We start from the raw sequence: 55,146 nt of genomic DNA on the forward strand, positions 1-55,146 counted from the left end.
TCCGTAGGATGGGTGGAGCGGAGCGATACCCATGCGGACAGAGCTGATGGGTATCGCAAGCTCGCGGAACGCCGCCCGAACCATCCGACAAGAGCCCCGACTTCAGCCTGCCACTCGGAGCATTTCGATCGTCACAGGCAGAGCCGATGACTCATGACCACGCCCTAAGGACGTGGTTTCCCGAGTTCAAATGAATTCGCCCCCACAGGAGGGGGCGCGCCCCACTACACCCCAATCGCCGCCAACACTTCCTCGGTCGTCAGGATGGCGTGCGCGTAAGTCGGCCCATTCAGCTCATGGGCCGCGTGCATCGCTTCCGGGGAAAACGCTGCGGTGGCGTCCCGCACCAGCGTCACGTGGTAACCCAACTCCGCCGCGAAGCGCCCGGTGGATTCGATGCAGGTATTGGCCAGCATGCCAACGAGGATCACCTGCTGCACGCCGTGCTGCTTGAGCTGGTAATCGAGGTCGGTATTGGCGAAACCGCTGCCGCCCCAGTGCTCATGCACCAGCACGTCACCTTCCCGGGGCTGGAAGTCCGGGTGCCATTCACCGCCCCAGGTTCCGGCGGCGAACACCTGGGCGCGGGCGGCGCCGATCTGGTAGGGGCTGGGGTGTTTCCAGGTCTTGAGATCGTCGGGGCGGGCGCGATGGTGGGGCACGTAGAACAGTTGGATACCCGCCTTGCGTACCGCCGCCACGACCTTGCGCAGGTTGTCCAGCGTGCCCACGGCGTCAGCCACGGGTTTGGCCAGACCATGGAGCTTGCCGCCCTCGCTGAGGAAGTCGTTATACGGGTCCACCAGCAACAGGCCGGTGCTTTCGCGTGGATAGGTCATGACGCGGCCCTTCAATGCGGTCGATAACCTGTGCCAGTGTAGAGCGCCCTGGCCGAATCGCCCTGCGACTACGGCATGCCGCCGCCATTCATTGATTGAAGCAGGAGTCGTCGCGCTGGAAGTGCAGCAGTGAACCTTTATAGGTTTCGCCGTTGTTCATCACGCGATTCATGCAGGTGATCTGCGACGCGTATTCGAGTTCTGCCATTTCCCTGCAGAACTTCGAGCGGTTCGGGCGATTGGGATCGACGATGTAGACATCCACCAGATCCGCCGAATGCCGGTCGATGAAGTCGGCGAGCTGCGCCGGTTGTTCGTGCTCGTAAATGACGTCACTGCCGATGATCATGTCGAACAGCCCGAGGTCGTCATTGATGTCGGACCATTTGGCGGCCTGGTAATTGATCGGTCCGAGATCGTTCAGGCGCAGGTTTTCCGCCAGGAAGTCCGGAATCAGCGGGTGATAGTCACTGGCCGTTACGTCGCCGCCGCGCCGGTGCAGGACAAGGCTGGCCAGGGCCAGGCCAGCCCCCACTTCGAGAATGCGCTTACCCTGCAGTTCCATCGTCAGCATGGTGTGCGCCAGGACCTGCCCAGACGGCCAGACCTGACCGAACAAGGGCCAGCTTTCGGGGGATATTCCGAGATTCTCCGCCTCGAGCTCCGGATCGTGATACTGCTGATGATCGAGTAATGAGCGGATATGAAAATCCATATCCCCTACTGATATATCCTGAAATCTGACTTGATAGCCCGGCATGCAGAACTCTTCAATGCAGCGAGTGATGCCGCCAGAAGCACGAAACAAAATAATTTGTTTGCAACTACCAATGATTCATGGAGGCGATGAATGACAGGAGAATGGCCACCAGCGATATGTGCTGGCGAAACTTTCTGGAGTTTTCAGGAGATATAAATAGAAAAGCCCCGCGTTTGCGGGGCTCTTCGAACGGAAAAGTATCAGACTACCTGAACTTTGTCCGCTTGCAGGCCTTTCTGGCCACGTACGACTTCGAAAGTCACTTGCTGGCCTTCGCTGAGGCTCTTGAAGCCGGTGCTTTCGATCGAACGGTAGTGAACGAACAGATCAGCGCCTTCTGCCGGGGTGATGAAGCCGAAGCCTTTTTCATCGTTGAACCACTTGACGGTGCCGGATTGACGATTGGACATTTCATATCTCCAGAATAAAAATAAATAACCCTGATAATTAATCAGGAATTACTGAAGTGCTAAAGCTGTAACGAATCGAGGAGATGAAATAACTTCAATCAGAACATCGAGCCAAGTATCGCAGAGACAATTGCAGCGCAGTGGGCGGGACTATACGCGGTTCAGCCAGGAAGTACAGGTTTATTTTCCGCTGAATACTTCGAGCGGCTGAATACGCTTGGCATTCATACGCTTAGGCGGGAAACCCAGAAACGCCCGCAGGCGGGACTCCACGCATCGCCGGTTTCCCGCCCTCGCCCAGTCATCACACCGACTGCATCAGCTCCAGGATCTGCGCGTGCAGGCGCGGGTCGCCACAGGCGATGACATCACCACCGTTCTGCGCATCGCCGCCATCCCAGCGTGTCACCACCCCACCGGCACCCTGGATGATCGGCATCAGCGCCTGGATGTCGTACGGCTTGAGGCCCGGGTCGAGGACGATATCCACCAGCCCTAGCGCGAGCATGCAGTAGGCGTAGCAATCGCCGCTGTAGCGCACCAGGCGCACGTCGCTCGACAGCTTGCTGAACACATCGCTGTAGGGCGGCTTCTGGAAATGCTCCGGGCTGGTGACCATCAGGGTCGCGTCGGCCAGGTTGCGGCAGGCACGGGTCTGGATCGGCCGGCCGTTGAGCGAGGCCGTGCTGCCGTCGCCGATGAAGCGCTCGCGGGTGAAGGGCTGGTCCATTACGCCCAGCGCCGGGCGGGTACCGTCGTTGAGTGCGATCAGGGTGCCCCAGAGCGGGATGCCGCTGATGAAGGAGCGGGTGCCGTCCACCGGGTCCAACACCCAGGTCCAGGGCTCTTCACCCGCGATGTTTTCCTCTTCCTCGCCCAGTACGCCGTGGCCGGGGAAGCGCTGGGCGATCAGGTCACGCATGGCGCGCTCGGCGCCCTTGTCGGCGAGGGTCACGGGGTCGAAGCGCTCGGCCTCCTTGTTCTCCACCTCCAGGGGCAGGCGGAAGTAGGTCAGGGTGACCTTCGCCGCTGCATCCGCCAGTTCTTCGGCGAATTCCAGGTAATCGGGAGGAAGGGTCTGGTCGTTCATGGGCACTCCGGTTCGGACGTATCAGCAGAATTTCAGCTGGGAATAGTAGAGCGAATTGCCGTCCGTATCGATGTACCTGTTGCACAGAGGGTCCACGTTCCGCAGGCCGAAGCCGGCCTGCGGAACGTGGCGATTGCCTTACCGGGCCTGCTGCGCCAGGTATTCGTCGGTGGACACCACCTTGGCGTAGGCAAAGGCCAGGGCGGCCATGAATGCGCCGTGGACCTGCTCGGCGGGGATGGTCTTGCCCTGGAACTCCAGGTCCCGCGTGGCGCAGGCATCGTGGATCACGGTGACTTCGTAGCCGAAGTCGGCCGCCGCACGGGTGACTCCGTCGACGCACATGTGGCTCATGCTGCCGACCACGGTCAGCTTGTCCACGTCGCTGCCCTCAAGGATGTCCTTCAGATTGGTTTCCCGGAAGGAGTTGACGAAGTGCTTCAGGACCACTGGCTCGCCGTCGGCGTTGAGCACCTTGGGATGGATCTCCGCCCCCTCGGAGCCGGGCCGGAAGAACGGCGCCTCCGGGCTGGTGAACTCGTGGCGGATATGCACCACCAGGTCGCCTGCCTCACGGGCTGCGGCAATGATCCGGGCGGCGTTGTCGGCAGCGGCGTCAGCACCGCTCAGGGTCCACAGACCACCGGGGAAATAGTCCTTCTGGATGTCGACTACGATGACGGCTTGCTTGCTCATGATTTTCACCTCAGGTTGTGGGAGTGGAGACGTGGGGCCTAAGGTGCTCCTCCCGGCGCCGGATGGGGATCGGCGCAACCGACAAATTCGCAGGAAAAACTGACAATGAAAACGATGCTGGAGATCGGCCTCCTGCTCTATCCCGGCGCCCAGCTGGCAGCCGCCCACGGCCTCTCCGATCTGTTCGCGGTCGCCAATCGCCTGGCCGCCGAGCATGCCGACGCCGACCTGCCCGCGCTGCGGGTACGGCACTGGAGCGCCGACGCGGATGGCGAAATCCGTTGCACCTGGGACAGCCACCCGGACGCCGAAAGCCGGCCCTCAGTGGTGATTGCTCTGCCCTGCATCGGCGCCCTGCCCCCGGCCGAAACCCTGCAACCCTTCGTCGACTGGCTCAGCCTTCGGCACGCTGCCGGCGTCACCCTCTGTTCGGTGTGCGCTGGCGCCTTCGTGCTGGCCCAGACCGGGCTGCTCGCCGGGCGTCCGCTGACCACCCACTGGAGCCTGGCCAAGGACCTCGGCGAGCGCTACCCGGAGGTGAAGGTGGACGCCGACAAACTGGTGGTGGACGACGGCGACATCATCACCGCCGGGGGCGTGATGGCCTGGACCGACCTGGGCCTGACCCTGGTGGACCGCCTGCTGGGGCCGACCATCGCCGCGAATACCGCCAGCTTCCTCGCCCTCGACCTGACCCGGCACTCGCAGCAGTACTTCCGCCGCTTCACCCCGCGCCTCACCCACGGCGACGAGGCGGTGCTCAAAGTGCAGCGCTGGCTGCAACGCCAGGACGCGCGCCAGGTCAGCCTCCCCGCCATGGCCGCCGAAGCCGGGCTGGGCGAACGCACCTTCCTGCGCCGCTTCCAGCAGGCCACTGGCCTGCGACCCACCGAGTACTGCCAGCAACTGCGCGCGGCCAAGGCCCGCGAGCTGCTGGAGCTGACCAACCGCTCGGTGGACCAGATCGCCTGGGAAGTCGGCTACCAGGACCCAGCAGCCTTCCGGAAGGTGTTCAACAAGATGGTCGGGCTATCGCCCACGGATTATCGGCGGCGGTTCGGGCGTAGGAGCCTGGCGGACACCTGACGGTCATTTTTGTGGGGGCGAATTCATTCGCCCCCACAAGCTCCGCCTCAATCACTGCAGTAGTCTCCGTCGCACATCGGCTCGCTCCCCTCCCCGTCGCGCACCTCCACATCCCGATACACCCCCAGCTCCGGGTCGAAGCTGCGGATCAGTACCTGCGGCTTCTCGGTGCTGACGCGCGGCAGTTGGGCATCGCGGAACTGGTGGTACTCGGGCACCACCACGAAAGGCTGCGGTGGCAGGTCGGCGAAGGGCCGGGGTGGCGGCGAGACATAGGGTTGCAGGGGACTGCTGGGATAGTAGGCAGTGCCCAGGTACGGCCCGAACCCGTAGTACGAGTCGCCATAGCCAGTGGCCCAGGCGCCCGGTGCGGCCAGGACCAGCAGCAGGATTCCGAGGCGTCCCATGACGGCGCCCTCCACGGTGAATCCCCCAAGGTGTTCAGTTATAGCACCCGCTCCGCACCCGCCACGCTGCCAGCGGTCCAATGCCTTGTCGTCGCCGATCGAAGGGGTGATCCGCCATGTCACGCTCCCGCACGCTGCTCCTCGCGCTCGTCGGCACCCTCGCCTACCTGGGCCTGGCCGTCCTCGGCTGGGGCGGGTTCATGGCCTTCTTCAGCGAGCCGCCGCTGGTGGCACTGACCCTGGTGCTGTTCATCCTCTCGGGAGTGGCCCCTTTCACTCGCGGCAACCTCAGCAGCGGCGTGCGCGAGGACCGGCGCAATCGCTGGGTGTTGCCGGTATTCGGCATCATCGCCCTGCTCAGCGCTTTCCTCCCCGCCTACACCGACCGCCTGGACGTCTGGACGTCTGGACCTTCGGTGGCGACGGCATGCGCTGGCTGGGTGTGTTCCTGTTCGCCGTGGGCGGTGCACTGCGGATGTGGCCGGTGTTCGTGCTGGGCAATCGCTTCAGCGGCCTGGTGGCCATCCAGCCCGGCCACCGGCTGGTGACCGATGGCATCTACGGCATGATCCGCCATCCCAGCTACCTGGGCCTGATGATCGCTTCTATCGGCTGGGCCCTGGCCTTCCGCTCCGGCGTCGGTCTGGTCCTGGTGGCACTGACATTGCCGCCGCTGCTGGCGCGTATCCAGGCTGAAGAAGCACTGCTGCGCACGGAGTTCGGCGAGGAGTACGAGGCTTATTGCGCGCGCACGTCGCGGTTGATTCCCGGCCTCTACTGATCCATTCGGTCCAGGCAGATCCTGATGCCGTTGCGCCCGGCGCGGGCGCTCAGCCATCCACCCTGAATCGCGCACGGTAATCGCTTGGCGTTACCCCCAGGCGCCGCAGGAAGGCGCGGCGGAAGCCATCGACGTTGGCGTAGCCCACTTCGTCGGCCAGGCGTTTCAGGGGAAGGTCCGACTCCTCCGCCAGGCGCCGGGCAGCGTCGATGCGGGCCAGTTCGACGAACTCTGCGGGGGTGGAACCGGACTCCTGCTTGAAGACCCGGGCGAAGTTGCGCTCGCTCATGCCGGCCCTTGCAGCCAGGGACGGGACGCCGAGATCGCCCTTGAGGTTGGCCAGCACGTGGTCCTGGATATCCCTTATCACCGACCGCTCGGCGGTCTGCGCCGCCAGGTGGGCGCTGAACTGTGACTGCCCGCCAGGGCGTTTGAAGAACATCACCATCTCCCGCGCCACCCGCAACGCAAGCTCGCGTCCGTGGTCCTCCTCCACCATGGCCAGCGCCAGGTCCATGCCTGCGGTGACGCCGGCGGAGGTGTAGAGGTTGCCGTCTTTGACGTAGATGCTGTCGGCCTCGACCTGGGTGTCGGGGTTCTCCTCGGACAGGCGTGCGCTGCTGTTCCAGTGAGTAGTCACGCGACGCCCACGCAGCATGCCGGCAGCGGCCAGGACGAAGGCACCGCTGCACACCGAGCCGATGCGCCTGACCGAGCCCGCCTGCTGGCGCAGCCACTGCTGCAACGCCGGGTTGCCGGTGATCTCGTCGACCCGCGGTCCACCGGCCACCAGCAGGGTGTCGAGCTTGCCCTTGTGGGTATCCACGGTGGCGTCCACCGCCAGGCGCAAGCCGTTACTGGCCTTGATCAAGCCGGCTTGGGTGCCTATCACCTCGACTCGGTAGGCGCGGGGATTGCCCAGTTGCTTCGCCGCCTCGGCGAAGACATCGGCCGGGCCGACGATGTCCAGCAATTGCACGCGGGGAAAGGCCAGCAGAGCGATGCGCATGGGAGATGTCCGTCGCTGTCGAAAGGTTGGCTGAATTCGTCGTAACAAGACTATTCAAGCCAAATTCAGCTTGGCAGAAACTAACTCCAACGACAAATCCAGCCCAATGGAGTCTGCCATGAACACTGTATTCATTCCCCCGCTCGAAGCAGCACAGGCCAAGCCGGCAAGCACCTCTTCGATCAAGAATCTCCCGGTCAACCTGTTCGGCTCCGTGATGGGTCTGGCCGGGCTCGGCATCGGCTGGCGCCTGGCCCACCAGTATTTCGGCGTAAGCCCCGTGATCGGAGAAGCCATCGGCCTGTTCGCCGCACTGGTATTCGTCGTACTGGCCGCCGGTTATCTGGTCAAAGTGGCGCGCCATCGCCAGGCCGTCATCAACGAGTTCACCCATCCCATCGCCGGCAACTTCTTCGGCACCATCGTCATCGCCATCCTGTTGCTGTCGGTGGTCGCAGGCCCCTACGACGAACTGCTGGCCCAGGGATTGTGGTCCCTTGGCAGCGTACTGACGGTGGCGCTCGGTGGCCTGGTGCTGTCGCGGCTGTTCAAGGGCAAGCAGGACCTGCAACACGCCGTGCCGGCCTGGCTGATTCCGGGCGTCGCCACCCTCGATATCGCCGTCACCGGCGGCCACATGCCCATGGCCTGGGCGGCTGAGCTGAACCTCTTCGCCATGGCAGTGGGTGCGGCTCTGGCGCTGATCTTCTTCACCAGCATCTTCCCGCGCCTGGTCCACCAGGAGCCGCTGGCCAAAGCCATGGTGCCGTCGCTGATGATCCTGGTGGCGCCGTTCGAAGTCGGCTTCCTGGCCTACGCGAACCTGTTCGGGATCGACCGCTTTGCCGCCCTGCTCTTCTACTTCGGCCTGTTCCTGGCCGTGGTCCTGGGCTTCAAGGTATTCCGCCGCGACGTGCCCTTCGCTCCGTCCTGGTGGGCCATCAGCTTCCCCCTGGCTGCGCTGGCCAACGCAGCACTGAAGTACGCCCACGCACAAGGCAGCCTGCCGCTGCAGGTGATCGCCTGGTCCATCCTGCTGTTCCTCACCGTGGCCCTGGCGGTACTGACCTGGAAAACCCTGGGCAGCCTGGTGTGCGGCAAGCTGCTCGCCGGCTGAGAGATTCTCTCCCCCACTTTGCGAGCCCTGCGGGGCTCGTTCTTTTTTCTGAGATGAGAGGTACCCGATGACCCCGACAAGCTCCTGGCTGATGCTGCTCGCCGCTGGCGTTCTGGAAGTGGCCTTTGCGCTCGGACTGAAGAGCGCCAATGGCCTGCAGCGCCCCTGGATTCTGGCCGGCACGCTGCTGGTACTTACCGGCAGCCTGGCCCTGCTGACCCTGGCCCTGCGCCATCTGCCAGTGGGTACCGCCTATGCCGTATGGACGGGCATAGGCGCAGTGGGAACCGCCCTGGCAGGCGTGATCTGGATGGGGGACTCCGCCTCCATCAGCCGGCTGGCCTGCATGGGGCTGATTGTCGGTGGAGTGATGGGGCTGCGCTGGCTGCCCTGAGCCCGACCGTCAGACCCGCCGGCGCTCCGCGCTGATTTCCGGCAGATCGGTGCGACGCAGGTAGACCAGCAAGGGGTCGCACAGGTTGAGGCGGTCGTTGATGTTCTGTTCCAGGAGAATCTGCAGGCATTCGCGGCTCAGGGTCATCACCTGGTCGGTCTTCGCCGTCCAGACGAACTCGCAGGCCGGCATGATGCTGTCATCGGGTACGTCCATGCCGAAGGAGTCTTCGCTGAAGCGCACGATGTACTTGCCCAGCTTGCGGTTGAAGCCGACGAATCCCTTGAGGGCGTCGGCGGCGTTGCAGATGTCGGTGGAGGTGATGCTCATGCTGTACTTCCCTGGTCGGATCGAGGCGGGTTGTGCACGCATGGAAGGCAGGGATGCTCCCACTCTGGCCGGTGGGTAGGCCGGCATTCTGCCAGCCCCGGCGCGCATCGGCGGTGGGCGTGTTGTCGCACCCTGGGGCTGCGATGACAGCCCCAGGGTGAAGACATCAGTGCGCCGGCTGGACGATGGCGTTGCCGGGCAGCGCCGGCAGCCGTGCCAGGTGCAAGGCCACGGCCACTGCGATCACCAGCAGACCGCCGATGAACAGGCCGACGCCCTGCCAGCCGTAGTGGTGCCAGAACAGGCCACCGAGGGTACCGGCCAGGCTGGAGCCGACGTAGTAACTGAACAGATAGAGGGACGAAGCCTGGCCCTTGGCCCGCTGGGCGCGACGGCCGATCCAGCTGCTGGCCACCGAGTGGGCGCCGAAGAAGCCGAAGGTGAAGATCGCCATGCCGGCCAGGATCACCCCCAGCGGGCTGAACAGGGTCAGCACCAGGCCGCCGAGCATCAGCAGGATGGCTGCCCAGAGCACTTTGCGCCGACCCACCTTGTCCGCGAGGGAACCCACCCAGGCCGAGCTGTAGATGCCGGACAGGTAGACCACCGAGAGCACGCCCACCAGGGCCTGGCTCATCTGGTAGGGCGAGGCCAGCAGGCGGTAGCCGATGTAGTTGAACAGGGTGACGAAGGCGCCCATCAGCAGGAAGCCGGTGAGGAACAACCAGGGCAGGCCGGCGTCGCGGAAGTGCAGGCGATAGCCTTCCACCAACGTGGACGGCCGGAGCGGCTGCGGGCGGAAGTGTTTCGACTCGGGCAACACGCGCCAGAACACCAGGCCGGCCACCAGCGCCAGGCCGCCGAGCGCCGCCAGGGCGGCATGCCAGGAAACGAAGTCCACCAGCACACCGCTGATCAGGCGCCCGCTCATGCCACCGATGGCGTTACCACCGATGTAGAGCCCCATGGAAAGGCCGAGGTGGTGCGGATGGATTTCTTCGCTCAGGTAAGTCATGGCCACGGCAGCGAGGCCGCTCAGGGCCAGGCCCACCAGGGCGCGCATCACCAGCACGCCTTCCCAGGTCGGCATGGCGGCGCTGGCCAGGGTGAACAGGGCGGCAGCGATCAATGACACCACCATCACCGGCTTGCGGCCGATGGCGTCGGACAGCGGACCGGTCACCAGCAGGCCGAGGGCGAGCATGGCGGTGGAAACGGAGAGCGCCAGGCTGCTCTGGGCGGCGGAGATGGAGAAGTCCCTGGACAGGACCGGCATCATCGGCTGGATGCAGTACAGCAGGGCAAAGGTGGCGAAACCGCCGGAGAACAGCGCCAGGGAGGTGCGCATGAACTGCGGCGTGCCCTTCCTGATATAGGTGGGGAGTTCAGGATCGTTGGCGGCGGCGTCCGGCAGCTCGGTGGCTGGGGCACGGGCCGCCTCGCTAAACGCGGGATCGTCTTCGGTCTTGAGTACTGCCTGGGATTTGCTCACGGGGCACCTTCGGGCATTTGCGGCGAGCAGGCACAACGAGGCCGTGCCGCCTGGATCAGGGGCTGGAATATTCGTTGTTGGGGTTATGGGCCGAAGGATATCGAGCGTTTTATATTATCTCCAATATATTATTCGACACATTTGATATGTTCTGGATATCAATAGGCATCCCATGGAACTGAGACACCTGCGCTACTTCATCGCCGTGGCCGAGGAGCTGCATTTCGGCCGCGCCGCCGAGCAACTGGGCATTTCCCAACCCCCGCTGAGCCAGCAGATCCAGGCGCTGGAGGAGGAAATCGGTGCGCGCCTGCTGGAACGCACCAACCGTCGGGTCGAGCTGACCGAAGCCGGCCGCCGCTTCCTCGACGAGGCCCGCCAAGTGCTGGCCCAGGTGAACAAGGCCGTGGAGATCGCGCGCCGCGCCCACCGTGGCGAACTGGGCGAGTTGAAGGTGGGCTTCACTTCATCCGCCCCCTTCACCTCCACCATTCCCCGCAGCATCCGCGCCTTTCGCCAGGCCTACCCGGACGTTCACCTGGAACTCACCGAGGGCAGCAGCGCGGAAACGGTCAGGGCGCTCCAGGAAGAAAGCATGCAGGTCGGCGTGATCCGCCCCCTCAACCTGCCGGACAACCTCCTGGCGGTGGAACTGTTCCGCGAGCCGCTGGTGGCCATCCTGCGCGCCGACCACCCATTGGCTGCCGGCAGCGAAGACGGCATCCACTTCAGCGCCCTGGCCGACGAACCCTTCGTATTCTTCCCGCGCACCTTCGGTACCGGCCTCTACGACCAGATGCTCGCCCTCGCCCGCGACGCCGGCTTCACGCCGCGGGTTTCCCAGGAAGCCAGCGAAGCCATGACCATCATCGGCCTGGTGTCCGCCGGGCTGGGCGTATCGGTGCTGCCCGCCTCCTTTCGCCGCACCCGCGTCGATGGCGTGGTCTACCGCACCCTGCTCGACCCAGGCGCTACCACCGCCGTCTGGCTGGTGCGCCGACGGGACGAACGCTCGCCCCTGGCGCTGTCATTCATCGACCTGGTGACTCGCGAGGCCGCGGCCATTCGCGAGCGCCGGTAGGCAACCTTGTGGGGGCGAACTCTTTCGCGAATGGAGATGGCACCGAGCGGTGCTTGCCCCCTCACCCTGTGGGGGCGATTTCAATCGCCAAGCAGGGCGCAGCCCTGCCCGGTGGGAGCGAATACATCCTGCGCACCCCGGAGAAGCTGGTGGGCCTCATGCTGCCCAACCGACCAATTTCTGCCCGCGTAGACGAAACAGCCCGACACATCTCGGCGTCGCCACAGGGCGCCATTCGACGTTTTCTTCACATTCCCTCTGGCAATGTCCGACGCTTTCGGCGGACCAACTGGAACCACTGTGCCATCAGGTGATCTACTTACCCCCGGCATCGTTCAGCTCCAGATGCCGCCCCGCCCTGAGTAGACCATTGGATGCTTGATCGCATGACCGCACAGGAACCCGTCGCCACCCGGCAGTCCTCGTTCAACCTGGACACCCCTACCGTCAAGAGCCACCTGGCTTTCACCCTGCTCAGCGCCGGTGCGCTGCTGGTGATGTACAGCCTGCTGCGAGTGGCGCTGCTGGTGTACAACAGCGACCAGATTGGCGACAGCCCGGCGTCGGTGTTCGTCGAGTCCTTCTACAACGGCCTGCGCTTCGACCTGCGCGTGGTGGTATTCGCCCTGGTTCCGCTGCTTCTGTCGCTGCTCAGCGTCCGCGCCATGGCCGCCCGGGGTGTGCATCGCATCTGGCTGACCCTCTTCGCCAGCCTCACCCTGTTCCTCGGCATCAGCGAACTGGACTTCTACCGCGAGTTCCACCAGCGCCTCAACAGCCTGGTGTTCCAGTACCTGCAGGAAGACCTGGGCACCGTCGCCAGCATGATCTGGAACGGCTTCCCGGTGGGTCGCTACCTGATCGCCTGGGCCCTGGCCACTGCCCTGCTCTACCTGATGTTCCGTAGCCTGGACCTGCTCAGCCGTCCGCGCACCGGCGCCAGCACCAAGCCCATCGCCCGCAAAACCGCGCCCTGGTTCAGCCGCGTGGCGATTTTCATGGTCTGCCTGGTGGTGGCCGTGGTTGCCGTTCGTGGCCATCTGCGCCAAGGCCCGCCGCTGCGCTGGGGTGACGCCTATACCACCGACTCCATGTTCGCCAACCAGTTGGGCCTGAACGGCACTCTGACCCTGGTGGACGCGGCCAAGAGCAACTTCTCCTCCCACCGCGACAACGCCTGGAAGGCCACCCTGCCTGAAGACGAAGCCGTGGCGACCGTGCGCGAGATGTTACTCACCCCCAACGACAAGCTGGTGGATGCCGACACGGCCGCCATCCGTCGCGATTTCACCCCGCCGGCCGAAGGCACCCTGCCGATCCGCAACGTAGTGGTGATTCTGATGGAGAGCTTCGCGGGGCGTTACGTCGGCGCCCTGGGCAGCCAGGAAGGCGTCACGCCGTACTTCGACAAATTGGCCAAGGAGGGACTGCTGTTCGACCGCTTCTTCTCCAACGGCACCCATACCCACCAGGGAATGTTCGCCACCATGGCCTGCTTCCCCAACCTGCCAAGCTTCGAGTACCTGATGCGCACCCCCGAGGGCTCGCACCAGTTCTCCGGGCTGCCGCAACTGCTCAGCGCCCGCGACTACAACGACCTGTATGTCTACAACGGCAACTTCCAGTGGGATAACCAGTCCGGCTTCTTCAGCAACCAGGGCATGACCCGTTTCATCGGCCGCGAAGACTTCGTCAACCCGGTGTTCATGGACAAGACCTGGGGCGTGTCCGACCAGGACATGTTCGACCGTGGCGCCGCCGAACTGGCGAAGATGCCCACCGACAAGCCGTTCTACGCGCTGTTGCAGACCCTCTCCAACCACACGCCTTACGCCCTGCCGGCCGATCTGCCGGTGGAAAAGGTCACCGGCCACGGCGCCCATGACGAACACCTGACCGCCATGCGCTACGCCGACTGGGCCCTCGGCCAGTTCTTCGAGAAGGCGCGCAAGGAGCCCTACTTCAAGGACACGCTGTTCGTCGTAGTGGGCGACCACGGCTTCGGTAGCGACAAGCAGCTCACCGAAATGGACCTGTTCCGCTTCAACGTACCGCTGCTGCTGATCGGCCCCGGCGTGCAAGAGAAGTTCGGCAACATCAACCACAACGTCGCCACTCAGATCGACATCGTGCCCACCATCATGGGCCGCCTGGGCGGCGAAGTACGCCACCAGTGCTGGGGACGTGACCTGCTCAACCTGCCGGCCAATGACCCGGGTATCGGTGTGATCAAGCCGTCCGGCGGCGAACAGACCGTGGCCATCGTCAGCGCCGACCGCATCCTGATCCAGCCCAAGGACTTCCCGGCGCGCCTGTACCAGTACCAGCTGGGCGCCGATGCCAAGGCCGAACGCGTCCCCGGCGATAGCGACCCGCGCCTGCAGAAGTACCTGGAAGCCTTCCTGCAAACCGCCACCGGCAGCCTGTTGAACAACACAGCCGGCGTCCAGGACGCGAAACAGAACCAGTGATGTACCAGGCCCCGCTCGATGCGGGGCCTTCTTTTTCTGGCCTCTGAATTCATTCGCCAAGGGCAGCACAGCTGCCCCGTAGGATGGATGTCGCTCTTTACATCCACCAACGGAGTACGGGTGAGCCACGACCGGTGGATCGATGGAGCGTGATCCACCCTACAGGCAAGCGAGTGAACACGGGATTGTTGTCGGGTGATCCGCTCCCTCACCCCCAGCCCCTCTCCCTGAAGAGGAGAGGGGTGACTCGCGACGGCGAGGTCCAAACAATCCTGAAGCAGATTGCGGCCTGAAACTGAGCAACCGAGGTGGGGCAGCGACTCCGCCCCTTCAGGAGGCCGAGCGGAATCGTTGTGCAGGGGGATGAGCGGCATGGATGCCGCGAGAGGCGTGTGGGGCCATGGATGGCCCCTCTCGCCGTGCCCCCGGCGCAATGATGGAGCGAGGGAAGTCCGGCGAAGCCGGACCCGGATGCAGGGGCAAGTTTTTTGGTTCCTTTTCAACGACTGGAAAAGGGACTCGCCTGGGAAGGCGAAACCAGAAACATCCGCAGAACTCGGCAAGCAGCCTGGCGAAGGACGTTCCAGCAACACTTAACGCAGACATAGCGAATAAATTCACCCCCACAGGCTTTCCTCGCTCCGCTCGCCGCTTGACAGCCCCGCCCCCAGCCCGCAAATTACGCAAAGTGTAAATTGATTACGAAAACAATAATGCTGGCGCCCGGACTTCACACCGGAACGCCTGCCGCCGAGCGATTGCCATGGACCTCTATACCTATTACCGCTCCACCTCTTCCTACCGGGTGCGCATTGCCCTGGCGCTGAAGGGCCTGGAAGCCCGGCATATCCCGGTGAACCTGATCCAGGACGGCGGCCAGCAGCACAAGCCCGAGTACAAGGCGCTCAATCCGCAAGGCCGTGTTCCCAGCCTGCGCCTCGACGACGGCCAGGTCCTGACCCAATCCCCCGCGATTATCGAATACCTCGAAGAGCGCCATCCGCAGCCCGCCCTCCTGCCCCAAGGCCTGGAAGCCCGTGCCCAACAGCGCGCGGTGGCGGCCATCATCGGCTGCGATATCCATCCGCTGCACAACGTCGCGGTGCTCAACCGCCTGCGCGGCCTGAAGGTGGAGGAAGCCGAGGTGATGAACTGGATTCGTCACTGGATCGCAGAAGGCTTCAATGCGGTCGAAGCCCTTATAGGAGACGAAGGTTTCTGCTTCGGCGAACCGGGTCTGGCTGACGTCTATCTGCTACCGCAGGTCTATGCCGCCCGCCGTTTCGAACTGGACCTGTCACACTATCCAAAGATCGCCCGGGTCGAACGCCTTGCCCTTGTGCATCCGGCCTTCATCCAGGCGCACCCTGACCAGCAAGCCGACAAGCCGGCCTGAGGCAACGTCCATGCAAAGCCTCGGATTCAAAGTCACCATCGGCGACTACCTCGCCCGCAGCGTACGCGGCATTTCCTGCGCGCCACCGGCAGCCACCTCGCATTGACCCATACTTCCAATCAAATGCTCGAGGTGCCAAAAAATGGCTGACATGTTCGAAAACCCCATGGGCCTGCAGGGCTTTGAATTCATCGAATTCGCCTCGCCCACCCCGAATACCCTGGAACCCATCTTCGCCATCATGGGCTTCACCAAGGTCGCGACTCACCGTTCCAAGGACGTGCACCTGTACCGCCAGGGCGAGATCAACCTGATCCTCAACAACGAGCCCAAGAGCCAGGCCGCCTACTTCGCCGCCGAGCACGGCCCGTCCGTCTGCGGCATGGCCTTCCGTGTGAAGAATGCCCACCAGGCCTATGCCCGTGCCCTGGAGCTGGGTGCCCAGCCCATCGAAATCCCCACTGGCCCGATGGAACTACGCCTGCCGGCGATCAAGGGCATCGGCGGCGCGCCGCTGTACCTGATCGACCGCTTCGGCGAAGGCTCCTCGATCTACGACATCGACTTCGAGTTCATCGAAGGCGTCGACCGTCACCCGAAAGGTGCCGGCCTGAAGTTCATCGACCACCTGACCCACAACGTGTACCGCGGCCGCATGGCCTACTGGGCGGACTTCTACGAGAAACTGTTCAACTTCCGCGAGATCCGCTACTTCGACATCAAGGGCGAGTACACCGGCCTGACCTCCAAGGCCATGACCGCGCCGGACGGCATGATCCGCATCCCGCTGAACGAAGAGTCCTCCAAGGGCGCGGGCCAGATCGAAGAGTTCCTGATGCAGTTCAACGGCGAAGGCATCCAGCACGTGGCCTTCTTCACCGACGACCTGGTCAAGACCTGGGACGCGCTGAAGGCCCTCGGCATGCGCTTCATGACCGCGCCGCCGGCCACCTACTACGAGATGCTCCAGGGCCGCCTGCCGGACCACGGCGAGCCAGAAGGCGAACTGCAATCGCGCGGCATCCTGCTGGACGGCACCACCGAAGGCGGCAGCAAGCGCCTGCTGCTGCAGATCTTCTCGGAAACCCTGATGGGCCCGGTGTTCTTCGAGTTCATCCAGCGCAAGGGTGACGACGGCTTCGGCGAGGGCAACTTCAAGGCCCTGTTCGAATCCATCGAGCGCGACCAGATCCGTCGCGGTGTGCTGAGCACCGAATAAGGCGCTATCCGCTACGAAAAACCCGGCTTCTGCCGGGTTTTTCATTTCAGACGATCACCTGTCCGTCTAGTGTCGGCGACGCCGCGCCCTGCCCCCTGACTATGCTTGTTCCATGGGGGTTGGAGGCGCGCCACATGCAACTCGTCAGCGTCAGCATCGACAAGCCGGAGTCGATCAACTTCATCTTCGGCCAGACCCACTTCATCAAATCCGTCGAAGACATCCACGAAACCCTGGTGGGTGCCGTACCCGGCATCCGCTTCGGGCTGGCCTTCTGCGAAGCCTCGGGCAGCTGTCTGGTGCGTTGCTCCGGCACCGACGACGCCATGCTCGAACTGGCCAGCAGTAATGCCCTGGCCATCGGCGCCGGGCACAGCTTCATCATCTTCCTCGGCGAAGGCTTCTACCCGGTCAACGTGCTCAACAGCCTGAAGCTGGTGCCAGAGGTCTGCCGCATCTACTGCGCCACCGCCAATCCGACCCAAGTGATCCTGGCCGAAACCGACCAGGGACGCGGCGTGCTGGGTGTCGTGGACGGCTTCTCGCCCCGTGGCGTGGAAGGCGAAGAAGACATCGCCTGGCGCAAGGGCCTGCTACGGCAGATCGGCTACAAGCTCTGAGCCCACGCGACGATCGGCAGGTGCGCGATGCCCATCTGCCATGCCGGCCGACAGCAAAAAGCGCGCAAAAAAAAAGCTGCCATCGCCGGCAGCTTCAGTTTGCACCCTGGCACTTCCTGTGCCCTTTCTGTTCCTGCAAGCAGGATGCCCTGTGCGGATGACATCCCTGTGTCAGCGGGATGAAGGCTTGTCGACAGGCGCGCAAGGCGTCTTCAGGGTCCCTTAAGACTTCCCGCGGATACTGCCTCTCATTAAGCCAAGCGCCCGGAGGGCATCGATGAACAGCGTCGAGTGGAACGCCCTGTTCCCATTCCGTTTCGGTCACAAGTCGCAGCAACACTACCTGTCCCTGCTGTTGGCCGGTGACACAGGGCGTGGCCAGGTCGAGGACTTCGTCCATCGCCGCTTTCTCAGCGCCCACGGTGCCGATATCCACCAGTACATGCCGGAGCTGCTGAGCATGCGCAACTTCCACGGAGCCCTCAGCGCCGTGGCCGGCATCCGCCTCGCCGAGCAGGAGACGCTGTTCCTCGAGCAGTACCTGGAAGCGCCGGTGGAAACCCGGATCGCCAGCCTGACCGGCCTCCCGGTGGAGCGCCGGCAGGTCGTGGAAGTGGGCAACCTGGCGTCGATAAGCGCCGGCAATGCGCGCCTGATCATCGTCGCGGTCACCTGGCTGCTGCACCAGCGTGGCCTGGAGTGGGTGGTGTTCACCGGCGCTCCCGGCCTGATCAACAGTTTCCACCGCCTCGGCCTGGAACCCCTGCACCTCGGCGAGGCCAACCCCAGCAGCCTGGGCCACAACCAGGAGCAATGGGGTTCCTACTACGAGCAGAAGCCCCAGGTGTTCACCGGCAACATCCACCTCGGCTTCGAGCAGTTGCAACGCAACGGTGTCATCGGGCGCCTGGGTTTCCCTGAAGCCGACGAGGCGGCCCACCATGCAGCCTGAAGCCTTTCGCGAGGTCCTGCGCAAGCACGCCAGCCACCTGCCGCAACCCCTGGCCCTGCGCGGCGATACCCGACGCTACACCTATGCCCAGTTGCTGGCCGAAGTGGAACGGCGGGAAGGCCTGCTGCACGCAGAACCCGAAGGCGTACTCGCCCTCGGCCTGGACAATGGCCCGGAGGCGCTGATCTGGGACCTGGCAGCGCTCTTCAGCGGGCGCCCCTGCCTGATCCTGCCGCCCTTCTTCAGCCCCGCGCAGCGCGCCCACTGCCTGGAGCAATGCCAGGTCGGCCTGGCGGTGCTGGACGCCGGCTTCGCCAACGAGCTGGAAGGCGCCGGCTTCCGGTCGGACGGCACCTTCTGGCGCAAACCCGGACAGGGCCAGGCAGCCCTGCCCGCCGGCACCCTCAAGATCACCTACACCTCGGGCACCACCGGCCAGCCCAAGGGCGTCTGTCTGGGCGCCGACGCCTTGCTGCGGGTCGCCCATGAACTGGAAGTCGCCAGCCGCCCCTGTGCACCGGCCCACTACCTGGCGGTGCTGCCGATGGCGGTGCTGCTGGAGAACCTCGGCACCTATGCGGCGTTGTTGGCCGGCGCCTGCGTCACCCTGCTGCCGCAGCGGCAGATGGGCATCCAGGGCGCCAGCGGCGTGGACTGGCCGAAGCTGCTGGCCACCGTCGTCCTCAGCAGCGCCCAGAGCCTGATCCTGGTGCCGCAGCTGTTGCTGGGCCTGGTCACCGCCATCGAGCAGGGCCACCTGGGCGCCGCGCAATTCCGCTTCGTCGCCGTGGGCGGGGCAAGGGTCTCGCCGGACCTGCTGGCTCGCGCCGCGCGGGTCGGGCTGCCGGTGTTCGAAGGCTATGGCCTTTCCGAATGCGCCTCGGTCGTCTGCCTGAATCGCCCCGGCGCCGTGCGGCCGGGCAGCGTCGGCCAGCCCCTGCCCCATGTCCAGGTACGCCTGGCGGACGACGGCGAAGTACAGGTCAGTGGTTCCACCCTGCTCGGCTACCTGGGCGAAGCGCCCTTTGCCGGCGGCTGGTGGCCCACGGGTGACCTGGGCGAGTTCGACGCCGACGGCTACCTGCACCTCAAGGGTCGCAAGAAGCACCAATTCATCACCAGCTTCGGCCGCAACGTGAACCCGGACTGGGTGGAGGCCGAGTTGACCCAGCGCGGCGTGATCGCCCAGGCCTTCGTCCACGGCGAGGGCCTGCCCGGCAACCTTGCCCTGCTCTGGCCGCTGGACCCGAACTGCGATGCACAGACCCTTTCCGATGCCGTGGCCTGCGCCAATGCCGCCCTGCCCGACTATGCGCGGATCAGGGCCTGGCATCGTCTGGAAACACCCTTGAACGCCGCCGACGGGCTGCTCACCAGCAATGGTCGCCTGCGCCGCGAGGCCATCCTCGCGCGCTACCGCGACACCCTGCTCGAACTTCAGAACGAGGCAAGACCATGAGTTTCTTCGACCAACTGCAAGCCGCCACTGCCCGTGAACGCGAGGCGCTGTTCAGCGTCCCGGTGATACGCGAAGCGCTGGCCGGCCAGGTCAGCCTGGAGGGCTACCGTGCCTTCCTCGGTCAGGCTTACCACCACGTACGCCACACCGTGCCGCTGATGATGGCCTGTGGCGCGCGTCTGCCTTCGCGGCTGGAATGGCTCCGCGGCGCGGTGTGCGAATACATCGACGAAGAATACGGCCACGAACGCTGGATCCTGAACGACATCGCTGCCTGCGGCGGTGACCCTGAAGCCGTCAGCAGCAGCCGTCCCTCGCTGCCCATCGAACTGATGGTGGCCTTCCTCTACGACCAGATCGCCCGCAGCAATCCGGTGGGCCTGTTCGGCATGGTCAACGTGCTGGAAGGCACCAGCATCGCCCTGGCCACCCACGCCGCCGGCAGCATCCGCGAGAGCCTCGGCCTGCCAGCCGACGCCTTTAGCTACCTGTCCTCCCACGGCGAACTCGACCAGGACCACATGGCCACCTATCGCGGGCTGATGGATCGCCTGGACGACGAAGGCGACCAGCAGGCGGTGATCCATGCCGCCAAGGTGGTCTACCAGCTCTACGCCGACATGTTCCGCGGCCTGCCCCGCGCCAGCGAGGTGTCCCATGCGACTCGCTGATTGCCGCGTACTGCTCACCGGTGCCAGCGGCGGCATCGGCCTGGCCCTGGCCGAACAGCTCTGCGCACGCGGTGCCCAGGTGATGGCCGTGAGCCGGCAGCCGGAAGCCCTGGCGCCCCTGCGCGCACGCTATCGGCAGCAACTGGCCTGGACCGGTGCCGACCTGCGCCAGGCCCAGGGACGCCAGCGGGTGCTGGAAGTCGCCCGAGGCATGGGCGGCATCGATGTCCTGGTGAATGCCGCCGGGGTCAATTGCTTCGCCATGCTGGAACAGGTGGAAGACGACCAGATCGAGGACATGCTCGCCCTCAACGTCACCGCCACCGTGCAACTGACCCGTGCCCTGCTGCCGCTGCTGCGCCAGCAGAACCATGCCCTGGTGGTCAACGTCGGCTCCATCTACGGCTCCATCGGCTATCCCGGCTACGCTGTCTATTGCGCCAGCAAGTTCGCCCTGCGCGGCTTCTCCGAGGCCCTGCGCCGGGAGCTGGCGGACACCCCGGTGAACGTCCTCTACGTCGCCCCGCGCGCCACCCGCACCGGCATGAACAGCCAGGCTGCCATGGCGCTGAATGCCGAACTCAAGGTCGGCGTGGACGAGCCGGACCAGGTGGCCCGGGCGGTGATGGCGGCCATCGAGAAGGACCTCAGCGAGCTCTACCTGGGTTGGCCGGAGAAGTTCTTCGTCCGCCTCAACGGCATGCTGCCCGGCGTGGTGGATCGGGCGCTGTCCAAGCAACTGCCGATCATCCGCCGCTTCAGCGGTGCCCACCACGGCAAGGACCATCCATGATGAACAAGCTCATCGGCACCTTCGGCCTGTTCCTGATCCTCAGCATCCCCGCCTGGGCCCTGGACGACACCGGCAATCAGCGCCTGGCCGCGATCCAGCAGCGCTGGGCGGAAATCCAGTACCAGGTGATGGAGCAGCAGCGCGCCGCCGAATTCGAGAAGCTCGCCGCCCAGAGCGGCGCGTTCACCCGCAGCGCCCCGAACGCCGCCGAAGCCTGGATCTGGCACGGCATCGTCACCAGCAGCTGGGCCGGCGCCGAAGGCGGCCTGGGCGCCCTGGGCAAGGTCAAGGACGCCCGCGACGCCCTGGAGCGCGCCATCCAGCTCGACCCGAACGCCTTGCAGGGCTCGGCCTACACCAGCCTCGGCGCGCTGTACGACCGGGTGCCTGGCTGGCCGGTCAGCTTCGGCGATGAAGACAAGGCCGACCAGTTGCTGCGCAAGGCCCTGGAGATCAATCCGGCGGGTATCGACAGCCTGTATTTCTGGGGCGACCACCTCTACCGCCAGGGCCACGCCCAGCAGGCGCGCGAAGCCTTGCTCAAGGCCAAGACCGCCGCCCCGCGACCCGGTCGCGAGCTGGCCGACCAGGGCCGTCGGCGGGAAATCGATGCTTTACTGCAGGAAATCGGCAACCCCTGAAGGACGCCCATGCGACTGCTTCTCGTCGAAGACGACAACGCCCTTGGGGCCGGCGTACGCGCCGGCCTGCGCCAGGAAGGCTACACAATCGACTGGCTGACCGACGGCGCCAGCGCCCTGCACGCCCTGCAGACCGAAGAATTCGACCTGGCGATCCTCGACCTCGGCTTGCCGCGCCTGGACGGCCTGCAGGTCCTGCAGCAACTGCGCACCGGCGGCTCCACCCTGCCGGTGCTGGTGCTCACCGCCCGCGACGCAACCGAGGACCGAATCCTCGGCCTGGACGCGGGGGCGGACGACTACCTGGTCAAACCCTTCGACCTCAATGAGCTCAAGGCCCGCCTGCGCGCCCTGCTGCGCCGCAGCGCCGGCCGGCCGCAAGTGCTGATCGAACACAACGGCGTGGTGCTCGACCCCACCAGCCAGCAGGTCAGCTACCAGGGCAGCCCGGTCGCCCTGACGCCCAAGGAGTACCAGTTGCTCCACGAATTGCTCTCGCAACCGGGCAAGGTCATCACCCGCGAGCGCCTGGTGCAGACCCTCTACGGCTGGGACGAGGAAGCCGAAAGCAACACCCTGGAAGTGCATATCCACCACCTGCGCAAGAAGCTCTCCAGCGACCTCATCCGCACTGTGCGCGGCATCGGCTACCTCGTGGACGGCCGTCCATGACGTCATTGCGCCGCCGCACCCTGTGGCTGGTGATGGTTTTGTTGCTCCTCGGCACCCTGCTCATTGCCTACTTCAACTACCGCGACAGCAGCCACGAGATTGAAGAGATCTATGACGCCCATCTGGCGCAGAACGCGCGCCTGCTGATGGGTGTGATGCGCATGCCCCTGGCCAAACCCGAACAGGACGAGTTGTACCGCGCCTTCAACAACGCCCTGAGCAGCGCCGTCCCGCGCAAGGTCGGACACCCTTACGAGAGCAAGATGGCCTTCCACGTCTGGAGCAAGGACGGCCGAAGCCTGGTGCAATCGCCCAGCGCCCCGCCCTTTGACCACGCGCCGGTGAAAACCGGCTTCCACAACATCGAACTGGCCGGCCACCACTGGCGCGGCTTCGTCCTGCCGGATACGGAGCAGGGCCTGCTGATCTGGGTGGGTGAACGCGACGACGTGCGCCAGGACCTGGTGCAGCGCATCGTCCGCCATACCCTGGGGCCCAACATGGTGGGCATTCTCGTCCTCGCGGCGCTGGTCTGGCTGGCCATCGGCTGGGGCCTGCTGCCGCTGCAGAACATGGCGCGGGTGATCCGCAGCCGCCACGCCGAATCCCTGGCACCGCTGCAGATCGTGCCATTGCCGAAGGAACTGGAACCCATGCAGGCGTCGATCAACCGCCTGTTGGCACAGATCGAGCTGATGCTCCAGCGCGAACGGCGCTTCATCGGCGACGCCGCCCACGAGATGCGCACCCCGTTGGCGGTGCTGCGCCTGCACGCGCAGAACGCGCTCGAAGCCACCAGCGACGAGCAGCGCGCCGAAGCCCTGCGCTTTCTGACAGTGGGCGTCGACCGCCTGACGCGGGTGGTCCACCAGTTGCTCACCATGGCGCGGGTGGAGCCTGAACTGGCGCGGCAGAAATGGCAGCGCCTGGATCTGGGACACCTGGTCCGCGAGCACCTGGCCGAGCTGACGCCCCTGTTGCTGGACAAGGGCCTGGAACTGGCCCTGGAAGTAACCGACGACGACTTCCACACCACCAGCGACGCCGCCGCCATCGGCATCGCCCTGCAGAACCTGGTGACCAACGCCACCAACTTCTCCCCGCCCGGCGGCGAGGTGAAGGTCAGCCTGCTGCCAGACGGCCGGGACTTCTTCCTGCTGCGCGTGGAAGACCAGGGCCCCGGTATCGAAGAAACCCGGCTGGAACGCCTGTTTGAGCGCTTCTACAGCCAGGACAATCCCCAGGGCGCAGGCCTTGGCCTGGCCATCGTGCAGATGATCGCCACCCGCCTGGGCGGCAGCATCACCCTGTACAACCGTGAAGGCGGCGGAACCTGCGCCGACCTCAAACTGCCCCGACTGGCGCCCGGATAACGCCAGACCGGGCCTACCGCTCCGCGGAATCGCAGCAGCTGCGCGCAAAATCGGCTGTACTGAAATACCACACCCTCTTCGCCAAGGGAGGCAACGCCATGCGCACTCCTCGTCTTCCTGTTCTCCTGGCTGCCATGTTCCTGCTGGTTTCGGCAGGCGCATCCTGGGCCACCGAGCAGGCCCAACAGCGCCGCGCCGCGCGGGAAGTCCGCCAGGAAACCCGCCAGGATGCACGCCAGATCAAACAGGACTGCCGCGCCGCCGACATGCAGTACAACGCCGAATGCCGCCAGGACAAGCGGCAGACCAAGCAGCAAGGGCGCGAAAGAGCGCGGGATATCAAGTACTGAGCGGCACTCCTCAACCCTCGGGGCGGATCTGACCCTGTAGGGGCGATTTCAATCGCCAAGCAGACCGAAGGTCTGCCCTCGGGAGCTCGTCGGGGCAACTGCGTTGCCCTTGGCGAATGAATTCGCCCCTACAAGGAAATGGGCTCGCCGGATTGTTCGAGCCAGCCCATATCCCCCTCCTCCGAACGCGGCCCGCCCCTGTAGGGGCGATTTCAATCGCCAAGCAGGCCGAAGGTCTGCCCTCGGGAGTTCGTTGGGGCAACTGCGTTGCCCTTGGCGAATGAATTCGCCCCTACAAGGAAATGGGCTCGCCGGATGGTTCGAGCCAGCCCATATCCCCCTCCTCCGAACGCGGCCCTGCTCTTGTGGGGGCGATTTCAATCGCCAAGCAGGCCGAAGGACTGCCCTTCGCAGTCGAAGGGGGATCAGTGCCTCAGGCAATAACCCGCTCACGCAATCGCGCCAGCATCCCCAGCAGGCTGCCGACACGCTGGTTCTCACTGGCTTCCTTCGGGGCATCCGCCGCACGCGGGACCATTTCCAGCGGCTGCGCGCGCCACAGGAAGGACTGCTCGGCGGCCGCCTTCAGGCCCTTTTCGAACAGGCCGCGGCGGATCGGTTTGGGCAGGTAGCGGAAGATCTGCGCTTCGTTGATCAGCTTGAGCAGCGCCTGGGTGTCGCGGAACGGCGTCACCACCAGGCTGAGCAGCCGCGGGTGGGCCTGGGCCAGGGATTTCAGCAGCGGCGCCATGTCCTCGCCGCCCAGCTTGAGGTCGCTGACCAGCAGGTCCACCGGTTCCAGGTTCAGGGTCACCAGCGCCTCGCTCAGGTTGTGGGCGCGCAGCAGGCGATGGCCGCCGGATTGGCAGAAGGCCTGGACGCAGTGCAGGGTTTCCGGATCGTCATCCAGCAGCAGCAGGTTCAGCGGAGCCGCCAGGTTGCTGGTGGCGGTGGTGACCGGCGCGGCGGCCTGGCGCAGGGCGATCTCCGCCGCCTGGCGCAGGGTGAAGGCCATTTCCTGCGGGTCCCAGGGCTTGGTCAGGTAGCGGAAGATACCGCCGTTGTTCAGCGCTTCCACCGCGGCATCCAGGTCGGAGTAGCCGGTGAGCAGGATGCGCAGGCATTCCGGCGCGATCTCCCGCGAACGTGCCAACAGCTCGGCACCGCTCATACCCGGCATGCGCTGGTCGCTGACGATGATATGCACCGACTCTTCCTTGAGCCGTTCCAGCGCGCGCAGCGGGTCGCTCTCGGTGATCACCTCGTACTGGCGGCGGAACTGCAGCGCCAGGCTGCGCAGAATGCGTTCCTCGTCATCGACGAAGAGAATGCGGACGGAAGACGACATGGACTCAGGCACTCCGTTTCAGTTCGACCGCCGGATTGCGCGGCAGGCTGATGAGAAAGCGCGTTCCGCGCCCCGGCTCCGAGGCCACGCGGATGCTGCCGCCATGGTCACGGATGATCTTGTAGCTGATGGACAACCCCAGCCCGGTCCCCTCGCCCACCGGCTTGGTGGTGAAGAAGGGATCGAAGATGCGTCGCATGACGTCCGGTGGCATCCCGCGACCGCTGTCCTGCACTGAAATGAACACGCCGGCCTCGTCGGCCCAGCTGCGTACCTGGATGCGCCCCGGTTCGTCCATGGCCTGGGCGGCATTGGTGAAGAGGTTGAGCAAGACCTGGTTGATCTGCGACGGGGCACAGGTGACACGGGGCAGCTCGCCCAGCATCTGGAACACCTCGGCCTTGTCCTTGATGTTGTTGCGGGCGATCAGCAAGGCACTGCGGATGCACTCGTTGAGGTCCACTTCCTCGCTCATGGCGCGGTCGAGGCGGGCGAAATCCTTGAGGCCGGAAACCAGCTCGGCGATCTGGCCGATGCCATACAGCGTGTCACCGAACAACTGGCGCAGATCGCCAGCCAGCAGCTCGGGAGCGGCCTCCTCGCGGCTGGCGGCAGCGCGTTCCAGGGCATCGGCCAGGCGGTTCTCGTCGCAGGCCGGGTCTTCCAGGCAGGCGGCCAGCGCGGCCTGGCTCTCGGCCAGGGCGAACAACGGCGTGGTCAGCTCTTCCATCAGCTGCACGTTGTTCTTCACGTAGCCCAGCGGGGTGTTCAGCTCATGGGCGACGCCGGCCACCATCTGGCCGAGGGACGCCATCTTTTCCGATTGCACCAGCTGGGTCTGGGATTCCTTCAGGTCCACCAGCGCCTGGCGCAGCACCCGGTTGCGCTGGGCGATACGCATTTCCATGGCTTTCAGCAGGTCCAGCACCGTACCGAGTCCCAAGTAGCGTCCCTGCTCGTCCACCAGGATGAAATCTTCGGTAATCGGGTACTGCAATTGCCCGGTGACCTGCTTGGCCGCCAGCTCCAGGCCACTGGCCAGGGCGACGGTGAGCGGTGCCGGGTTCATCACGTCGGACGCCGGACGACGGCCCCAGAGGTCGCGGCCGAAGCGCTGCATGAAGATGTCCTGCAACGTGTAGCGGCTGACCAGGCCCAGCGGCATCCCCTGCCCGTCCACCACCGGTAGGGACAGGAAGGCCTTGTGTTCACGGGTCAGCAGGCGATCGGCCACATCACTGATGCTCATGTCCGGGGTCAAGGGTTCCACGGTCTTGAGCAGGCGAGCCAGACTGCTTTCGGCTGCCATGATCGATACTCCGGGCGGCTGATGAGTGCCGGGCATTCAAGCAGCGTCAGGTTGCCATCATGTGACAGATGTCTCACGAGAGAGACAGATGAAAAAATGGCGCGGTTGCCCGGAAGCGACAACACTGAATCTCAATACCCCCAGGAGCTCATCGATATGCCCGGAAAAGCCGCCGCCCCGAGTCCCCGCACGGGGTTGCTGCTCCGACTGCTGCGCTGGCTGTCGTGGTTGCTGATCATCGTCGCGCTGGTAGGAGTGGCGGTCTACCTGGCCTTCGGCCCCGCGCACCTTGTCGACCGGTTGATGCCCCCACCACCGGCGTTCCCCGAAGAGGTGATCGAGGAGCCCGCCGCGGCGGCGAAGCCGGTCGCCGCGCCGCCCCCCACCGCCATGCAGCACGCGCCGGCCGACTCTCAGGAGCTGACCAAACTGATGCTGGAGAGCATCGAGGACATTTGGGGCGAATTTCTCGCCCGCGCCGACTTCTCCTACAAACGACCCAAGTTGGTGAGCTTCCGCGACCGGCTGGAGTCGCCCTGCCAGCTCAAGGGCACCTTCAGCGGACCGCTGTATTGCTCCAGCACGTCTCAGCTCTATCTCGACATGGCCTACCTGGACGACCTGCAGAAGAACGCTCCGCAGGTGGGCGACCTCGCACGCAGCTATGTGGTGGCCCACGCCGCCGCACACCATATCCAGAAGCTGGTGGGCGTGGTGGGGTGGTTCAAGGATCTCAATACCGACATGGACCCGGCCCACAGCAGCGAGAACCTGCGGGTAACCCAGGAACTGGTGGCGGACTGTCTGGTGGGCAGCTGGATCAGCTATGCGCGGCGCAAGTACGCCTGGCTGGAACCCGAGCAGCTGGATGCAGCGCTCAAGGCCGTGCGCGAACGCGACGCCGCACGCGCCGGCGCGGGCCTGCCGTCCATGGCCGACCCGCTGGACCTGTCCGATTCGGCGACACGCCTGCGCTGGTTGAACGTCGGCATCGACACCGGCGACCCGAGGGAATGCAGCAAGTTGTTCACGATCAACGAGTAGAGCCGGTAGGCGGCGAACTGCTTACGCCGGCTGCCGCCCACCCATCCTCAGGCTGATGGCTTCGGCCGCCCGGTGCAGACGCTCGGCGGCGGAGCCTTCGGTATCGGCGCTGAACACACTGGCCGCTCCCACCACCGTGATTACGCCGGCGAGCTTGCTGCCCGTCGCGAACAGCGGCGCCGACAGCGCATTCACGCCCGGCATCAGCAGGCCATGCACCGGGTGCAACCCAGTGGCACGGATCTGCGCCATCTGCTCCTTCAGCTCGGCAGCGGCGGGCGCCCCTGGCTGGGCCATTTCCTCGTCCCGCAGAAAGGCGGTTTCACCCTCGGGCAGGTAGGTGTTGAACACCAGCCCCGTGGACGAACCCAGCAACGGCAATACCGAGCCCACCTGGGTCACCAGGGTCACGGCACGCAGGGCCTGTTCGACGTGAACCACTGTCGGCCCCTTGTTGCCCCAAACAGCAAGGAAGCAGGTTTCGTTCAGCGAGTCGCGCAGCTCCGCCAGGTGCGGCATGGACACCTTCACCACGTCCAACCGCCCAATGGCGGCCAATCCGACCAGCAGCGCCTCGCGGCCGAGACCATAGTGATTGGTGGTGGCGTCCTGCTCGGCGAAGCCGCTGGCGATCAGCGCCTGCAGATAGCGATGCACCTTGCTCGCCGGCATGCCGACGTGCTCGGCCAACTTCGACAGCGAGGTGGCCGGCGCCAGTTCCGCCAACCCCTTGAGGATGTCAGTGCCCACTTCGGCGGCCTGCACCTTCTGCCGCCGCGGTGCACCCGCGCTGTCGTTCTCGCTCGTCATGTCATGGCCTTGGTCGGTGTGGAGGCCGCTGTTATAGCTTGACCCCTTTTCCCTTTCAAATTACGTTATGCGTAATCAAATTACAAAAACAGCGAGGTCACCATGGTCTCCCCTGCTCCGCTCACCTACCAGTCCGGTTTCAACAACGAGTTCAGCAGCGAAGCGCTGCCGGGCGCCCTGCCCGTCGGCCAGAACTCCCCGCAGAAAGTGCCCTACGGCCTGTACGCCGAGCTGCTTTCCGGAACCGCCTTCACCGTGCCGCGTAGCGAGGCCCGGCGTACCTGGATGTACCGCATCAAGCCTTCGGCCAACCACCCGCAGTACCAGCGCCTGGAGCGCCAGATCGCCGGCAACCGCCTGGGTCCGGTGACGCCCAACCGCCTGCGCTGGAATCCGCAGGACATTCCCGCCGAACGCACTGACTTCATCGACGGCCTGCTGACCATCGCCGCCACCAGCGATGCCGAACAGGCCTCGGGCGTCAGCGTGCACCTGTTCCGCGCCAACGCCTCGATGCAGCGGGTGTTCTTCAATGCCGATGGCGAACTGCTGATCGTTCCCGAGCAGGGTCGCCTGCGCATCGCGACCGAGCTGGGCCTGCTGGATGTGGAGCCCCTGGAAATCGCGGTGATCCCGCGCGGCATGAAATTCCGTGTCGAGCTGCTGGATGCCACCGCCCGTGGCTATATCTGCGAGAACCACGGCGCCGCGCTGCGCCTGCCGGACCTCGGCCCCATCGGCAGCAACGGCCTGGCCAACCCCCGAGACTTCCTCGCCCCGGTGGCCCATTACGAAGAAATCGATGGAAAGGTAGAGCTGGTGCAGAAGTTCCTCGGCGAACTCTGGGCCACCACCCTCGACCACTCGCCGCTGGACGTGGTCGCCTGGCACGGCAACAACGTGCCCTACAAGTACGACCTGCGCCGCTTCAACACCATCGGCACGGTGAGCTACGACCACCCGGACCCGTCGATCTTTACCGTGCTCACCTCGCCCGGCGAAACCTTTGGTCAGGCCAACGTCGACTTCGTGATCTTCCCGCCGCGCTGGATGGTGGCCGAGAGCACCTTCCGTCCGCCGTGGTTCCACCGCAACCTGATGAACGAATTCATGGGCCTGATCCAGGGCGCTTACGACGCCAAGGCAGAAGGCTTCGCCCCGGGCGGCGCCTCGCTGCACAATTGCATGAGCGCCCACGGCCCGGACAACGCCACCACCACCGCCGCCATCGCCGCCGATCTGAAACCCCACAAGATCGACAACACCATGGCCTTCATGTTCGAGACCAGCCGCGTGCTGCGCCCCAGCCAATACGCGCTGGAATGCCCGCAGCTGCAGAGCGACTACGATGCATGCTGGGCCGGCATGGCCAAGACCTTCGACAAGGGCAGGATCTGACATGACCCAGACAGACAATCGCCGTAGCTGGATCGCCTCCGCCAACGGCCACCCGGATTTCCCCCTGCAGAACCTGCCGCTGGGCGTCTTCAGCCCGGCGAGCGCCTCGCCGCGTGGCGGCGTAGCCATTGGCGACGCGATCTTCGACCTCAAGGTCGCTGCCGATGCAGGGCTGTTCAGCGGCGAAGCGGCCGAAGCGGCGCAGTCCGCCTGCGGTGACAGCCTGAACGCCTTCTTCGCCCTCGGCGCCTCCGCCCGCCGCGCCCTGCGCGCGCAGCTTCAAGACCTGCTGGCCGAAGGCAGCAGCGCCCAGGAACGCCTGGAAGCCATGGGCCAGGCCCTGCTGCCGGCCGCGTCCACCTGCCAACTGCACCTGCCGGCGAAAGTGGGCGACTACACCGACTTCTATGTGGGCATCCACCACGCCAACAACGTCGGCCGCCTGTTCCGCCCGGACAACCCGCTGCTGCCCAACTACAAGTACGTGCCCATCGGCTACCACGGCCGCGCGTCCACCGTCTGCGTGTCCGGCACCCCGGTGCGCCGCCCGCTGGGCCAGACCATGCCACCGGGCAACGAAGTGCCGAACTTCGGCCCGAGCAAGCGCCTGGACTACGAACTGGAACTGGGTATCTGGATCGGCCAGGGCAACGAGATGGGCGAGTCCATCGCCATTAGCGATGCCCAACAGCACATCGCCGGCTACTGCCTGCTCAACGACTGGTCCGCCCGCGACGTGCAGGCCTGGGAATACCAGCCCCTCGGCCCGTTCCTGGCGAAGAACTTCGGCACCACGGTTTCCCCCTGGGTGGTTACGGCTGAAGCCCTGGAACCCTTCCGCGCCGCCCAGCCGGCCCGTCCGGAAGGCGACCCGCAGCCCCTGCCCTACCTGCTGGACGAAGCCGACCAGGCCAAAGGCGCCTTCGACATCGAGCTGGAAGTGCTGGTCCTCACCCCCGCCATGCGCGAGCAGGGTATGGCGCCCCATCGCCTGGCGCTGAGCAACACCCTGAACATGTACTGGACCGTGGCGCAGATGGTTGCCCACCACAGCGTGGGCGGTTGCAAGCTGCAGGCCGGCGACCTGTTCGGCTCCGGAACCCTCTCCGGTCCGGAACCGCAGGCCTTCGGCAGCCTGCTGGAGAGCACCTTCGGCGGTAAGCAGCCGATCACCCTGCCCGGCGGCGAGCAGCGCACCTTCCTGGAAGACGGCGACGAAGTGATCCTGCGCGCCCGTTGCCAGCGGGAGGGCTATCCGAGCATCGGCTTCGGCGAATGCCGAGGTGTGTTGCTGGCGGCACACTGAATGAAAAAGGGGCAACCAACTGGTTGCCCCTTTCATTTCCAGCGATGTCTCTAGCGATGGCTCTTGCCGTCGTTCTTGCTCGACGAGGCCTCGGCCTGGGAACGTCCATGGGCGTTGTGATCGCCCGGGGTCGTCTCAGACACGGCACGGGCATTGGCCAGGCCGCGGCTGTCCTTGTCACGGGCGACGGCGGAAGTCGCCACGCCATGGCCGTTGTCATCGTTGCGCAGGCTGCCGTAACTGTGGCCCTTGTCCTCACCATTGCGAGTGGCCTTGCCAGTGTGGTCGGCGTCCTTGCCGTAGCCATGGCCCTTGCCGTCGTGAGTGCCGGCATGGCCACCACCCACGCCACCGCCGATACCACCGCCATGGCCGCCGCCATGACCACCACCGTTGCCGCCACCATTTCCTCCGCCATTTCCGCCACCGTTGCCTCGGGCGTAGGCGGAGTCGACCAGGGATGCACCGCCGGGCAGGACGGTACCCGCCGCAAGGACCATCGCACAGGTGGCTGCGGCCAACAGGGTTTTCTTATTGATCAATTTGGAGCCTCCACAGGCTTTACTTCACGATATGCGGTGAGACTCCTTTCCCCTAAGCTGGTTCGCCGCCGGAAGACGAGCGGCAGGTTCGGTCGACGTCCGGCTTGAAAAGCATGAACGCCGTCACAAAACCGCACACTTCAAGCCAGAGAAATTTCTGCAATAGTTGCGGCACTCGCCCCTGCTTTCGCAGTCCATCAGCAAAGGGAAAAGCCCCATGGAGGCCAAGGACATGACTACAACCCGCACCCTGATCGCCGCACTCACCAGTATTGCGCTCGTCGCCGGCTCACCCGCCCTGCTGGCGGACCCCGGCAAAGGCAAGGGGCATGACAAGGGCCAATCCAGCGCCCAAGGCAACAACTGGTCCGGCAGCCCGCAGGTGGATATCGGCGGCATCCGCGTCATCCTCGACGACAATCGCGACTATTGGGGTCCGGCCCAGGCCCTGCCGCCGGGTATCCAGAAGAACCTGGCACGCGGCAAGCCGCTGCCACCGGGGATCGCCAAGAAGCTCGACGGCCGGCTGGTCAACCGCCTGCCCCACTACGAAGGTTACGACTGGGTCCGGGCCGGCACCGACCTGATCCTGGTCGCAGTGGCCACCGGGATCATCTACGAAGTGCTGCAGGACGTGATGGATTGAGAATCCGCCCCTCTCCCGCAATAGGAGAGGGGAAACCCCGCCCCAATCTGCGGGGCGATTTCATTCGTGATATCCCCCTCGCTTCACGTATCTCTCTGATTTAAAAGCACTTCACAGACTATCAACGGCGTCGATGATCCCTATCGCGCGTGTTCACTTTTTAATCGACTCCCCGTCCGTAAGATTGGCTCCGTACCCGGTTTCCAGCCCCCCACGAGGAGCCCACGATCATGAAAACCCAAGCCTTCGCCGCCCTGTTCATCGCCGCCCTGAGCACCAGCGTGTTTGCCCTGCCGTCGGATTCCCAGCCGGTTCTGGGCGAGTCGAAGGAAGGCACCTACATCCAGGTCATCGACCCGGTTGCCGCTGAAGGTAGCTTCATGGTCCTGGACCGCGTGGCCGAAGGTGGTTCTGATCGCACCGGCGCCAACCGCATCGCCGAAAGCGGTGCCGACCGTACTGGCGCCAACCGCGTCGCCGAAAGCGGTGCCGACCGCACTGGCGCCAACCGCATCGCTGAAAGCGGTGCCGACCGCACCGGCGCCAACCGCGTCGCCGAAAGTGGCTCTGACCGTACTGGCGCCAACCGCGTCGCTGAAAGCGGTGCCGACCGCACCGGCGCCAACCGCGTCGTCTGATGGCGGACTGCAAAACCTCAAAGCCCGGCAGATGCCGGGCTTTGTGTTTTCTGTAGGGGCGAATTCATTCGCCAAGCAGGCCGCAGGTCTGCCCCTTGAGAGCCCCAACTGCCCTCTCCCCAACCCTCTCCCGCAAGCGGGAGAGGGGGCTATCCGTGCCGCATAGCAGCCCTGTAGTTTGGGCTTCCGGATGCGCGTGGCCTACGCCCGCTTGTTCAATAACCGCGCCAGACGATCCCCGCCGAACTGGATCAGGGTCACCAGCACCACCAGCAGGATGATCACCGTCAGCATGATCTGCGTGTCGAAGCGCTGGTAACCGTAGCGATAGGCCAGATCCCCCAACCCGCCCGCCCCAATGGCGCCGGCCATGGCAGACGAGTTGATCATGGTCACCAGGGTGATGGTGAAGCCGCCGACGATGCCCGGCCGCGCTTCCGGCAACAGCACGTTCCAGATGATGTGGCGCCGCTGGCAGCCCATCGCCTGGGCCGCCTCCACCAGGCCGAAATCCACCTCGCGCAGGCTGACTTCGGCAATGCGCGCGAAAAACGGCGTGGCGGCGATCGTCAGCGGCACCACCGCCGCCCATACCCCGTAGCTGGTGCCGACAATCAGGCGAGTAAAGGGGATCAACGCCACCATCAGGATCAGGAACGGGATCGAACGCAGCACGTTCACCACACTGCCCAGCGTGCGGTTCAACGTGCGGGCTTCGAAGATGCCACCGGGGCCGGTGGTCACCAGCACCAGGGCCAGGGGAATCCCCACCAGGAACACGATCAACGAGGACGCGCCGATCATCAGCAAGGTGTCGAGGATGCCCTGCAGCAGCCGGTCAAGCATGGGCGACATAGCCGAGCACCTCCGCCTTGTCCGCCAGGGGCCGCGCCCGCTCCAGCAGGTCCAGCCCGCCCTCTCCCGCCAGCGTCGCGCTGAGCAGCAGATGCCCCTGGGCGCGCCCCTGGATGCGGTCGATGCCGCCATGCACCAGGCTCACCCGCGTGCCAAGCGCCTGGGCGATGGCCAACAGATCCGGCTCACGGCCACTGGCGCCGGTGAAATGCAGATCCAGCAGCAGTGCATTGGCACCTTCAGCCGGCTGACTGACCAGCCGCGCCAGCAGGTCGTCCGGCAGGTCGTGGCGCAGGGTGCCCAGCAAGGTCCGGGTGACCTCGTGCTGCGGATCGCCGAACACACGCCAGACCTCTCCGTGCTCCACCACCTGGCCGCGCTCCAGCACGACCACGCGATCGCAGATTTCGCGGATCACCGCCATCTCGTGGGTGATCAGCACGATGGTCAGCCCCAGGCGCTTGTTGATATCGCGCAGCAGGGCAAGGATGGCCTGGGTGCTTTCCGGGTCCAGCGCCGAAGTGGCTTCGTCGCAGAGCAGGATTTCCGGCTGATGCACCAGCGCGCGGGCAATGCCGACGCGCTGCTTCTGCCCACCCGAAAGTTGCGCCGGGTAGGCATCGCGCTTGTCCGCGAGCCCCACCAATTCCAGCAGTTCGCTGACCTTGCGCTCGATATCGGCCTTGGGGACGCCGGCAACTTTCAGCGGCAGCGCAACGTTCTGCCAGACGGTTTTGGCCGACATCAGGTTGAAGTGCTGGAAGATCATGCCGACGCGGCGGCGCAGGAGCACAAGCTGCTTCTCGTCGAACTGGCCGATGTCTTCTTCGTCGATCACCACCTGGCCGCTGGTGGGTTTTTCCAGGCGGTTGAGGGTGCGGATCAGCGACGACTTGCCCGCGCCGCTGCGGCCAATGATGCCGAACACTTCACCCCGACGGATTTCCAGGTCGATGCCTTGCAGCGCCTGCACTGGCCCCTTGCTGCCCTGATAGGCCTTGCCCAGTGCCTGCAGGCGAATATGCGGCAGGTCCAGGCTGATGTTGCGGTTGAAACTGACCATATAGGGCCTCTCGATTCGGTATTCCTTGAAGGCACAAACCTGTAGGGGCGAATTCATTCGCCAAGGAGCGCGCAGCGCTCCCCCGGACATCCCATGGCAGACCTTCGGCCTGCTTGGCGAATGAATTCGCCCCTACAAAGTCATCACCCCCCCTGTTAATTCCAACCGGGCTGATAGAGCTTGCCGTGTGCCTTATCCAGCGCAGCGCGCACCTGCGGCGAGTGCTGGTAGATGTCAACGAACTCGCCCAGGCGGCCGTCGTCCTGGTAATCGGCGCGGGTGACGAACTGGATGATGTATTCCTTGTTCTCGATGCCATCGAACAGCAGGGCGCTGTTGGCATCGAGGGTGCCGGCCAGGCGGATGTAGTGCGGGTAGCCCTGGGCCAGGTCGACGTCATCCAGGGCACGCACCAGTTGCACGGCCTCCAGCTCGATGATGTCGATCTTTTTCGGGTTCTCGACGATGTCGTCCAGGGTCGCCTTGTAGCCGACGCCATCCTTGAGCTTCAGCAGCCCGGCCTTCTGCAGCAGTTGCAGGCCGCGACCACCGTTGATGGGGTCGTTGGCGATGGCCACCTTGGCGCCTTCCGGCAGATCAGCGATTGCCTTGTACTTCTTCGAGTACAGGCCGACGTTGTTGATCACGCCGGGCGCGAAGGGCTTGAGGGCAAAGCCGCCTTCCTTCTTGGCGTTTTCCAGGAATGGCGTGTGCTGGAAGTAGTTCACGTCGATGTCGCCGGCAGCCAGGGTGATGTTCGGCGAGTTCCAGTCGGTGAATTCCACCAGTTCCACTTTCAGGCCTTTCTTCGCGGCCTCTTCCACCGCCACTTCCAGCGGCGGGGCGAAGGCAGCGGTGGTGCCGACCTTGAGGACCTTGGAGTCGGCGGCATGGGCGATACCGGAGGCCAGGAGCAGGCCGAGGGTGAGGGTTTTGAGGAGGTGCTTGGGCATGTCTTTAGTCCTTGAGTAACGGGGGAATGGGTTGGCAATTACCTTGTGGGGGCGAATTCATTCGCTGAGGAGCGCGCAGCGCTCCCTGGTTTTCTGAGGGGCAGACCTTCGGCCTGCTTGGCGAATGAATTCGCCCCTACAGGAGAAATTTGCCCCGAGGAAAAGCGAGCGCCCGGGTGGTTGTCGGGAAGGCGATCCCCCTGGCCAAACAACTTCCGCCGCAAGGTGCCTTCGGCATACGCCGTCTTGTACGCGCCGCGTGCCTGAAGCTCCGGCACCACCAGGTCGATGAAGTCGGCGTAGCTTTCCGGGGTGACGATGCGGGTGAGGTTGAAGCCGTCGAGACCGGTCTCCTCCACCCAGCTCAGTAGCTCGTCGGCTACCTGGGTGGGCGAGCCCACCAGCAGGATGTAGCGCCCGCCCAGGGCGTGCTGTTCCAGCAATTGACGACGGGTCAGGCTGTTGTCCTTGAGCTTGCTGGCGGCCGATTCGATGGCGTTGGTTTTCACATACGGAATCGGCTCATCCAGGCCGAAACGGGAGAAGTCGATGCCGGTGGAGCTGGCGAAGTGCGCCACGCCTGCCTCGGCGCTGGCGTGGGCCAGGTACTCGGCGTGCTTGGCGCGCGCTTCGGCCTCAGTGGGCGCGACTATCACGCTGATGCCCATGAACACCTTCACCGCGTGCGGATCGCGGCCAGCGGCCTGGGCCGCTGCGCGCACCTTGTCCACCTGGGCGCGGGTGGCGGCCTTGTTGTTGCCGCTGATGAACACGCATTCGGCATGCTCGCCGGCAAAACGCAGCCCGCGCGCGGAGGAACCGGCCTGGAACAGCACCGGGGTGCGCTGCGGCGAAGGTTCGCAGAGGTGGTAGCCCTCGACGTTGAAGAACTCACCCTGGTGGCGAACTTTGTGCACCTTGTCCGCCTGGGCGTAGATGCGTCGCTGCCGGTCATTGACCACGGCGCCCTCCTCCCAGCTGCCCTGCCAGAGCTTGTAGAGCACCTCCAGGTACTCGTCGGCCTGGTCATAGCGGCGGTCATGCTCCACCTGCTGCGTCAGCCCCATGGCGCGGGCGGCGCTCTCCAGGTAGCCGGTGACGATGTTCCAGCCCACCCGACCATCAGTCAGGTGATCCAGCGTCGACATGCGTCGGGCGAACAGGTACGGCGCGTCGTAGCTGAGGTTGGCGGTCAGGCCGAAACCCAGGTGGCGCGTCACGCCCGCCATGGCCGAGACCAGCAACAGCGGGTCGTTGACCGGAAGCTGGATGCTTTCCTTCAAGGTCAGGTCGACGTTGCCCTGGTAGACGTCGTAGACACCGACTATGTCCGCCAGGAACAGGCCGTCGAACAACCCCCGCTCCAGCAACTGCGCCAACTCGGTCCAGTAGGACAGCTTGCGGTAGTCGGCCGAACGGTCGCGCGGGTGGGTCCAGAGCCCGTGGTTGATGTGCCCCACGCAGTTCATGTTGAAGGCGTTGAGGAGAATCTGCTTGCGCGCCATCAGATCGTCCCCCGGCGCGGTGGCAGTTTGTCATTGAGGTAGAAGTTGCCCACGGCGTGGTACTTCCAGCGCACAGGGTCGTGCAGCGTGTGCACGCGGGCGTTGCGCCAGTGACGGTCGAGGTTGTGTTCGGCCAGGCTGGCGCGGGTGCCGGACAGCTCGAACAGCTTGCTGCCGGCGGCCAGCGACACCTCTGTGGTCAGGGCACGGGCCTCGGCCACACCGATGGACGCAGCGGCCACGCTGTCGGCGTTGGGTTGGGCAGTGGCGGCATCCAGCAGGCGGCCGGCGCGGTCGAGGATGGCCTCGGCGGCATGCAGACGGATGGCCAGGCGACCGAACTCCTGGATGGTCAGCGGATCGTCGCTGGCCTTGTCCACGCCGGAGTCGATCCACGGCCGCGAGCGGGTACGCACGAACTCCAGTGCATCTTCATAGGCGGCGCGGGCGATGCCGGCATCGATGGCGGCATGGAGGATCTGCGCGAAGGGGCCGACAGTGGTCGGACGGTCGAAGGCATCCTGGAAGGACACCAGGTCCTCGGAGCGCACCGGCACGTTCTCGAACACTACCGAGCCGCTGCCGGTGGTGCGCTGGCCGAACCCGGACCAGTCATCGATGACCGTCAACCCGGGAGCATTGCGCGGGACGAAGGCGAGGTACTGGTGCCCATCCTCGGCCACCACCAGGGTCGGTACCCGATCGGCATAGAGGGCGCCGGTGCAATAGAACTTGCGGCCATTGATGCGGTAGCCCGCGCCTTCCCGGATCAGCCGGGTATTGCGGTCATTGGCGGTGCGCGTGCCGATTTCCGCCAGTGCGTTACCAAAGCGCTGGCCCGCCAGGGCGGCGGCGAACAGGCGTCGCTGCTGGGCCTTGCTGCCATTCACGCGAAGGACTTCAAGGGCATAGAAATGGTTCTGCGGAATCTGCCCGAGGGAGGCGTCGGCGGCGCTGATGATGGCGATGACCCGGGCCAGGGTCACCCGCGATACACCAGCGCCACCAAATTCACGGGGCACGCTGATGCCCCAGAGACCGGAACGGCTGAAAGCCTCGAGCTCTTCATGGGGCAGGCGGCGGTCGCGGTCACGCTCGGCGGCGCCGGGCTTGAACTCGGCGGCGATGCGGTGGGCCACCTCGATGGCCTCGGCGTCGTCACGAATGATGGCGACGCTGAGAGCCGGTGCAGGTTGCGGCAATGTCATGGAGAACTCCTCAGATCCAGGAATGACGGGCCGGCTTGGCGCCGTTGAGGTGATAGGCGCCGACTGCCTGGACCTTCCAGCGCACCGGGTCGTGCAGGGTGTGGACGCGGGCGTTGCGCCAGTGGCGGTCGAGGTTGAACTCGGCGAGGCTGGCGCGGCTGCCGGCCAGCTCGAAGAGCTTTTCGCTGGCGAGCAGGCTGATTTCCGTCGTCAGCACCTTGGCCTCGGCCACGGCAATGGAGGCGCGGGCAGCGGACTCGTCATCGATGGGCGCAGCGGCCACTTCGTCCAGCACCTGGCCGGCGCGTTCCAGCAGCGCGTTGGCGGCATTCAGCTCGGTCTTCAGGCGGCCGATCTCAGCGATGGTGTAGAGCTCCTCGCTGGCGCGCTCGACGCCGGCATCCACCCAGGGCCGCGAGCGTTCGCGGATGAAGGCGATGGCGTCGTCGATGGCCGCCTCGGCGATACCGGCATCGATGGCGGCCTGGATCAGTTGCGACACCGCGCCCTGGATGCTCGGCACCTCGGCCAGCCGGCTATTGTGGAAAACCAGGTCGTCGGCGACCGGCGCCTGGTCCAGCAGCACGGTGCCGCTGGCGGTGGTGCGCTGGCCGAAACCGGACCAGTCATCGACGATGCGCAGCCCCGGTACACCGCGCTCAACGAGGCCAAGCACGCCGACGCCGTTGTCGTCGATGGCCTTGACCGCCACCCAGTGGGCGAACAGCGCGCCGGTGGAATAGAACTTCTCGCCGCTGACCCTGAGTCCCTCGTCGTTACGAGTGATGCGCGCCTTGATCTCCAGGGTGTGCTTCGTGTTGCGCTCGGGGCCAGCATTGGCCAGCCGGCGACCGGCGAGGATGCCGCCGAACACCTTGCGCTTCTGCGCTTCGCTGCCGACGTTCTCGACCACGTTGAGCAGGCCGAACTGGTTCTGCGGAATCTGCCCCAGTGCCGGGTCGGCGGCGCAGATGATGCGGAACACTTCAGCCAGGGTGACGTGGGAGACCTCGGCCCCGCCGTATTGGCGCGGAATGCGTATGCCCCCCAGCCCCAGGCGGGTGAAAAGCTCCAGCTCGCGCCAGGGCAGCAGGCGGTCGCGGTCACGCTGTGAGGCATTTTTCCTGGCCAGCTTCGCCACCTCGTGAGCGGCTTGCAGGGCCTGCGCATCGTTTTCGATCAGCGCCGCCGGGAGTAATGGCGGGGCTTCATCACGAAATGCGTTGTGGGTGGTTTCGTTTTTCATGCGGTGTGGCCTTCAGCAATGGAGCGGATCGGGCTTCCCTCACCCCAGCCCTCTCCCCAAGGGAGAGGGGGTCATCCGAGCGAGAGGGGGGCAATGCGTGAGTCAGAACGCCGGGGCGATCTGGCCCTTGTAGCGGGTGACGATGAACTGGCGGACTTCCGGCGAGTTCAGGGCCTTGGCCAGCTTCTGCAGGCCCGGGTCCTGGAGGTTGTCCGGACGGGCGACGAGGAACTCGGCGTAGAGGTCCTTGCCCTTCTCGACGATCAGCGCGCTGTTGGTGTCGATGCCGGCTTCCAGTGCGTAGTTGGCGAAGACGAAGGCCAGGTCCACCTGGCTCACGGATCGGGCCAGCAGCGCACCTTCCAGTTCGCGGATCTTCAGCTTCTTCGGGTTCTCGGCGATGTCGCGCTGGGTGGCCAGGGTGTTGCTCGGGTCCTTGAGCTTGATCAGCCCGGCTTCGTGCAGCAGCACCAGGGCGCGGCCGGTGTTCACCGGGTCGTTGGGGATGGCGACGGAAGCGCCGTCTTTCAGTTCGTCGAGTTTCTTGATCTTGGTGGAGTAGGCGCCGAAGGGTTCGATGTGGATGCCCACCACCGGCACCAGGTTGGTGTGGCGGCTCTTGTTGAACTCATCGAGGAACGGCCGGTACTGGTAGTAGTTGGCGTCGAGGTTCTTCTCCGCCAGTTGCACGTTGGGCTGGATGAAGTCGGTGAAGACCTTGATGTCCAGGTCCACGCCTTCCTTGGCCAGGGTGGGTTTGACGAACTCGAGGATTTCCGCGTGGGGAACCGGAGTGGCGCCGACTACGAGCTTCTCGCCAGCTTGGGCTGAGAAGGCGACGACGGCGGCCAGAATGGCGATAGCCTTTTTCATTGCAAGTGCTCCTGGGCAGTATTGGGTTGGCCGTCGTGGGGTGAACGTGAGGCCTTGGGTGGGCAGCGAAAGCCGGCTGCCCTGCGGCGGGATTTCAGCGGCGGCTGTAGCGGATCACGAGGCGGTCGCCGCTCATTTGCAGCGCCTGCACCAGCAGGATCAGCAGGGCCACGGTGACCACCATCACGTCGGTCTGGAAACGCTGGTAGCCGAAGCGGATGGCGAGGTCGCCGAGGCCCCCGCCGCCGATCACGCCGGCCATGGCGGTGTAGTCCACCAGCACGATGGCGGTGACGGTCACGGCGGCGATCAGCCCGGTGCGGGCCTCCGGCAGCAGGGTGTGCCAGATGATCTGCCAGGTGCTGGCACCCATGGACTGGGTAGCCTCCACCAGTCCGCGGTCCACCTCGCGCAGCGCGGTTTCCACCAGCCGTGCGAAAAACGGGGTGCAGCCGGCCACCAGCGGCGGGATGGCCCCGGCGACGCCGAGGGACGTGCCGGTGAGCAGCGTGGTCAGCGGGATCATCACGATCAGCAGGATGATGAAAGGCAGCGAACGCAGCATGTTCACCACGGCCGAAGCGAAGCGGTAGAAACCGGGCTTCTCGTGCATCTGCTTCTTGCCAGTCAGGTAGAGCAGCACACCCAGCGGCAGGCCGAGCAACACGGTAAAGCCGAGCGCCAAGGCGAGCATGGTCAGGGTGTCGATGCAGGCCTGGCCGATTTCCACCCAGTCGAGGTTGGCGAGCAGCTCGTTCATCGCCCTGCCCTCTTGCGCAACTGCGCAGCCGGGTGCGGCTCGGCAAGACGGTCGCCCTCACCGAACAGCTTGTGGCGCAGGCTGCCGTCTTCGTAGTCGCGCTTGAACAAGCCGCGCGCCTGCAACTCGGGCACCAGCAGGTCAACGATATCCACAAAGGTTTCCGGCGCGACGATGCTGGACAGGTTGAAGCCGTCCACGTCGGTCTCTTCCACCCAGGCCTGCAACTCGTCGGCCACGCTTTGCGGCGACCCCACCAGCAACGGGCCGTCGCCACCCAGGGCGCAGTAGTCGGCGATCTCGGCAGTGGTCCAGGTACGGCTCGGGTCCGCCGCGGTGAAGGCATCCACCGCCGACTGGATTGCGTTGCTCTCGACCTGACGCAACACCTGATCCGGCGCGTACTGGCCAAAGTCGATGCCGGTCCAGCCGGACATCAGCGTCAGGGCGCCGTCATGACTGGCGAACTCGCGGTACTCGCGCCATTTCGCCTGGGCCTCAGCATCAGTGGGAGCGACGATGACGGTGAGCTGGTTGAACACCTTGATGTCGCTGCCCTTGCGGCCCGCCAGCTCGGCCTGGCGACGCAGGTCCGCCACCTGGTTGCGCAGGATGTGGCGGGTGGGCGCGGCGACAAACACGCACTCGGCATTGCCAGCAGCGAAGGCCTTGCCACGGCTGGAGGCGCCGGCCTGGTAGAGCACCGGCGTGCGCTGCGGCGATGGTTCGCTGAGGTGGAAGCCGGGCACCTCGAAGTGCGCGCCCTTGTGCGCAATGGGGTGCACCTTGGCCGGGTCCGCATAGACACCACGCTCGGTGTCGGCGACCACTGCGTCCTCATCCCAGCTGGCCTCCCAGAGCTTGTAGCAGACCTCCAGGTATTCCCCGGCCAGGGCATAGCGCTGCTCATGGTTGAGCTGCTGCTTGAGACCGATATTGCGTGCGCCGCTTTCCAGGTAGGAGGTGACGATGTTCCAGCCGGCACGGCCGCCGGTGAGGTGGTCCAGCGTGCTCATGCGCCGGGCGAACGGGTATGGGTGTTCGAAGGACACCGAAGCGGTGACGCCGAAACCCAGGTGCCGGGTGGCGGCGGCCATGGCCGGCACCAGCAGCAGCGGGTCGTTCACCGGCACCTGGGCGGCATTGCGCAGGGCCTGCTCCGGGCCACCCTGGTAGACGTCGTAGACACCCAGCACGTCGGCGAGGAACAGGCCGTCAATCTTGCCGCGTTCCAGGGTTTGCGCCAGCTCGATCCAGTAGTGGATGTCGGTGTAGCGCCGCGCCTGATCGCGCGGGTGGCGCCAGAGGCCGGGGGACAGGTGGCCCACGGCGTTCATGGCAAAGGCGTTGAGGCGGATCTGCTTGCTCATGTCGCGCGCCTCAGGACCAGTCGTGACGCGGCGGCTTCACGCCGTTGAGCAGCCAGTTGCCGACCACGTGGTACTTCCAGCGCACCGGGTCGTGCAGCGTGTGCACGCGGGCATTGCGCCAGTGACGATCATGGTTGTGGCGCGCCAGCGTGGAGCGGGTGCCACCCAGTTCGAACAGCTTGTTGGAGGCTTCGATGGCGATTTCGGTGGTCAGCACCTTCGCCTTGGCCACGGCAACCGAAGCGGCGGCCACATTGTCCTCGTCCGGTGCAGGGCGAGCGGCGTCCATCACCTTACCGGCACGTTCCAGCAGCGCTTCGGCGGCCTCCAGGCGAATGCCCAGGTTGCCCACCTGGATGATGGTCAGCGGGTCCTCGCTGGCCTTCTCCACCCCGGCATCGATCCAGGGGCGGGCGTGCTCACGGACGAAGGCGATGGTGTCGCGCAGGGCCGCACGGGCGATCCCGGCATCGATGGCAGCGGTGGTGATCTGGGCGAACGGGCCGGCCAGGGTCGGGCTCTCGTAGGAGCGGTAGGTGGGGAACAGGTTCGCCGACGGCAAGCGCAGATCCTCGGCCAGCACCGAGCCGCTGGAGGTGTTGCGCTGGCCAATGCTGGACCAGTCGTCGACGATCACCAGTCCTTCGCTGCCGCGCGGGACGAAGGCCAGCTGGGCCTTGTCGTCCTCGTCCACGGCCAGCACCGCCAGCCAGTGGGCATAGAGCGAGCCGGTGCAGTAGCCCTTGCGACCGTTGATGACATGGGCGTCCCCCTTGCGACGGATGCGGGTCTGGATGTCCTGCACGTTCTTGCCGCCGGTTTCCGACAGCGCATTGGCAAAGCGGTTGCCCTTCAGCGCCAGGCCGAAGAAGAAGCGCTTCTGCTCATAGGTGCCTTGCAGGCGGATGTCTTCCAGCAGGCAGTAGTGGTTCTGCGGAATCTGTCCGAGGGAGGCGTCGGCGGCCGAGATGATGGCGATCACTTCGGCCAGGGTGGCGTAGCTCACCTCGGCGCCGCCGAACACCTTGGGCACGGTGATGCCCCAGAGACCGCTATTGGAAAACACGTCCACCACTTCCGAGGGGACCTGGCGGGTGCGATCGCGCTCGGCATCACCCTCCAGCAGGAAGGCTGCGACGCGATGGGCCACTTCTATGGCCTGGGCATCGCTACGGATGATCTGGGCGTCGGGGATACCGATGGGGTACTGGGCGGAAATCGGGGATTGCGACATGGGGCTCTCTGCACTGCTGTTTCGCCGCGAACAGTCGCGACCTTGCTTGCAGAGGGATAAAGCAGCACCCGTGCCAGTTTTGTTTTTCCTTATAAATCAATGGCTTGATAATTTTAATCAACAGCCAGGCCTGAATTAAGCAGGCAACTTGCTGGTCAGGTGTTGCTGGAGCAACACCTGACCTTGTCTGACTTCAGGTCAGTTGCGCTGCGCTTTCGTCGGAGCGGGTACGGGCAGTGCCGCGCATGGCGACCACCACCATCACCAGCAACACCGCAGCCAGGATCGCGGAAGAGCCGACAGTGCCAAAGCCCAGCCCGCCCTTGTCCGGCATCTTGGTCAGCACATCACCGAGGGTTGCACCGAAGGGCCGGGTCAGGACGAAGGCGATCCAGAACAGCGCCACCGGGGAAATTTTCGTGACATAGCGGGCCACCGCCACCACGGCGATCAGGCTACCCACCAGCAAGGCCCCTCCGGCAAAACCCAGGCCGGAGTCATCCGCCAGGTAATCGCCCAGTGCTGTCCCCAGAGTGTTGGAGAAGAGGATGGCTACCCAATAGAAGAGTTCGCCCTTGCGGCTGGCGATACGTTCCACCGACAGGGAGCCTTCGCTGAAGCGCCAGACCGCGAAAACCGTCAGCAGGATGCCGATCAGGATTGCCGAACCGGTGGCATAACCCAGCCCCAGCGTGCGATCCATGAAGTCCGACATGGTGGTGCCGGCAGTGCTTGTGGCGAGGATCACCAGCCAGTAGAGCCCCGGGTTGTAGCGACGGGACATCAGTTGCCCGGTCAGGGCGATCAGAAAGAGGCTGAACAGAATCAGCGAGCTCATGGCGTAACCGACGTCGAGTGTCATGGACAGCAAGTCGCCGGCTGTTTCCCCCAAGGTCGTGGCGCAAATCTTCATCACCCAGAAAGCCAGGGTGATCTGAGGCAATTTGTTCATTGGTGTGGCTCCTGAATCCAAGGATGGGCCGCCGCCAGCCCTCCACCTATCCCCCAGCGGTACGGCTGTCTCCAGCGAGCAGGCATCTGCCTGCGAGCCAACCCTAAGCAGCGGCAGGTGAAAAAGGAGTCAAGAATTCATCACGAGAACGTTCAGCGTCTCATTTGGAATGCCGCGCCTTTAATCAGGTTTTATTGCACTTAAGCTGCAATAACATTCATTAGCCCGCTATTCAGGCATCCCTTAGCATTCCCGCCATCCCCGACGCCCGGCCCGGCGAGGGTCTGCATGAGCAGCCCCCTCCGAGGAACCGTGCGCGAGAAAAAGACGTTTCCATATCCAAGGATGGAGCCCCCACTTCGGTGGGATTGAGAGGACCAGGGGCCTGTACGAAAAGCCGTCCGGCTTCGGCACTTTCCGTACAGCGCCTCCGGCCTCTCCCTTTATCAACTGCCTAGTGTCATGCCCATGCCCCAGAACCCTTTGCGTCTCTGGCTGCAACGCCTGCTGCCGGACGCCAGCAACGCCCCTCCCCGGGAGTGGCTGCGCGCCGCCATTGGCGGCTGCATCGCCGTTTTCCTCGCCGCGCTGGTGTGCAGCCAGCTCTACGGTACCGACCTGGCCTTGCGCCTGATCGCGCCGTTCTCCGCCTCCGCGCTGCTGCTGTTCGCTGTTACCTCCAGCCCAGTTGCCCAGCCCTGGCCGGTGGTCGCCGGCAACGTGCTGGCGGCAGCCATCGGCTTGCTGGTCAGCCACTGGGGCCTGCCCCCGTTGGCCACCGCCGCAACCGCCTTCGGCCTGGCCCTGGTGGGCATGCAGGCCCTGCGTTGCCTGCACCCGCCCAGCTGCGCCATCGCCCTGGGGGCTGCGCTCGGTGGACCGGTCTTCTCCGCGCTGGGTTGGCATCTGCTGTTGCCGGTTCTGCTGGGTTCAGTGGTACTGGTGAACACCGCACTGCTGTTCAACAACCTCAGTGGCGTCCCCTACCCACGCAAACTCGCGCATCCGGCCGCCGGCCCGCACCTGACCGCCGACCCGTTGCCGAGCGAGCGCAACGGCATCGCCGAGGTTGACCTGGACCGGGCCCTGTCCGAGTTCGGCAGCTTCGTCGACGTGACCCGCGATGACCTCCAGCGCCTGCTCCAGCTCACCGAAAAGCATGCATTGCGCCGCACCATGGGTGACCTGCGGGCGGCACGGATCATGTCCCGCGACCTGCGCACCATCGCGCCCGATGCACCGGTCAGCGAAGCCTGGAAACTGCTCGATCGGCACCACCTGAAAGCCCTGCCGGTGCTGGATGACAAGCAGCACCTGGTGGGCATCCTGACCCTCTCCGACCTGCTCGGCCACGCCGCCAGTGCCGCACCACGCAGTCTCGCCGACCGTTTCCGTGTGCGCCGCGAAGCGCCGGTGTCACGCCTGATGACCCGCCCGGTGCGCTGCGTGACCGTGGATACGCCGGTGGTTGAACTGGTGTCGCTGCTGTCCGACCAGGGCCTGCATTGCCTGCCGGTGCTGGACGACGGCGGCCGCGTGGTGGGCATCGTCAGCCAGAGCGACCTGATCGCCGCGCTCTACCGCAACTGGCTGCAGGACCTGCACCAGCAACCGGCGTTGCAGCTGGCGAGTTGACCTGTAGGAGCGAGGGGGACGCCGAGTTCTTGCTCGCGAACAGTTCGAGCGCGATCTTTCGCGAGCAAGCTCGCTCCTACAATCGAAACCCAAGGCTCAGACCGGGTCCCAGTCCGTGGATGTGGCGGGCGGCGTTCCGCTAGAGCGCAGCGAAACCCATCGCCCCCGAAATGATGGGTTTCGTACCTCTACCCATCCTACGATGTGCTGATCGCGACCATTGCGACTCAGATCGGGTCCCAGCGCCGGGACCAGTCGATGTCCTCGGCCACGACTTCCCGCAGCAGGTCGATGGCCTGGCGCAAGGCTGGGGAATCCTTCTCGCGGGAATAGACCAGGTAGGTGGGATAGGTGAACTCCGGCGCCTTCTCCACCCGTTCCAGCTCGCCGTTTTCCAGGTGCCCCTGCACCACGCGAGCGCGGAAGTAGCCAGAGCCGCCGCATTGCAGGATGTAATGCAGGGCCAACGGGCCGAGGTTGGTGGCCAGCACGGCGCTGGCCTTGTCCGGGAGCGCGGCGTCGTGGCGCTGGCGGAATTCCGGCCCCCAGTCGTTGTAGATGTAAGGCTCGGGATTGGTCGTCGAACGCACCTGGATCAGCTTTTCCTCCATCAGCAGTTCCACCTGCAGGCCCGGCCAGTAATCGGGGCGGTAGACCAGCGCGGCATCCAGCAGACCGCTCTGTAGCTGCTGCTGCAGATGGCCGGCCTCGCCGACCTCCGCGCGCACGGCGTGGGACGGCATGCGTTCACGCAGGCGGATCACCCAACTGAGCACCAGCGGACTGCACAGGCTCACCTCGCCGCCGAGGTTGAGCACGTCGCGGTAGCCCTCCGGCAACGGCAGGTCGCGCCGCGCCGCCTCCCAGGTCTCCACCAGTTTGTTGGCGTAGGCAACGAACACCTCGCCGTCGGCGGTCAGCCGCGCTCCGGCGCGGTTGCGCACGAAGAGCCGGCAATCCAGTTGCTGCTCCAGGTTCTGCACCCGCGCGGTGATGGTGGTCTGGGTGACGTGCAGGCGCTCGGCGGCGGCGACGAAGCTGCCGGTGCGGACGATCTCCAGGAAGGTACGCGCCAGGTCGATATCCATGGGCTTGCTCGGGTGCTGAAAGGTTGGCCGAGTTTACCGGCTGACGCGTCGTGTCGTGTGTAGGAGCGAGGGGGACGCCGAGTTCTTGCTCGCGAAAAGATCGTGCACGGACTGTTCGCGAGCAAGCTCGCTCCTACGTGTCCCGGTCCGTGGCTGAAGCCCACCCTACGGGCCGCAACCGCGTCCGGGGTCAGGGCTGGAGATCGAACAGGGCGTTGCCGCTTTCCATATCGAAGGGCGCGGAGAAGTGCTCGTGGACGATCTTCCACGTGCCGCCGCGCTTGACGTAGCCCTGGGTGCCGCGCATCCAGCTGGTCTTCACCACGCCGTCCTGCTCGCCGCCGCAACGGATCAGGCAGTGCACGAAGGCCACGCTGGTATCGGCGTGGATAGTCGGCTCGGCGGGTTCGAAAATGCCGTCGCCGGCGCACAACTCCATGCAATAACGCCAGTGCTGGCCGTAGGCGTCGAGGCCCTTGAACTGCAACTTGAGGATGGCGTCGTAGGCGATCACGTCGTCCGCGTAACAGGCCAGGATCGCGTCCACATTCTTGGCACGGGCGGCCCTCAGCCATTGGTTGAAGACTTCGTGCACTTCCAGTTCGGTGGTGGCCTTCAAGGTTTCGCTGCTCATGGTACGTCTCCAGGTTTTCGCCAGGGCTGCACCGGCTGCATGCCGGTGGATTCACCTCTGGTCGAGGGCCGTCATCCGGCTTCGACATCCGTTTCGCCACGACCGACGAACGGTGCCGTCACGCCTCCAGTTCACGCAGGCGCTTCTCGATGAAGCGCCGCTCGGGTTCCTGCCGCACCAGCGCCAATGCGCTGTGATAGGCCGCCCGCGCTTCGTCCTTGCGCCCAAGGCGCCGGCAGAAGTCGGCCCGGGCGGCATGGGCCAGGTGGTAGTCACGCAATTCGCCGCTTTCCAGCAAGGCATCCACCTCCGCCAGGCCCGCTTCCGGCCCGTCATGCATGGCGACCGCCACGGCGCGATTGAGGGTCACCACCGGCGACGGCACGAGGCGTTGGAGGACGTCGTAGAGGCCGACGATCTGCCCCCAGTCGGTGCTCGCGGCATCCGGTGCCTGGGCATGCACGGCGGAAATGGCGGCCTGCAACAGGTAGACACCGACGCGCCGGCTGGCCAGCGCCTGGGTCACCAGGGCCAGGCCTTCGGCGATCTGTGCCCGGTCCCACAGGGTGCGGTCCTGCTCGTCCAGCAGGATCAGTTCGCCGTCCGCGTTGGCACGGGCGGTGCGGCGCGAGTCGTGCAACAGCATCAGCGCCAGCAGGCCCATCACTTCCGGGTCCGGCAACAGTTCCAGCAGCAGCCGCGCCAGGCGGATGGCCTCGGCGGAGAGGTCGGTTCGGGTCAGGGAATCCCCGGAGGTGGCCGAGTAGCCTTCGTTGAACACCAGGTAGATGACCCGCAGGACGTTATCCAGCCGCTCCGGTAGTTCGGCGAGGGCCGGCACCTGATAGGGGATGCGCGCATCGCGGATCTTCGCCTTGGCCCGCACGATGCGCTGGGCGATGGTGGACGGGGTGCTGAGGAAGGCGCGGGCGATTTCCTCGGTTTTCAGGTCGCAGACCTCACGCAGGGTCAGCGGCACCTGGGCGTCGGCCGGCAACGCCGGGTGGCAGCAGGTGAAGATCAGCCGCAGGCGGTCATCCTCCACATCCTCACCCTCCTCGAAGGCGCTGGCGGCCTCTTCCAGTTCGGCCACCAGGTGACGCTTCGACGCGTCGAAGCGGGCGCGCCGGCGCAGGCTGTCGATGGCCTTGAAGCGACCCGCCGACACCAGCCAGGCGCGCGGGTTGGCGGGAATGCCATCCCGCGGCCATTGCTGCACCGCAGCGATGAAGGCGTCGTGCAGGGCTTCCTCGGCCAGGTCGAAATCCCCCAGGAGGCGGATCAGCGTGGCGAGGACACGGCGCGAGTCACTGCGGTAGATCGACTCGACCCGCTGGCGCAGCTCGGCCTCGTCCATCAGGCCCTCCCAGGCATCACGAGGCGACGCCCAGGGTCGGCCGCACTTCGGGTTCGCGTACCGGGCGCACTTCGATGCAACCCAGGCGGGCCGGCGGAATCTTCGAGGCGATCTGCAGGGCTTCATTGAGATCGCGGGCTTCGATCAGGTAGAAGCCGCCAAGTTGCTCCTTGGTTTCCGCGAAGGGCCCGTCGGTCATGGACACCCGCCCGCCCTGGATGCGCAGGGTGGTGGCGGCGCGTACCGATTCCAGGGCATTGGATGCCAGGTAATGGCCGCTGGCGGTGAGTTGCTCGGTGTAGTCCACGCATTCGCCGGCGATGGCCTGGTAATCGGCATCGGTCAGGGTGGCGAGCTTGGCTTCTTCGATATAGATCAGGCACAGGTATTTCATGATGGGTTCCTCGGGTGGCTGCGGGGTACTGACACCCATTGGTCGTTCGGCCGCGTCGGGAATCGACAAGGCCGGCGGAAAATTCCTTTCTTCATCAGGATTGACCATGCCCTGTGGGCGCGAATTCATTCACGAATGAACTCGCGCCCACAGGAAAGGGATCAGGATAGCCCCGCTCCGTCACCTTGCCCGTCGAGGGGCCGAGCGGTCCGTTTCAGGCTACTTCTCGGCGGCGGCCTTGAGGTTGTTCAGGCCCTGGTCGAACTTGCTGCCCACCATGTCATCCATGTCGAAGAACACCTGCATCAGCCGGTGGGTGTAGGGCGAAGGCCCGTACATGGCCCAGGTGACCTGGGTGCCGCCGCCGTGGGGTTGGAGGACGAATTCGGCGGTGTTGTGGGCCTCGAAGGGCATCTGGAAGTCCAGCTTGATCTCCACCTTGGATACCGGCTCGCTCTGAGTGATTTCCATGCGCCCGGTGCCTACCTCGTTGTTGCCCTGCCAGGCATAGGCGGCGCCCACGCCTTCCTTCGGTCCGCTGTAGTTGCGCTTGAGGGCGGGGTCGATCTTTTCCCAGGGTGACCAGGCCGTCCACTGACGGAAGTCGTTGATCAGCGGGAAGACCTTTTCCGGCGGCGCGGCAATGGTGGTCGTACGCTCGATGCGGAAGTGATCCGGGCTGATTGCGGCGTATCCCAGCACGCCGAGTAACGCGACGACGATGATGACGAGGATGGCTTTGACCATGGCGCCCTCCAGGGGCTTGCAGGCAGGTGGACTGGCACTTCGGCAGTACTGCCAGAACAAGGTTAGCCGCTCTGAGCAGCGGTGCTCGGCAGCCTGATGTGACGCCCCAGCTCTTCGAACAGGGTGGTGACCGAGCGCAACGCGCGGCAGTCCGGACGGGTCAGCAGCCAGAGGGCACTGGTACAGCCAGGCAAGTCTTTTTCCAGCACCTTGAGCCCCTTTTCACCACGCACCAGAAACTCCGGCAGCGCCGCCACACCGAGGCCCGCGCGTACGAGTTGCACCACCGACAGTGTGCTGTTGCAGCGATAGGCCGGTTGCACCTCGGGGTGATGCTGGCGCCGCCAGACCACGCTGGGGTGGTTGGGCAGGAAGTCGTCCGGGGCTATCCAGGCCATTTTCGCCGGGTCGGTTTCGGACGAACGAACCAGGTAGCTGTCCGCCGCGCAGAGCACGTAGGGCACGGCCCCCAGGCAGCGTCCCACAAGATGGCCGGGCGGCGCGGTGGTCAGGCGCAAGGCGACATCGGCGTCGCGCCGGCTGAGGTTGGCGAAGTCGTTGGAAGTGGTCAGCTCCAGTTCCAGCGCCGGGTAGGCGGGCATGAAGCGCGCCAGGGCGGGCAGCAGCAGGCCATGGAGGACGGCGTCGGTGCAGGTCAGGCGCAGGGTGCCGCTGACGGCCTCGCGGCCCTGCTCCAGTCCCAGGCGTGCGGCCTCCAGCGCCCGTTCCGCCAGTTCGGCCTGTTGCGCCAGCAGTTGCGCCGCGGCATTGGGCACATAGCCGGCGCGGCTCTTCTCGAACAGCACACTGCCAAGCGCTTTTTCCAGACGCCGCAGGGATCGGAACACGGTGGAAACGTCCACCTTGAGCAGCTCGGCGGCGCGCGCCAGGGTGCCGCCACGGACCAGCGCCAGCACCAGGGACAGGTCCGAGTGATCGATTTCGTATTGCATCAACGCAATCCCGCCTTGCCAAATCGCCAATATTGATTGCTTCAGCGCAACTATATAGTCCACTGGAACCGGCGCAATCCGCGCCACTCATCGGAGGACAGAGATGAAGCAACTGCGCATCGGCCTGGTTGGCGACAGGGACGACAGCATCACCGCCCACCGCGCCATTCCGCGCGCCCTGGATCTCGCGGCCCAAGCGACCGGGAGGGCGGTGCAGGGCATCTGGCTGGCGACGGACGACCTCGGTGAAACCCGCTTCGACGACTTCCACGGCCTCTGGTGCGTCCCCGGCAGCCCCTACCGCAACACCGAAGGCGCCCTGGGTGCCATCACCCATGCGCGGCGCACTGCCCTGCCCTTCCTCGGCACCTGCGGCGGTTTCCAGCACGCGCTGCTGGAATATGCGCGCAACGTGCTTGGCTGGGCCGATGCCGAACACGCTGAAACCGCTCCCGATGCCCAGCGTGCGGTGATCAGCCCCCTGCCCTGCGCCCTGCGGGAAACCCTGGAGCGCATCCAGCTACTCGCCAACTCGCGCCTGGCCGCGGCCTATGGCGCGCCTGAAGCCTTCGAGGGCTACCACTGCGGATATGGCCTGAATCCGGCCTTTCGCGAAGCGCTCACCCAGGGGCCGCTGCGGGTCGCGGCCACCGACGCCGCCGGTGCGGTCAGGGCGGTGGAGCTGGAGGACCATCCGTTCTTCGTCGCCACCCTGTTCCAACCGGAACGCGCCGCACTGATCGGCCGCCTGCCACCGCTGGTCGCGGCCTTCGTCAACGCCTGCCAGGAGCACGGCCAATGATCGCCCGCACGCCCGAGCCGCCCTACTACGCGGTGATCTTCACCTCCCTGCGCAGCGACACCGAGCAGGACTACGCCGCCACCGCCGAACGCATGCTGGAACTGGCGCGGGAGCAACCGGGCTTCCTCGGCGTGGAATCGGCCCGTGGTGCCGACGGGTTGGGGATAACGGTGTCGTACTGGCGCGATGAGGAGTCCATCCGCACCTGGCGCGTCCAGGCCGAGCACCGGGAAGCGCAGCGGCGTGGGCGGGCCGAGTGGTATCGGGCATTCCGTACCCGGGTGGCCTATGTCGAGCGCGACTACGGGCTGGAGTGAGGCCCCTGCTCAGGCGGCCCGCTGCGACTCCAGCACCAGCTCCTGCTCACCACCGCGCTTGAGCGCGGCGTAGATCACCCCGGTCACCAGGCTGCCGGCAACTATGGCCAGCAGGTAGAGCAAGGCGTGGTTGATGGCGTTGGGGATCAGCAACACGAACAGGCCGCCGTGGGGCGCCATCAGCTTGCAGCCGAAGTACATGGACAGCGCGCCGGTCAGGGCACCGCCGGCGATGCTGGCCGGGATCACCCGCAGCGGGTCCTTGGCGGCGAAGGGAATCGCGCCTTCGGAAATGAAGCACAGCCCCAGCACCAGCGCCGCCTTGCCGGCTTCACGTTCGCTCTGGGCGAACTTGCGGCGCATCAGCAGGGTGGCGATGCCCATGCCGATGGGCGGCACCATGCCAGCAGCCATGGTAGCGGCCATCGGCGCGTAGCTCTGGGAGGCCAGCAGGCCCACGGAGAACGCGTAGGCCGCCTTGTTGATGGGGCCGCCGAGGTCCACGCACATCATCCCGCCCAGCAGCAGACCCAGGAGGATGGCGTTGGAGGTGCCCATGTTGTCGAGGAAGTGGGTAAGGCTGGCGAGCATGCCGGCCACCGGCTTGCCCACCACGTAGATCATCACCAGACCAGTGAACAGGCTGGAGAGCAGCGGGATGATCAGGATCGGCTTCAGCGCCTCGACGCTCTGCGGCAGGTTCAGGTGGCGGTTGATGGCGCGTGCCGAGTAACCGGCGAGAAAGCCAGCGATGATGCCGCCGATGAAGCCCGCGCCGAGGGTGCTGGCCAGCAGCCCGCCGATCATGCCCGGCGCAAGGCCAGGCCGGTCGGCGATGGAATAGGCGATGTAGCCGGCCAGCAACGGCACCATCAGCTTGAACGCCGCCTCACCGCCGATCTGCATCAGCGCGGCGGCCAGGGTGCCCTCCTCCTTGAATGCCTCGATACCGAAGACGAAGGACAGGGCGATCAGCAAGCCTCCCGCCACCACCATCGGCAGCATGTAGGAAACCCCGGTGAGCAGGTGCTTGTAGGCGCCCTTGGGTTCAGCCTTGGCCTTGCCGGCCTGGCTGTCGCCACCGGCCTTCGCGTCCAGCAACTGGCCCTCGTTGAGGGCGCGCTGGAGGGTCGCCTCGGCGTGCTTGAGGGCGACGCCGGTGCCGCAGCGGAACACTCTCCTGCCAACGAAACGGGCGGTGTCCACCTCGATATCAGTGGCCAGCAACACCACATCGGCGGCAGCGATAGCGTCGGGGCTCAACGGGTCGCGTGCGCCCACCGAGCCCTGGGTTTCCACCTGCAGGTCCATCCCCAGGCGTTGGGCCGCCTGTTTCAAGGCTTCGGCAGCCATGAAGGTGTGGGCCACGCCGGTTGGGCAGGCGGTGACCGCAACGACGCGCGGCCGGGCAGCTGAAACAACTGCGGGCACAGCCGGCTCAGCCTGCTGCTCACGGGCCTCGACGGCAGCGCGCAGGAGGAAGGCTTCGCTGTCGCGCAGGGCCTCGCCAGGACTGGCGATGAACAGGCGCTTGCCGGCGAAGCGCGAGAGGTCCAGCGCGCCACTCTTCACCACCAGCACCCAGTCGGCAGCCTCCAGGGTGGCGGCGGACAGCGCGTTCTCCGGATGTTGCGGGTCCACGATTTCGACGCTGGTGCTCCAGCCCAGGCGCTGGGCGGCGGCATCCAGCAAGCGTGCGCAGAGCACGCTGGTGACCATGCCATTGGGGCAGGCGGTGACTATGGCGAGTTTCATCGGGACACCTCTTGTTGTTCTGGCAGCGCCTGGACCGCGACGGCGCCTTCGAGCTGTTGCAGTTGCGCGGCATCAAGGATGCCGAAGCCCACCTGGGTCACCGCCTGCGCGGCGATAGCGGTGGCGTGGCGCAAGGTGCGCTCGGCCGCCCAGCCGCTGAGCAGGCCATGGACCATGCCGGCCAGCAGGGAATCGCCCGCGCCTACGGTGCTGGCCACGGCCACCCGCGGCGGCTGGGCATGCAGGGCGAGACCGGGGCCGAACCAGTTCACGCCAGCGGCCCCCTGGGAAATGA

At 65.4% G+C, this 55,146-nt stretch carries 56 protein-coding genes and 1 pseudogene (1 of these 57 only partly in view); 25 read left to right on the forward strand and 32 right to left on the reverse strand.

The genetic code is table 11. The features are described 5' to 3' along the window. Positions 1-224: 224 nt before the first annotated feature. From E8F06_RS27235 to E8F06_RS27255, 5 genes are all read right to left on the reverse strand, one after another. Entirely contained in the window at positions 225-839 is a 615-nt protein-coding gene (locus E8F06_RS27235) for an isochorismatase family cysteine hydrolase (protein ID WP_280372283.1), read from the reverse strand. A gap of 88 nt (positions 840-927) precedes the next feature. Beyond that, positions 928-1,599, reverse strand: a complete 672-nt coding sequence (locus E8F06_RS27240; RefSeq protein WP_280372284.1) for an SAM-dependent methyltransferase — start codon at positions 1,597-1,599, stop codon at positions 928-930. A gap of 200 nt (positions 1,600-1,799) precedes the next feature. After that, positions 1,800-2,009: a cold-shock protein gene (locus tag E8F06_RS27245; protein ID WP_028626465.1), complete on the reverse strand. Its 210-nt coding sequence runs from the start codon at positions 2,007-2,009 to the stop codon at positions 1,800-1,802. 304 nt (positions 2,010-2,313) lie between these two features. Continuing rightward, a complete protein-coding gene (gene hisN, locus E8F06_RS27250; RefSeq protein WP_280372285.1) occupies positions 2,314-3,105 on the reverse strand; it encodes a histidinol-phosphatase in 792 nt (263 codons plus the stop codon). 132 nt (positions 3,106-3,237) lie between these two features. Continuing rightward, positions 3,238-3,795, reverse strand: coding sequence for a cysteine hydrolase family protein (locus tag E8F06_RS27255; RefSeq protein ID WP_280372286.1), 558 nt, complete (start codon positions 3,793-3,795; stop codon positions 3,238-3,240). A gap of 105 nt (positions 3,796-3,900) precedes the next feature. Between E8F06_RS27255 and E8F06_RS27260 the strand changes: the two genes are divergently transcribed. Next, positions 3,901-4,881, forward strand: a complete 981-nt coding sequence (locus tag E8F06_RS27260; RefSeq protein ID WP_280372287.1) for a GlxA family transcriptional regulator — start codon at positions 3,901-3,903, stop codon at positions 4,879-4,881. Positions 4,882-4,928: 47 nt separating this feature from the next. On the opposite strand, the gene E8F06_RS27265 is transcribed toward E8F06_RS27260, so the two are convergent. Continuing rightward, the gene (locus tag E8F06_RS27265) at positions 4,929-5,288 is read right to left on the reverse strand and encodes a hypothetical protein (protein WP_280372288.1); all 360 of its coding nucleotides are present in this window, start codon (positions 5,286-5,288) and stop codon (positions 4,929-4,931) included. Positions 5,289-5,404: 116 nt separating this feature from the next. On the opposite strand from E8F06_RS27265, the pseudogene E8F06_RS27270 reads away from it, so the two are divergent. Further along, positions 5,405-6,069: pseudogene (locus E8F06_RS27270) on the forward strand (isoprenylcysteine carboxylmethyltransferase family protein). A 49-nt stretch (positions 6,070-6,118) separates the two neighbouring features. On the opposite strand, the gene E8F06_RS27275 reads toward E8F06_RS27270, so the two are convergent. Next, the gene (locus E8F06_RS27275; protein ID WP_280372289.1) at positions 6,119-7,078 is read right to left on the reverse strand and encodes a GlxA family transcriptional regulator; all 960 of its coding nucleotides are present in this window, start codon (positions 7,076-7,078) and stop codon (positions 6,119-6,121) included. 118 nt (positions 7,079-7,196) lie between these two features. On the opposite strand from E8F06_RS27275, the gene E8F06_RS27280 reads away from it, so the two are divergent. After that, entirely contained in the window at positions 7,197-8,195 is a 999-nt protein-coding gene (locus E8F06_RS27280) for an SLAC1 anion channel family protein (RefSeq protein WP_280372290.1), read from the forward strand. A gap of 67 nt (positions 8,196-8,262) precedes the next feature. Further along, on the forward strand, positions 8,263-8,589 hold the full coding sequence (locus E8F06_RS27285) for a multidrug efflux SMR transporter (protein WP_280372291.1): 327 nt from the start codon (positions 8,263-8,265) through the stop codon (positions 8,587-8,589). Positions 8,590-8,598: 9 nt separating this feature from the next. Here the strand turns inward: E8F06_RS27285 and E8F06_RS27290 are convergent, their stop codons facing one another. After that, positions 8,599-8,919, reverse strand: coding sequence for a DUF2025 family protein (locus tag E8F06_RS27290; protein WP_280372292.1), 321 nt, complete (start codon positions 8,917-8,919; stop codon positions 8,599-8,601). Positions 8,920-9,085: 166 nt separating this feature from the next. Continuing rightward, positions 9,086-10,411 carry an MFS transporter gene (locus E8F06_RS27295; RefSeq protein ID WP_280372293.1) on the reverse strand — a complete coding sequence of 442 codons (1,326 nt, stop codon included), beginning with the start codon at positions 10,409-10,411 and terminating at the stop codon, positions 9,086-9,088. Positions 10,412-10,583: 172 nt separating this feature from the next. Here E8F06_RS27295 and E8F06_RS27300 point away from each other — a divergent pair, with 172 nt between their 5' ends. The 13 genes from E8F06_RS27300 to E8F06_RS27360 all read left to right on the forward strand — a co-directional run bounded on the left by E8F06_RS27300 (position 10,584) and on the right by E8F06_RS27360 (position 24,109). Beyond that, positions 10,584-11,492 (forward strand): LysR family transcriptional regulator, encoded by a 909-nt coding sequence (locus tag E8F06_RS27300; protein WP_280372294.1) that lies wholly within the window; start codon positions 10,584-10,586, stop codon positions 11,490-11,492. A 386-nt stretch (positions 11,493-11,878) separates the two neighbouring features. Next, on the forward strand, positions 11,879-13,963 hold the full coding sequence (locus E8F06_RS27305; RefSeq protein ID WP_280372295.1) for an LTA synthase family protein: 2,085 nt from the start codon (positions 11,879-11,881) through the stop codon (positions 13,961-13,963). A gap of 763 nt (positions 13,964-14,726) precedes the next feature. Beyond that, entirely contained in the window at positions 14,727-15,359 is a 633-nt protein-coding gene (gene maiA / locus E8F06_RS27310) for a maleylacetoacetate isomerase (RefSeq protein WP_280372296.1), read from the forward strand. A 142-nt stretch (positions 15,360-15,501) separates the two neighbouring features. Next, positions 15,502-16,578 carry a 4-hydroxyphenylpyruvate dioxygenase gene (gene hppD / locus E8F06_RS27315; RefSeq protein WP_280372297.1) on the forward strand — a complete coding sequence of 359 codons (1,077 nt, stop codon included), beginning with the start codon at positions 15,502-15,504 and terminating at the stop codon, positions 16,576-16,578. A 134-nt stretch (positions 16,579-16,712) separates the two neighbouring features. Continuing rightward, positions 16,713-17,198, forward strand: coding sequence for an adenosine-specific kinase (locus tag E8F06_RS27320; RefSeq protein WP_280372298.1), 486 nt, complete (start codon positions 16,713-16,715; stop codon positions 17,196-17,198). Between the two features lie 277 nt (positions 17,199-17,475). Continuing rightward, positions 17,476-18,150, forward strand: a complete 675-nt coding sequence (locus tag E8F06_RS27325; RefSeq protein WP_280372299.1) for a thermostable hemolysin — start codon at positions 17,476-17,478, stop codon at positions 18,148-18,150. After that, positions 18,140-19,609 (forward strand): AMP-binding protein, encoded by a 1,470-nt coding sequence (locus E8F06_RS27330; RefSeq protein WP_280372300.1) that lies wholly within the window; start codon positions 18,140-18,142, stop codon positions 19,607-19,609. The genes E8F06_RS27325 and E8F06_RS27330 overlap by 11 nt, the downstream gene beginning before the upstream one ends. Next, positions 19,606-20,280: an iron-containing redox enzyme family protein gene (locus E8F06_RS27335; RefSeq protein WP_280372301.1), complete on the forward strand. Its 675-nt coding sequence runs from the start codon at positions 19,606-19,608 to the stop codon at positions 20,278-20,280. Before E8F06_RS27330 ends, E8F06_RS27335 begins: the two co-directional genes overlap by 4 nt. Then, entirely contained in the window at positions 20,267-21,073 is an 807-nt protein-coding gene (locus E8F06_RS27340) for an SDR family oxidoreductase (RefSeq protein ID WP_280372302.1), read from the forward strand. Before E8F06_RS27335 ends, E8F06_RS27340 begins: the two co-directional genes overlap by 14 nt. Next, positions 21,070-21,714 (forward strand): hypothetical protein, encoded by a 645-nt coding sequence (locus E8F06_RS27345; protein ID WP_280372303.1) that lies wholly within the window; start codon positions 21,070-21,072, stop codon positions 21,712-21,714. Before E8F06_RS27340 ends, E8F06_RS27345 begins: the two co-directional genes overlap by 4 nt. A 9-nt stretch (positions 21,715-21,723) precedes the next feature. Next, a complete protein-coding gene (locus tag E8F06_RS27350; protein ID WP_280372304.1) occupies positions 21,724-22,386 on the forward strand; it encodes a response regulator in 663 nt (220 codons plus the stop codon). Further along, on the forward strand, positions 22,383-23,759 hold the full coding sequence (locus E8F06_RS27355; protein ID WP_280372305.1) for an ATP-binding protein: 1,377 nt from the start codon (positions 22,383-22,385) through the stop codon (positions 23,757-23,759). Before E8F06_RS27350 ends, E8F06_RS27355 begins: the two co-directional genes overlap by 4 nt. A 98-nt stretch (positions 23,760-23,857) precedes the next feature. Beyond that, entirely contained in the window at positions 23,858-24,109 is a 252-nt protein-coding gene (locus E8F06_RS27360) for a hypothetical protein (RefSeq protein ID WP_280372306.1), read from the forward strand. 433 nt (positions 24,110-24,542) lie between these two features. On the opposite strand, the gene E8F06_RS27365 is transcribed toward E8F06_RS27360, so the two are convergent. Together E8F06_RS27365 and E8F06_RS27370 are read right to left on the reverse strand one after the other, a co-directional pair. Further along, complete coding sequence (locus E8F06_RS27365; RefSeq protein ID WP_280372307.1) at positions 24,543-25,457, reverse strand: response regulator; 915 nt, start codon at positions 25,455-25,457, stop codon at positions 24,543-24,545. A gap of 4 nt (positions 25,458-25,461) precedes the next feature. Further along, entirely contained in the window at positions 25,462-26,766 is a 1,305-nt protein-coding gene (locus E8F06_RS27370; RefSeq protein ID WP_280372308.1) for an ATP-binding protein, read from the reverse strand. Between the two features lie 156 nt (positions 26,767-26,922). On the opposite strand from E8F06_RS27370, the gene E8F06_RS27375 reads away from it, so the two are divergent. Then, the gene (locus tag E8F06_RS27375) at positions 26,923-27,810 is read left to right on the forward strand and encodes a neutral zinc metallopeptidase (protein ID WP_280372309.1); all 888 of its coding nucleotides are present in this window, start codon (positions 26,923-26,925) and stop codon (positions 27,808-27,810) included. Between the two features lie 21 nt (positions 27,811-27,831). Here E8F06_RS27375 and E8F06_RS27380 read toward each other — a convergent pair whose 3' ends face one another. Continuing rightward, positions 27,832-28,620: an IclR family transcriptional regulator gene (locus E8F06_RS27380; protein ID WP_280372310.1), complete on the reverse strand. Its 789-nt coding sequence runs from the start codon at positions 28,618-28,620 to the stop codon at positions 27,832-27,834. A gap of 102 nt (positions 28,621-28,722) precedes the next feature. Here E8F06_RS27380 and hmgA point away from each other — a divergent pair, with 102 nt between their 5' ends. Further along, on the forward strand, positions 28,723-30,018 hold the full coding sequence (gene hmgA, locus E8F06_RS27385; RefSeq protein WP_280372311.1) for a homogentisate 1,2-dioxygenase: 1,296 nt from the start codon (positions 28,723-28,725) through the stop codon (positions 30,016-30,018). Position 30,019: 1 nt separating this feature from the next. Continuing rightward, positions 30,020-31,324: a fumarylacetoacetase gene (gene fahA, locus E8F06_RS27390; protein WP_280372312.1), complete on the forward strand. Its 1,305-nt coding sequence runs from the start codon at positions 30,020-30,022 to the stop codon at positions 31,322-31,324. A 50-nt stretch (positions 31,325-31,374) separates the two neighbouring features. On the opposite strand, the gene E8F06_RS27395 is transcribed toward fahA, so the two are convergent. Continuing rightward, on the reverse strand, positions 31,375-31,866 hold the full coding sequence (locus tag E8F06_RS27395; protein ID WP_280372313.1) for a hypothetical protein: 492 nt from the start codon (positions 31,864-31,866) through the stop codon (positions 31,375-31,377). 232 nt (positions 31,867-32,098) lie between these two features. On the opposite strand from E8F06_RS27395, the gene E8F06_RS27400 reads away from it, so the two are divergent. Continuing rightward, the gene (locus E8F06_RS27400) at positions 32,099-32,512 is read left to right on the forward strand and encodes an anti-virulence regulator CigR family protein (protein WP_280372314.1); all 414 of its coding nucleotides are present in this window, start codon (positions 32,099-32,101) and stop codon (positions 32,510-32,512) included. Positions 32,513-32,742: 230 nt separating this feature from the next. Then, the gene (locus tag E8F06_RS27405) at positions 32,743-33,150 is read left to right on the forward strand and encodes a phage infection protein (RefSeq protein WP_280372315.1); all 408 of its coding nucleotides are present in this window, start codon (positions 32,743-32,745) and stop codon (positions 33,148-33,150) included. A 201-nt stretch (positions 33,151-33,351) separates the two neighbouring features. On the opposite strand, the gene E8F06_RS27410 is transcribed toward E8F06_RS27405, so the two are convergent. The 11 genes from E8F06_RS27410 to E8F06_RS27460 form a co-directional block, all read right to left on the reverse strand. Then, complete coding sequence (locus E8F06_RS27410) at positions 33,352-34,005, reverse strand: methionine ABC transporter permease (protein WP_179057604.1); 654 nt, start codon at positions 34,003-34,005, stop codon at positions 33,352-33,354. After that, positions 33,989-35,068: an ATP-binding cassette domain-containing protein gene (locus E8F06_RS27415; RefSeq protein WP_280372316.1), complete on the reverse strand. Its 1,080-nt coding sequence runs from the start codon at positions 35,066-35,068 to the stop codon at positions 33,989-33,991. Before E8F06_RS27415 ends, E8F06_RS27410 begins: the two co-directional genes overlap by 17 nt. Before the next feature lie 155 nt (positions 35,069-35,223). Further along, the gene (locus tag E8F06_RS27420) at positions 35,224-36,021 is read right to left on the reverse strand and encodes a MetQ/NlpA family ABC transporter substrate-binding protein (RefSeq protein ID WP_280372317.1); all 798 of its coding nucleotides are present in this window, start codon (positions 36,019-36,021) and stop codon (positions 35,224-35,226) included. A 38-nt stretch (positions 36,022-36,059) separates the two neighbouring features. Continuing rightward, on the reverse strand, positions 36,060-37,526 hold the full coding sequence (locus E8F06_RS27425; protein WP_280372318.1) for an LLM class flavin-dependent oxidoreductase: 1,467 nt from the start codon (positions 37,524-37,526) through the stop codon (positions 36,060-36,062). Further along, positions 37,526-38,734, reverse strand: coding sequence for an SfnB family sulfur acquisition oxidoreductase (locus E8F06_RS27430; RefSeq protein WP_280372319.1), 1,209 nt, complete (start codon positions 38,732-38,734; stop codon positions 37,526-37,528). The genes E8F06_RS27425 and E8F06_RS27430 overlap by 1 nt, the downstream gene beginning before the upstream one ends. Before the next feature lie 10 nt (positions 38,735-38,744). Further along, entirely contained in the window at positions 38,745-39,980 is a 1,236-nt protein-coding gene (locus E8F06_RS27435; protein ID WP_280372320.1) for an SfnB family sulfur acquisition oxidoreductase, read from the reverse strand. Between the two features lie 102 nt (positions 39,981-40,082). After that, complete coding sequence (locus E8F06_RS27440; protein ID WP_280372321.1) at positions 40,083-40,853, reverse strand: MetQ/NlpA family ABC transporter substrate-binding protein; 771 nt, start codon at positions 40,851-40,853, stop codon at positions 40,083-40,085. A gap of 94 nt (positions 40,854-40,947) precedes the next feature. Further along, complete coding sequence (locus E8F06_RS27445; RefSeq protein WP_179057611.1) at positions 40,948-41,613, reverse strand: methionine ABC transporter permease; 666 nt, start codon at positions 41,611-41,613, stop codon at positions 40,948-40,950. Then, positions 41,610-42,983 carry an LLM class flavin-dependent oxidoreductase gene (locus E8F06_RS27450; RefSeq protein WP_280372322.1) on the reverse strand — a complete coding sequence of 458 codons (1,374 nt, stop codon included), beginning with the start codon at positions 42,981-42,983 and terminating at the stop codon, positions 41,610-41,612. The genes E8F06_RS27445 and E8F06_RS27450 overlap by 4 nt, the downstream gene beginning before the upstream one ends. Before the next feature lie 10 nt (positions 42,984-42,993). Continuing rightward, the gene (locus E8F06_RS27455) at positions 42,994-44,217 is read right to left on the reverse strand and encodes an SfnB family sulfur acquisition oxidoreductase (RefSeq protein ID WP_280372323.1); all 1,224 of its coding nucleotides are present in this window, start codon (positions 44,215-44,217) and stop codon (positions 42,994-42,996) included. A 193-nt stretch (positions 44,218-44,410) separates the two neighbouring features. Further along, the gene (locus E8F06_RS27460; RefSeq protein ID WP_280372324.1) at positions 44,411-45,169 is read right to left on the reverse strand and encodes a hypothetical protein; all 759 of its coding nucleotides are present in this window, start codon (positions 45,167-45,169) and stop codon (positions 44,411-44,413) included. A 468-nt stretch (positions 45,170-45,637) separates the two neighbouring features. On the opposite strand from E8F06_RS27460, the gene E8F06_RS27465 reads away from it, so the two are divergent. Then, entirely contained in the window at positions 45,638-46,804 is a 1,167-nt protein-coding gene (locus E8F06_RS27465; protein WP_280372325.1) for a CBS domain-containing protein, read from the forward strand. Positions 46,805-47,031: 227 nt separating this feature from the next. Here E8F06_RS27465 and E8F06_RS27470 read toward each other — a convergent pair whose 3' ends face one another. The 6 genes from E8F06_RS27470 to E8F06_RS27495 all read right to left on the reverse strand — a co-directional run bounded on the left by E8F06_RS27470 (position 47,032) and on the right by E8F06_RS27495 (position 51,977). Then, positions 47,032-47,892 carry a LysR family transcriptional regulator gene (locus E8F06_RS27470; RefSeq protein ID WP_280372326.1) on the reverse strand — a complete coding sequence of 287 codons (861 nt, stop codon included), beginning with the start codon at positions 47,890-47,892 and terminating at the stop codon, positions 47,032-47,034. Positions 47,893-48,082: 190 nt separating this feature from the next. Next, positions 48,083-48,526 (reverse strand): nuclear transport factor 2 family protein, encoded by a 444-nt coding sequence (locus E8F06_RS27475; protein ID WP_280372327.1) that lies wholly within the window; start codon positions 48,524-48,526, stop codon positions 48,083-48,085. 118 nt (positions 48,527-48,644) lie between these two features. Next, positions 48,645-49,868: an RNA polymerase sigma factor gene (locus E8F06_RS27480; RefSeq protein WP_280372451.1), complete on the reverse strand. Its 1,224-nt coding sequence runs from the start codon at positions 49,866-49,868 to the stop codon at positions 48,645-48,647. Between the two features lie 31 nt (positions 49,869-49,899). Then, entirely contained in the window at positions 49,900-50,277 is a 378-nt protein-coding gene (locus E8F06_RS27485) for a YciI family protein (protein WP_280372328.1), read from the reverse strand. Positions 50,278-50,496: 219 nt separating this feature from the next. Further along, positions 50,497-51,024: an SRPBCC family protein gene (locus tag E8F06_RS27490; protein WP_280372329.1), complete on the reverse strand. Its 528-nt coding sequence runs from the start codon at positions 51,022-51,024 to the stop codon at positions 50,497-50,499. Positions 51,025-51,086: 62 nt separating this feature from the next. Then, positions 51,087-51,977 carry a LysR family transcriptional regulator gene (locus tag E8F06_RS27495; RefSeq protein ID WP_280372330.1) on the reverse strand — a complete coding sequence of 297 codons (891 nt, stop codon included), beginning with the start codon at positions 51,975-51,977 and terminating at the stop codon, positions 51,087-51,089. Positions 51,978-52,080: 103 nt separating this feature from the next. Between E8F06_RS27495 and E8F06_RS27500 the strand changes: the two genes are divergently transcribed. Beyond that, positions 52,081-52,779: a CTP synthase gene (locus E8F06_RS27500; RefSeq protein WP_280372331.1), complete on the forward strand. Its 699-nt coding sequence runs from the start codon at positions 52,081-52,083 to the stop codon at positions 52,777-52,779. Beyond that, complete coding sequence (locus E8F06_RS27505; protein WP_280372332.1) at positions 52,776-53,096, forward strand: antibiotic biosynthesis monooxygenase; 321 nt, start codon at positions 52,776-52,778, stop codon at positions 53,094-53,096. The genes E8F06_RS27500 and E8F06_RS27505 overlap by 4 nt, the downstream gene beginning before the upstream one ends. Before the next feature lie 9 nt (positions 53,097-53,105). Here E8F06_RS27505 and E8F06_RS27510 read toward each other — a convergent pair whose 3' ends face one another. Beyond that, positions 53,106-54,851 carry a fructose-specific PTS transporter subunit EIIC gene (locus E8F06_RS27510; protein ID WP_280372333.1) on the reverse strand — a complete coding sequence of 582 codons (1,746 nt, stop codon included), beginning with the start codon at positions 54,849-54,851 and terminating at the stop codon, positions 53,106-53,108. Then, positions 54,848-55,146, reverse strand: partial view of a 1-phosphofructokinase gene (pfkB, locus tag E8F06_RS27515; protein ID WP_280372334.1) — the final stretch only. 658 nt of this gene lie beyond the right edge of the window; the window shows 299 of its 957 coding nt (coding positions 659-957); the start codon falls outside the window, past its right edge; its stop codon occupies positions 54,848-54,850. Before pfkB ends, E8F06_RS27510 begins: the two co-directional genes overlap by 4 nt.

It is taken from the genome of Pseudomonas sp. BN411 (assembly GCF_029871235.1).
In the GTDB taxonomy this organism is placed as follows: Bacteria; Pseudomonadota; Gammaproteobacteria; order Pseudomonadales; family Pseudomonadaceae; genus Metapseudomonas.

What these genes read in the sequence shown, in the direction of transcription:
- E8F06_RS27345 (WP_280372303.1), top strand. Translation starts at nt 21,070, where the DNA reads ATGATGAACAAGCTCATCGGCACCTTCGGCCTGTTCCTGATCCTCAGC.
- E8F06_RS27255 (WP_280372286.1), bottom strand. Translation starts at nt 3,795, where the DNA reads ATGAGCAAGCAAGCCGTCATCGTAGTCGACATCCAGAAGGACTATTTC.
- E8F06_RS27440 (WP_280372321.1), bottom strand. Translation starts at nt 40,853, where the DNA reads ATGAAAAAGGCTATCGCCATTCTGGCCGCCGTCGTCGCCTTCTCAGCC.
- E8F06_RS27265 (WP_280372288.1), bottom strand. Translation starts at nt 5,288, where the DNA reads ATGGGACGCCTCGGAATCCTGCTGCTGGTCCTGGCCGCACCGGGCGCC.
- E8F06_RS27350 (WP_280372304.1), top strand. Translation starts at nt 21,724, where the DNA reads ATGCGACTGCTTCTCGTCGAAGACGACAACGCCCTTGGGGCCGGCGTA.
- E8F06_RS27420 (WP_280372317.1), bottom strand. Translation starts at nt 36,021, where the DNA reads ATGCCCAAGCACCTCCTCAAAACCCTCACCCTCGGCCTGCTCCTGGCC.
- E8F06_RS27360 (WP_280372306.1), top strand. Translation starts at nt 23,858, where the DNA reads ATGCGCACTCCTCGTCTTCCTGTTCTCCTGGCTGCCATGTTCCTGCTG.
- E8F06_RS27305 (WP_280372295.1), top strand. Translation starts at nt 11,879, where the DNA reads ATGACCGCACAGGAACCCGTCGCCACCCGGCAGTCCTCGTTCAACCTG.
- E8F06_RS27245 (WP_028626465.1), bottom strand. Translation starts at nt 2,009, where the DNA reads ATGTCCAATCGTCAATCCGGCACCGTCAAGTGGTTCAACGATGAAAAA.
- E8F06_RS27235 (WP_280372283.1), bottom strand. Translation starts at nt 839, where the DNA reads ATGACCTATCCACGCGAAAGCACCGGCCTGTTGCTGGTGGACCCGTAT.
- E8F06_RS27285 (WP_280372291.1), top strand. Translation starts at nt 8,263, where the DNA reads ATGACCCCGACAAGCTCCTGGCTGATGCTGCTCGCCGCTGGCGTTCTG.
- E8F06_RS27490 (WP_280372329.1), bottom strand. Translation starts at nt 51,024, where the DNA reads ATGGTCAAAGCCATCCTCGTCATCATCGTCGTCGCGTTACTCGGCGTG.
- E8F06_RS27430 (WP_280372319.1), bottom strand. Translation starts at nt 38,734, where the DNA reads ATGACATTGCCGCAACCTGCACCGGCTCTCAGCGTCGCCATCATTCGT.
- E8F06_RS27405 (WP_280372315.1), top strand. Translation starts at nt 32,743, where the DNA reads ATGAAAACCCAAGCCTTCGCCGCCCTGTTCATCGCCGCCCTGAGCACC.
- E8F06_RS27495 (WP_280372330.1), bottom strand. Translation starts at nt 51,977, where the DNA reads ATGCAATACGAAATCGATCACTCGGACCTGTCCCTGGTGCTGGCGCTG.
- E8F06_RS27445 (WP_179057611.1), bottom strand. Translation starts at nt 41,613, where the DNA reads ATGAACGAGCTGCTCGCCAACCTCGACTGGGTGGAAATCGGCCAGGCC.
- E8F06_RS27340 (WP_280372302.1), top strand. Translation starts at nt 20,267, where the DNA reads ATGCGACTCGCTGATTGCCGCGTACTGCTCACCGGTGCCAGCGGCGGC.
- E8F06_RS27365 (WP_280372307.1), bottom strand. Translation starts at nt 25,457, where the DNA reads ATGTCGTCTTCCGTCCGCATTCTCTTCGTCGATGACGAGGAACGCATT.
- E8F06_RS27450 (WP_280372322.1), bottom strand. Translation starts at nt 42,983, where the DNA reads ATGAGCAAGCAGATCCGCCTCAACGCCTTTGCCATGAACGCCGTGGGC.
- E8F06_RS27425 (WP_280372318.1), bottom strand. Translation starts at nt 37,526, where the DNA reads ATGGCGCGCAAGCAGATTCTCCTCAACGCCTTCAACATGAACTGCGTG.
- hmgA (WP_280372311.1), top strand. Translation starts at nt 28,723, where the DNA reads ATGGTCTCCCCTGCTCCGCTCACCTACCAGTCCGGTTTCAACAACGAG.
- E8F06_RS27260 (WP_280372287.1), top strand. Translation starts at nt 3,901, where the DNA reads ATGAAAACGATGCTGGAGATCGGCCTCCTGCTCTATCCCGGCGCCCAG.
- E8F06_RS27470 (WP_280372326.1), bottom strand. Translation starts at nt 47,892, where the DNA reads ATGGATATCGACCTGGCGCGTACCTTCCTGGAGATCGTCCGCACCGGC.
- hppD (WP_280372297.1), top strand. Translation starts at nt 15,502, where the DNA reads ATGGCTGACATGTTCGAAAACCCCATGGGCCTGCAGGGCTTTGAATTC.
- E8F06_RS27280 (WP_280372290.1), top strand. Translation starts at nt 7,197, where the DNA reads ATGAACACTGTATTCATTCCCCCGCTCGAAGCAGCACAGGCCAAGCCG.
- E8F06_RS27320 (WP_280372298.1), top strand. Translation starts at nt 16,713, where the DNA reads ATGCAACTCGTCAGCGTCAGCATCGACAAGCCGGAGTCGATCAACTTC.
- E8F06_RS27240 (WP_280372284.1), bottom strand. Translation starts at nt 1,599, where the DNA reads ATGCCGGGCTATCAAGTCAGATTTCAGGATATATCAGTAGGGGATATG.
- E8F06_RS27485 (WP_280372328.1), bottom strand. Translation starts at nt 50,277, where the DNA reads ATGAAATACCTGTGCCTGATCTATATCGAAGAAGCCAAGCTCGCCACC.
- E8F06_RS27435 (WP_280372320.1), bottom strand. Translation starts at nt 39,980, where the DNA reads ATGAAAAACGAAACCACCCACAACGCATTTCGTGATGAAGCCCCGCCA.
- fahA (WP_280372312.1), top strand. Translation starts at nt 30,020, where the DNA reads ATGACCCAGACAGACAATCGCCGTAGCTGGATCGCCTCCGCCAACGGC.
- E8F06_RS27355 (WP_280372305.1), top strand. Translation starts at nt 22,383, where the DNA reads ATGACGTCATTGCGCCGCCGCACCCTGTGGCTGGTGATGGTTTTGTTG.
- E8F06_RS27475 (WP_280372327.1), bottom strand. Translation starts at nt 48,526, where the DNA reads ATGAGCAGCGAAACCTTGAAGGCCACCACCGAACTGGAAGTGCACGAA.
- E8F06_RS27375 (WP_280372309.1), top strand. Translation starts at nt 26,923, where the DNA reads ATGCCCGGAAAAGCCGCCGCCCCGAGTCCCCGCACGGGGTTGCTGCTC.
- E8F06_RS27455 (WP_280372323.1), bottom strand. Translation starts at nt 44,217, where the DNA reads ATGTCGCAATCCCCGATTTCCGCCCAGTACCCCATCGGTATCCCCGAC.
- E8F06_RS27460 (WP_280372324.1), bottom strand. Translation starts at nt 45,169, where the DNA reads ATGAACAAATTGCCTCAGATCACCCTGGCTTTCTGGGTGATGAAGATT.
- E8F06_RS27300 (WP_280372294.1), top strand. Translation starts at nt 10,584, where the DNA reads ATGGAACTGAGACACCTGCGCTACTTCATCGCCGTGGCCGAGGAGCTG.
- E8F06_RS27335 (WP_280372301.1), top strand. Translation starts at nt 19,606, where the DNA reads ATGAGTTTCTTCGACCAACTGCAAGCCGCCACTGCCCGTGAACGCGAG.
- E8F06_RS27275 (WP_280372289.1), bottom strand. Translation starts at nt 7,078, where the DNA reads ATGCGCATCGCTCTGCTGGCCTTTCCCCGCGTGCAATTGCTGGACATC.
- E8F06_RS27380 (WP_280372310.1), bottom strand. Translation starts at nt 28,620, where the DNA reads ATGACGAGCGAGAACGACAGCGCGGGTGCACCGCGGCGGCAGAAGGTG.
- E8F06_RS27505 (WP_280372332.1), top strand. Translation starts at nt 52,776, where the DNA reads ATGATCGCCCGCACGCCCGAGCCGCCCTACTACGCGGTGATCTTCACC.
- E8F06_RS27400 (WP_280372314.1), top strand. Translation starts at nt 32,099, where the DNA reads ATGACTACAACCCGCACCCTGATCGCCGCACTCACCAGTATTGCGCTC.
- E8F06_RS27500 (WP_280372331.1), top strand. Translation starts at nt 52,081, where the DNA reads ATGAAGCAACTGCGCATCGGCCTGGTTGGCGACAGGGACGACAGCATC.
- E8F06_RS27410 (WP_179057604.1), bottom strand. Translation starts at nt 34,005, where the DNA reads ATGTCGCCCATGCTTGACCGGCTGCTGCAGGGCATCCTCGACACCTTG.
- E8F06_RS27510 (WP_280372333.1), bottom strand. Translation starts at nt 54,851, where the DNA reads ATGAAACTCGCCATAGTCACCGCCTGCCCCAATGGCATGGTCACCAGC.
- E8F06_RS27290 (WP_280372292.1), bottom strand. Translation starts at nt 8,919, where the DNA reads ATGAGCATCACCTCCACCGACATCTGCAACGCCGCCGACGCCCTCAAG.
- E8F06_RS27465 (WP_280372325.1), top strand. Translation starts at nt 45,638, where the DNA reads ATGCCCCAGAACCCTTTGCGTCTCTGGCTGCAACGCCTGCTGCCGGAC.
- E8F06_RS27330 (WP_280372300.1), top strand. Translation starts at nt 18,140, where the DNA reads ATGCAGCCTGAAGCCTTTCGCGAGGTCCTGCGCAAGCACGCCAGCCAC.
- E8F06_RS27325 (WP_280372299.1), top strand. Translation starts at nt 17,476, where the DNA reads ATGAACAGCGTCGAGTGGAACGCCCTGTTCCCATTCCGTTTCGGTCAC.
- E8F06_RS27370 (WP_280372308.1), bottom strand. Translation starts at nt 26,766, where the DNA reads ATGGCAGCCGAAAGCAGTCTGGCTCGCCTGCTCAAGACCGTGGAACCC.
- E8F06_RS27415 (WP_280372316.1), bottom strand. Translation starts at nt 35,068, where the DNA reads ATGGTCAGTTTCAACCGCAACATCAGCCTGGACCTGCCGCATATTCGC.
- maiA (WP_280372296.1), top strand. Translation starts at nt 14,727, where the DNA reads ATGGACCTCTATACCTATTACCGCTCCACCTCTTCCTACCGGGTGCGC.